This is a genomic window from Sphingomonas hylomeconis (genome assembly GCF_025370105.1).
Classification (GTDB): domain Bacteria; phylum Pseudomonadota; class Alphaproteobacteria; order Sphingomonadales; family Sphingomonadaceae; genus Sphingomonas; species Sphingomonas hylomeconis.
In genome coordinates this window covers 1-55,865 of the sequence record NZ_JANQBK010000013.1, presented here as the reverse complement: position 1 = coordinate 55,865, position 55,865 = coordinate 1, and the positions used below count along the sequence as shown (strand labels likewise).

The 55,865-nt window shown below is 67.3% G+C and carries 56 protein-coding genes and 1 tRNA gene (1 of these 57 running past the window's edge); 26 read left to right on the top strand and 31 right to left on the bottom strand.

What is annotated here, in order from left to right; genetic code table 11:
• The 3 genes from NV401_RS14210 to NV401_RS14200 all read left to right on the top strand — a co-directional run.
• Positions 1 to 155, top strand: partial view of a M28 family metallopeptidase gene (locus NV401_RS14210; protein ID WP_261295102.1) — the end only. Its footprint begins 1,513 nt before the window's first position; only the last 155 of its 1,668 coding nucleotides appear in the window; its start codon lies off the left edge, out of view; the stop codon is at positions 153 to 155.
• A gap of 68 nt (positions 156 to 223) precedes the next feature.
• Complete coding sequence (locus NV401_RS14205; RefSeq protein ID WP_261295101.1) at positions 224 to 1,507, top strand: M48 family metallopeptidase; 1,284 nt, start codon at positions 224 to 226, stop codon at positions 1,505 to 1,507.
• A gap of 148 nt (positions 1,508 to 1,655) precedes the next feature.
• Positions 1,656 to 2,489, top strand: coding sequence for a Rossmann-fold NAD(P)-binding domain-containing protein (locus NV401_RS14200; RefSeq protein WP_261295100.1), 834 nt, complete (start codon positions 1,656 to 1,658; stop codon positions 2,487 to 2,489).
• Here the strand turns inward: NV401_RS14200 and NV401_RS14195 are convergent.
• The 3 genes from NV401_RS14195 to NV401_RS14185 all read right to left on the bottom strand — a co-directional run bounded on the left by NV401_RS14195 (position 2,399) and on the right by NV401_RS14185 (position 5,405).
• Entirely contained in the window at positions 2,399 to 3,313 is a 915-nt protein-coding gene (locus tag NV401_RS14195; RefSeq protein WP_261295099.1) for a DMT family transporter, read from the bottom strand. The genes NV401_RS14200 and NV401_RS14195 overlap by 91 nt on opposite strands.
• The gene (galE, locus tag NV401_RS14190; RefSeq protein WP_261295098.1) at positions 3,313 to 4,308 is read right to left on the bottom strand and encodes a UDP-glucose 4-epimerase GalE; all 996 of its coding nucleotides are present in this window, start codon (positions 4,306 to 4,308) and stop codon (positions 3,313 to 3,315) included. Before galE ends, NV401_RS14195 begins: the two co-directional genes overlap by 1 nt.
• A 101-nt stretch (positions 4,309 to 4,409) precedes the next feature.
• Positions 4,410 to 5,405 (bottom strand): L-threonylcarbamoyladenylate synthase, encoded by a 996-nt coding sequence (locus NV401_RS14185; RefSeq protein WP_261295097.1) that lies wholly within the window; start codon positions 5,403 to 5,405, stop codon positions 4,410 to 4,412.
• Positions 5,406 to 5,447: 42 nt separating this feature from the next.
• On the opposite strand from NV401_RS14185, the gene NV401_RS14180 reads away from it, so the two are divergent.
• Entirely contained in the window at positions 5,448 to 7,172 is a 1,725-nt protein-coding gene (locus NV401_RS14180; protein ID WP_261295096.1) for an acyl-CoA dehydrogenase, read from the top strand.
• Complete coding sequence (locus NV401_RS14175; RefSeq protein WP_261295095.1) at positions 7,169 to 7,972, top strand: arylamine N-acetyltransferase family protein; 804 nt, start codon at positions 7,169 to 7,171, stop codon at positions 7,970 to 7,972. Before NV401_RS14180 ends, NV401_RS14175 begins: the two co-directional genes overlap by 4 nt.
• Before the next feature lie 160 nt (positions 7,973 to 8,132).
• On the opposite strand, the gene NV401_RS14170 is transcribed toward NV401_RS14175, so the two are convergent.
• Together NV401_RS14170 and NV401_RS14165 are read right to left on the bottom strand one after the other, a co-directional pair.
• Positions 8,133 to 8,489 (bottom strand): GntR family transcriptional regulator, encoded by a 357-nt coding sequence (locus tag NV401_RS14170; protein ID WP_261295094.1) that lies wholly within the window; start codon positions 8,487 to 8,489, stop codon positions 8,133 to 8,135.
• Between the two features lie 49 nt (positions 8,490 to 8,538).
• Positions 8,539 to 9,126, bottom strand: coding sequence for a nitroreductase family protein (locus NV401_RS14165; protein WP_261295093.1), 588 nt, complete (start codon positions 9,124 to 9,126; stop codon positions 8,539 to 8,541).
• Positions 9,127 to 9,237: 111 nt separating this feature from the next.
• Between NV401_RS14165 and NV401_RS14160 the strand changes: the two genes are divergently transcribed.
• On the top strand, positions 9,238 to 10,821 hold the full coding sequence (locus NV401_RS14160; RefSeq protein WP_261295092.1) for a peptide MFS transporter: 1,584 nt from the start codon (positions 9,238 to 9,240) through the stop codon (positions 10,819 to 10,821).
• 37 nt (positions 10,822 to 10,858) lie between these two features.
• On the opposite strand, the gene NV401_RS14155 is transcribed toward NV401_RS14160, so the two are convergent.
• Together NV401_RS14155 and NV401_RS14150 are read right to left on the bottom strand one after the other, a co-directional pair.
• Positions 10,859 to 11,269, bottom strand: a complete 411-nt coding sequence (locus tag NV401_RS14155; protein WP_261295091.1) for a lasso peptide biosynthesis B2 protein — start codon at positions 11,267 to 11,269, stop codon at positions 10,859 to 10,861.
• Positions 11,270 to 11,353: 84 nt separating this feature from the next.
• Positions 11,354 to 11,524 carry a hypothetical protein gene (locus tag NV401_RS14150; protein WP_261295090.1) on the bottom strand — a complete coding sequence of 57 codons (171 nt, stop codon included), beginning with the start codon at positions 11,522 to 11,524 and terminating at the stop codon, positions 11,354 to 11,356.
• A gap of 471 nt (positions 11,525 to 11,995) precedes the next feature.
• On the opposite strand from NV401_RS14150, the gene NV401_RS14145 reads away from it, so the two are divergent.
• The 8 genes from NV401_RS14145 (at position 11,996) to NV401_RS14110 (ending at position 21,914) form a co-directional block, all read left to right on the top strand.
• On the top strand, positions 11,996 to 12,472 hold the full coding sequence (locus tag NV401_RS14145; RefSeq protein ID WP_261295089.1) for a MarR family transcriptional regulator: 477 nt from the start codon (positions 11,996 to 11,998) through the stop codon (positions 12,470 to 12,472).
• Positions 12,473 to 12,868: 396 nt separating this feature from the next.
• The gene (locus NV401_RS14140) at positions 12,869 to 13,780 is read left to right on the top strand and encodes a hypothetical protein (protein ID WP_261295088.1); all 912 of its coding nucleotides are present in this window, start codon (positions 12,869 to 12,871) and stop codon (positions 13,778 to 13,780) included.
• Positions 13,781 to 13,791: 11 nt separating this feature from the next.
• A complete protein-coding gene (locus NV401_RS14135) occupies positions 13,792 to 14,262 on the top strand; it encodes a hypothetical protein (protein ID WP_261295087.1) in 471 nt (156 codons plus the stop codon).
• A gap of 44 nt (positions 14,263 to 14,306) precedes the next feature.
• Positions 14,307 to 15,446 (top strand): hypothetical protein, encoded by a 1,140-nt coding sequence (locus NV401_RS14130; RefSeq protein ID WP_261295086.1) that lies wholly within the window; start codon positions 14,307 to 14,309, stop codon positions 15,444 to 15,446.
• An 81-nt stretch (positions 15,447 to 15,527) separates the two neighbouring features.
• On the top strand, positions 15,528 to 20,543 hold the full coding sequence (locus NV401_RS14125) for a hypothetical protein (protein WP_261295085.1): 5,016 nt from the start codon (positions 15,528 to 15,530) through the stop codon (positions 20,541 to 20,543).
• A complete protein-coding gene (locus tag NV401_RS14120; protein ID WP_261295084.1) occupies positions 20,540 to 21,061 on the top strand; it encodes a hypothetical protein in 522 nt (173 codons plus the stop codon). The genes NV401_RS14125 and NV401_RS14120 overlap by 4 nt, the downstream gene beginning before the upstream one ends.
• A gap of 8 nt (positions 21,062 to 21,069) precedes the next feature.
• Entirely contained in the window at positions 21,070 to 21,315 is a 246-nt protein-coding gene (locus tag NV401_RS14115; RefSeq protein WP_261295083.1) for a hypothetical protein, read from the top strand.
• The gene (locus NV401_RS14110) at positions 21,312 to 21,914 is read left to right on the top strand and encodes a PilZ domain-containing protein (RefSeq protein WP_261295082.1); all 603 of its coding nucleotides are present in this window, start codon (positions 21,312 to 21,314) and stop codon (positions 21,912 to 21,914) included. The genes NV401_RS14115 and NV401_RS14110 overlap by 4 nt, the downstream gene beginning before the upstream one ends.
• 35 nt (positions 21,915 to 21,949) lie before the next feature.
• Here NV401_RS14110 and NV401_RS14105 read toward each other — a convergent pair whose 3' ends face one another.
• The 3 genes from NV401_RS14105 to NV401_RS14095 are packed head-to-tail and all read right to left on the bottom strand — an operon-like array spanning position 21,950 to position 25,130.
• Positions 21,950 to 22,801, bottom strand: a complete 852-nt coding sequence (locus tag NV401_RS14105; RefSeq protein WP_261295081.1) for an oxygenase MpaB family protein — start codon at positions 22,799 to 22,801, stop codon at positions 21,950 to 21,952.
• On the bottom strand, positions 22,801 to 24,360 hold the full coding sequence (locus NV401_RS14100; protein ID WP_261295080.1) for an ABC transporter permease/substrate-binding protein: 1,560 nt from the start codon (positions 24,358 to 24,360) through the stop codon (positions 22,801 to 22,803). The genes NV401_RS14105 and NV401_RS14100 overlap by 1 nt, the downstream gene beginning before the upstream one ends.
• Positions 24,357 to 25,130, bottom strand: coding sequence for an ATP-binding cassette domain-containing protein (locus NV401_RS14095; RefSeq protein ID WP_261295079.1), 774 nt, complete (start codon positions 25,128 to 25,130; stop codon positions 24,357 to 24,359). The genes NV401_RS14100 and NV401_RS14095 overlap by 4 nt, the downstream gene beginning before the upstream one ends.
• Before the next feature lie 205 nt (positions 25,131 to 25,335).
• On the opposite strand from NV401_RS14095, the gene NV401_RS14090 reads away from it, so the two are divergent.
• A complete protein-coding gene (locus tag NV401_RS14090; protein WP_261295078.1) occupies positions 25,336 to 26,148 on the top strand; it encodes an SDR family oxidoreductase in 813 nt (270 codons plus the stop codon).
• On the opposite strand, the gene NV401_RS14085 is transcribed toward NV401_RS14090, so the two are convergent.
• Positions 26,145 to 26,498 (bottom strand): response regulator, encoded by a 354-nt coding sequence (locus NV401_RS14085; protein ID WP_261295077.1) that lies wholly within the window; start codon positions 26,496 to 26,498, stop codon positions 26,145 to 26,147. The two genes, NV401_RS14090 and NV401_RS14085, sit on opposite strands and share 4 nt — an antisense overlap.
• A gap of 65 nt (positions 26,499 to 26,563) precedes the next feature.
• Positions 26,564 to 26,857, bottom strand: a complete 294-nt coding sequence (locus NV401_RS14080) for a 4a-hydroxytetrahydrobiopterin dehydratase (RefSeq protein ID WP_261295076.1) — start codon at positions 26,855 to 26,857, stop codon at positions 26,564 to 26,566.
• 49 nt (positions 26,858 to 26,906) lie between these two features.
• Between NV401_RS14080 and NV401_RS14075 the strand changes: the two genes are divergently transcribed.
• The 3 genes from NV401_RS14075 to NV401_RS14065 are packed head-to-tail and all read left to right on the top strand — an operon-like array spanning position 26,907 to position 28,539.
• Positions 26,907 to 27,320 carry a metallopeptidase family protein gene (locus NV401_RS14075; protein ID WP_261295075.1) on the top strand — a complete coding sequence of 138 codons (414 nt, stop codon included), beginning with the start codon at positions 26,907 to 26,909 and terminating at the stop codon, positions 27,318 to 27,320.
• Positions 27,317 to 27,898 carry a heme ABC exporter ATP-binding protein CcmA gene (ccmA, locus tag NV401_RS14070; protein ID WP_261295074.1) on the top strand — a complete coding sequence of 194 codons (582 nt, stop codon included), beginning with the start codon at positions 27,317 to 27,319 and terminating at the stop codon, positions 27,896 to 27,898. The genes NV401_RS14075 and ccmA overlap by 4 nt, the downstream gene beginning before the upstream one ends.
• Positions 27,895 to 28,539, top strand: a complete 645-nt coding sequence (locus NV401_RS14065) for a heme exporter protein CcmB (protein ID WP_261295073.1) — start codon at positions 27,895 to 27,897, stop codon at positions 28,537 to 28,539. Before ccmA ends, NV401_RS14065 begins: the two co-directional genes overlap by 4 nt.
• On the opposite strand, the gene NV401_RS14060 is transcribed toward NV401_RS14065, so the two are convergent.
• Complete coding sequence (locus NV401_RS14060) at positions 28,536 to 29,390, bottom strand: hypothetical protein (RefSeq protein ID WP_261295072.1); 855 nt, start codon at positions 29,388 to 29,390, stop codon at positions 28,536 to 28,538. The two genes, NV401_RS14065 and NV401_RS14060, sit on opposite strands and share 4 nt — an antisense overlap.
• A gap of 98 nt (positions 29,391 to 29,488) precedes the next feature.
• Positions 29,489 to 29,562 (bottom strand) — tRNA-Gln (locus tag NV401_RS14055).
• Between the two features lie 162 nt (positions 29,563 to 29,724).
• On the opposite strand from NV401_RS14055, the gene NV401_RS14050 reads away from it, so the two are divergent.
• Together NV401_RS14050 and NV401_RS14045 are read left to right on the top strand one after the other, a co-directional pair.
• Complete coding sequence (locus NV401_RS14050) at positions 29,725 to 30,810, top strand: Ppx/GppA phosphatase family protein (protein WP_380815780.1); 1,086 nt, start codon at positions 29,725 to 29,727, stop codon at positions 30,808 to 30,810.
• Positions 30,807 to 31,496, top strand: a complete 690-nt coding sequence (locus tag NV401_RS14045; protein ID WP_261295070.1) for an RlmE family RNA methyltransferase — start codon at positions 30,807 to 30,809, stop codon at positions 31,494 to 31,496. Before NV401_RS14050 ends, NV401_RS14045 begins: the two co-directional genes overlap by 4 nt.
• Positions 31,497 to 31,892: 396 nt before the next feature.
• On the opposite strand, the gene rpoZ is transcribed toward NV401_RS14045, so the two are convergent.
• Positions 31,893 to 32,237, bottom strand: a complete 345-nt coding sequence (gene rpoZ, locus NV401_RS14040; protein WP_261295069.1) for a DNA-directed RNA polymerase subunit omega — start codon at positions 32,235 to 32,237, stop codon at positions 31,893 to 31,895.
• A gap of 118 nt (positions 32,238 to 32,355) precedes the next feature.
• On the opposite strand from rpoZ, the gene NV401_RS14035 reads away from it, so the two are divergent.
• On the top strand, positions 32,356 to 33,528 hold the full coding sequence (locus NV401_RS14035; RefSeq protein ID WP_261295068.1) for a phospholipase D-like domain-containing protein: 1,173 nt from the start codon (positions 32,356 to 32,358) through the stop codon (positions 33,526 to 33,528).
• Positions 33,529 to 33,678: 150 nt separating this feature from the next.
• On the opposite strand, the gene NV401_RS14030 is transcribed toward NV401_RS14035, so the two are convergent.
• Complete coding sequence (locus NV401_RS14030) at positions 33,679 to 34,302, bottom strand: class I SAM-dependent methyltransferase (RefSeq protein ID WP_380815775.1); 624 nt, start codon at positions 34,300 to 34,302, stop codon at positions 33,679 to 33,681.
• Positions 34,303 to 34,452: 150 nt separating this feature from the next.
• Here NV401_RS14030 and NV401_RS14025 point away from each other — a divergent pair, with 150 nt between their 5' ends.
• Positions 34,453 to 35,808 carry an MFS transporter gene (locus NV401_RS14025; RefSeq protein WP_261295067.1) on the top strand — a complete coding sequence of 452 codons (1,356 nt, stop codon included), beginning with the start codon at positions 34,453 to 34,455 and terminating at the stop codon, positions 35,806 to 35,808.
• Here the strand turns inward: NV401_RS14025 and rarD are convergent.
• Positions 35,786 to 36,667: an EamA family transporter RarD gene (gene rarD, locus NV401_RS14020; protein ID WP_261295066.1), complete on the bottom strand. Its 882-nt coding sequence runs from the start codon at positions 36,665 to 36,667 to the stop codon at positions 35,786 to 35,788. The genes NV401_RS14025 and rarD overlap by 23 nt on opposite strands.
• A 54-nt stretch (positions 36,668 to 36,721) precedes the next feature.
• Positions 36,722 to 39,007: a CDC48 family AAA ATPase gene (locus NV401_RS14015; protein WP_261295065.1), complete on the bottom strand. Its 2,286-nt coding sequence runs from the start codon at positions 39,005 to 39,007 to the stop codon at positions 36,722 to 36,724.
• Between the two features lie 335 nt (positions 39,008 to 39,342).
• Here NV401_RS14015 and NV401_RS14010 point away from each other — a divergent pair, with 335 nt between their 5' ends.
• Positions 39,343 to 40,233 carry a LysR substrate-binding domain-containing protein gene (locus NV401_RS14010; RefSeq protein WP_261295064.1) on the top strand — a complete coding sequence of 297 codons (891 nt, stop codon included), beginning with the start codon at positions 39,343 to 39,345 and terminating at the stop codon, positions 40,231 to 40,233.
• Positions 40,234 to 40,447: 214 nt separating this feature from the next.
• Here NV401_RS14010 and NV401_RS14005 read toward each other — a convergent pair whose 3' ends face one another.
• On the bottom strand, positions 40,448 to 40,906 hold the full coding sequence (locus tag NV401_RS14005; protein ID WP_261295063.1) for a peptidylprolyl isomerase: 459 nt from the start codon (positions 40,904 to 40,906) through the stop codon (positions 40,448 to 40,450).
• A 129-nt stretch (positions 40,907 to 41,035) separates the two neighbouring features.
• Between NV401_RS14005 and mgtE the strand changes: the two genes are divergently transcribed.
• A complete protein-coding gene (mgtE, locus tag NV401_RS14000; protein ID WP_261295062.1) occupies positions 41,036 to 42,451 on the top strand; it encodes a magnesium transporter in 1,416 nt (471 codons plus the stop codon).
• 24 nt (positions 42,452 to 42,475) lie between these two features.
• Positions 42,476 to 42,880: a DUF1489 family protein gene (locus NV401_RS13995; RefSeq protein ID WP_261295061.1), complete on the top strand. Its 405-nt coding sequence runs from the start codon at positions 42,476 to 42,478 to the stop codon at positions 42,878 to 42,880.
• An 8-nt stretch (positions 42,881 to 42,888) separates the two neighbouring features.
• Here the strand turns inward: NV401_RS13995 and NV401_RS13990 are convergent, their stop codons facing one another.
• The 6 genes from NV401_RS13990 to NV401_RS13965 all read right to left on the bottom strand — a co-directional run bounded on the left by NV401_RS13990 (position 42,889) and on the right by NV401_RS13965 (position 48,678).
• Positions 42,889 to 43,617: a head GIN domain-containing protein gene (locus tag NV401_RS13990; protein ID WP_261295060.1), complete on the bottom strand. Its 729-nt coding sequence runs from the start codon at positions 43,615 to 43,617 to the stop codon at positions 42,889 to 42,891.
• A gap of 37 nt (positions 43,618 to 43,654) precedes the next feature.
• Positions 43,655 to 44,398 (bottom strand): head GIN domain-containing protein, encoded by a 744-nt coding sequence (locus NV401_RS13985; protein WP_261295059.1) that lies wholly within the window; start codon positions 44,396 to 44,398, stop codon positions 43,655 to 43,657.
• Positions 44,399 to 44,522: 124 nt separating this feature from the next.
• Positions 44,523 to 45,056 (bottom strand): CarD family transcriptional regulator, encoded by a 534-nt coding sequence (locus NV401_RS13980; protein WP_261295058.1) that lies wholly within the window; start codon positions 45,054 to 45,056, stop codon positions 44,523 to 44,525.
• Positions 45,057 to 45,474: 418 nt separating this feature from the next.
• Positions 45,475 to 45,816, bottom strand: a complete 342-nt coding sequence (gene fdxA / locus NV401_RS13975; RefSeq protein ID WP_261295057.1) for a ferredoxin FdxA — start codon at positions 45,814 to 45,816, stop codon at positions 45,475 to 45,477.
• A 56-nt stretch (positions 45,817 to 45,872) separates the two neighbouring features.
• Positions 45,873 to 46,178, bottom strand: a complete 306-nt coding sequence (locus NV401_RS13970; RefSeq protein WP_261295056.1) for an RNA-binding S4 domain-containing protein — start codon at positions 46,176 to 46,178, stop codon at positions 45,873 to 45,875.
• The gene (locus tag NV401_RS13965; protein ID WP_261295055.1) at positions 46,171 to 48,678 is read right to left on the bottom strand and encodes a helicase-related protein; all 2,508 of its coding nucleotides are present in this window, start codon (positions 48,676 to 48,678) and stop codon (positions 46,171 to 46,173) included. The genes NV401_RS13970 and NV401_RS13965 overlap by 8 nt, the downstream gene beginning before the upstream one ends.
• 243 nt (positions 48,679 to 48,921) lie before the next feature.
• Between NV401_RS13965 and NV401_RS13960 the strand changes: the two genes are divergently transcribed.
• The gene (locus NV401_RS13960; protein ID WP_261295054.1) at positions 48,922 to 50,388 is read left to right on the top strand and encodes a M23 family metallopeptidase; all 1,467 of its coding nucleotides are present in this window, start codon (positions 48,922 to 48,924) and stop codon (positions 50,386 to 50,388) included.
• A gap of 36 nt (positions 50,389 to 50,424) precedes the next feature.
• Here NV401_RS13960 and NV401_RS13955 read toward each other — a convergent pair whose 3' ends face one another.
• The 6 genes from NV401_RS13955 to NV401_RS13935 form a co-directional block, all read right to left on the bottom strand.
• Positions 50,425 to 52,092 (bottom strand): ATP-binding protein, encoded by a 1,668-nt coding sequence (locus NV401_RS13955; protein WP_261295053.1) that lies wholly within the window; start codon positions 52,090 to 52,092, stop codon positions 50,425 to 50,427.
• A 76-nt stretch (positions 52,093 to 52,168) separates the two neighbouring features.
• Positions 52,169 to 52,900 carry a TIGR02186 family protein gene (locus NV401_RS13950; RefSeq protein WP_261295119.1) on the bottom strand — a complete coding sequence of 244 codons (732 nt, stop codon included), beginning with the start codon at positions 52,898 to 52,900 and terminating at the stop codon, positions 52,169 to 52,171.
• A gap of 35 nt (positions 52,901 to 52,935) precedes the next feature.
• Positions 52,936 to 53,850, bottom strand: coding sequence for a sulfite exporter TauE/SafE family protein (locus NV401_RS13945; RefSeq protein ID WP_261295052.1), 915 nt, complete (start codon positions 53,848 to 53,850; stop codon positions 52,936 to 52,938).
• Between the two features lie 185 nt (positions 53,851 to 54,035).
• Positions 54,036 to 54,974, bottom strand: a complete 939-nt coding sequence (locus tag NV401_RS13940) for a hypothetical protein (RefSeq protein WP_261295051.1) — start codon at positions 54,972 to 54,974, stop codon at positions 54,036 to 54,038.
• On the bottom strand, positions 54,926 to 55,153 hold the full coding sequence (locus NV401_RS18795; protein WP_380815764.1) for a DUF6471 domain-containing protein: 228 nt from the start codon (positions 55,151 to 55,153) through the stop codon (positions 54,926 to 54,928). Before NV401_RS18795 ends, NV401_RS13940 begins: the two co-directional genes overlap by 49 nt.
• Positions 55,154 to 55,210: 57 nt before the next feature.
• The coding region (locus tag NV401_RS13935; RefSeq protein WP_315369581.1) for a hypothetical protein at positions 55,211 to 55,865 on the bottom strand (655 nt) is incomplete at its 5' end.

Below are 55,865 nucleotides of genomic sequence, written 5' to 3'. Positions count from 1 at the left end.
TGGCGCAGCAGCCCGCACTCGATTGGGCACAGGGCATCCGCTTCGTTGACGCCAATTATGCGATCGCCCGCGCGATCGCCGATGCGGACGAACGGCCGCGCTGGAACAAGGGCGATTTCTTTGGGCTGCTCTATCATGGGCATGGCGCGAAATGATTGATTTCTCAGACTGAGTCGTCATCCTGCAGGCACCCGGTTGACGGGCGGCAACGGGGAAAACGGCAATGCGCAAGACGATGACCTGGGTCGGCGCGGCAATCACGGCGGCCACGCTCCCCGGCCTTGCACATGCCGCCGTGCCGGGCTTCGACGTCGATACGGCGAGCCGCGCCTATCTCGATCTGCTGCAGGGGCCGGCACGCGCCAAATCCGACGCCTATTTCGAGGGCGGCTATTGGCTGCCGCTGTGGAACACGCTCGTCGCCAGCCTGATCTATCTCGCACTGCTGTTCACCGGCGTGTCGCAGCGTCTGCGCACCTGGGCCGAACGCAAGACCAGGAAGCGCTGGCTGGTGCCCGGAATCTACGCGCTGCCGTTCGTCGCGCTGACGACTTTGCTAACCCTGCCCTGGTCGATCTACGAGGATTTCGTGCGCGAGGCGCAATACGGGCTGATGAACCAGACGTTCGCCGCCTGGGCGATCGACGCGGCCAAGGCATTCGCCATCGGCCTGCTCGTCAACGCGTTGCTGTTCATGCTGCTGTTCTGGGTGATCCGCCACTTCCGCCGCAGCTGGTGGCTGATCGGCAGTGGCGTGGTGGCCGCGGTGGTGCTGTTCGGTGCATTGGTCGCGCCGGTGTTCATCGCGCCCCTGTTCAACACCTATACCGAGCTCCCCGCCGGGCCGATCCGCGACCGCATCGTCGCGATCGCCGCCGCCAACCATATCCCGGCCGAGCATATCTATGTCTCGGATGCATCGCGTCAGACCAAGCGGATCTCCGCCAACGTCTCGGGCCTCGGGCCGACGATCCGCATCACACTCAACGACAATCTGCTCGAGCGCACCGCGCCCGCGGAAGTGGTCGCGGTGATGGGGCACGAGATGGGCCATTACGTGCTCAACCATATCTGGAAGCTTATCCTGGCCTTTACGCTCGTCTTCCTGGCGATGTTCTTCGTGGTCAGCCGCCTCGCGCCGGCGCTGATCGCACGCAACCCACGCTGGGGCGTACGCGACGTTGCCGATCCGGCGGCGACCCCGGTGCTGTTGCTACTCGCCGGCCTGTGCGGGCTGGTGCTCACCCCGGTGCAGAATTCGATCATCCGGCATCACGAGGTCGAAGCGGACATTTTCGGGCTGGATGCGGCGCGCGCGCCGGACGGCTTCGCCAAAGTAGCGATGCGGCTTTCGGAATATCGCAAGATCTCGCCGGGTCCGGTGGAGGAGATGATGTTCTTCGATCACCCCTCGGGCGAGAACCGCGTACGGCGCTCGATGCAGTGGAAGAAGGAGCATGTGCCCGGCGCAACGGTGGCCGTGCCGACGCCGATCGAGGGGAAGTAGCTGGCTCCCCTAACGCCCTCTTCTTACTTCCCCGGCGGATGCCGGGGCCCAGTCGTGGAACGAGGGTTGGCGCGCGATGCGCTTCCTCACTACCACCTTTCCCACTGGGCCCCGGCGTCCGCCGGGGAAGTAAGAAGAGGGAAGCCAAGTGCGCCTGCTAATCTTCGGCCTCGGCTATACCGCCGAGCGCATCGCCACCGCGCTTGCCACCAAGGGCTGGCACGTCACCGGCACGAGCCGCGACGGGCGCGACGGCACGATCCGGTTCGCCGATACCGCGGCCGTCGCCCGCGAAATGGCGCTCGCCACGCATATCCTGTCTTCGGTGCCGCCGGCCGATGAGCAGGATCCGGTCCTTGCCGGCTATGGCGCCCAGCTCGCCCGGTCCCCCGCCTGGCTCGGTTATCTCTCCTCGACCGGCGTCTATGGCGATGCCGGCGGCGCCTGGGTCGACGAGCACGCGCCGATCCGCGGGCGGCGCGGCGCACGCGCGGCGGCGGACGGCGCGTGGCTCGCGCTGGGAGCGCGCGTGTTCCGGCTGCCGGGGATTTACGGACCCGGTCGCTCCGCGCTCGATCGCGTCGCCGAGGGGCGGGCACATCGCGTCGATCTGCCGGATCAGGTATTCAGCCGCGTGCATGTCGACGATATCGTCGGCGGCGTGTTGGCGGCAGTCGATGCGCCGCCGGGCGCGTACAATCTGTCCGACGACGAGCCGTGCGGGCAGAACGAGGTCATCGCCTTCGCCGCGCAGCTATCGGGTCTGGCCCCGCCGCCATTCGTCGGGCTCGAGACGCTCAGCCCAATGGCCCGCGCCTTCTACGCCGAGAACCGGCGCATCGCCAATGCCAAGGCCAAGCGCGTGCTTGGCTGGCAATTGCGCTATCCCGATTACCGGTTGGGTCTGCGTGCCCTGAGCGCGATGACCAGCCCGACCATCGCCAGCGCCGCACCCGCGCCGGCCAGCAGCGACCAGCGATAGCCCTCGAACAGCGTCGACAGGATCATCGCGATCACCGGCGTCAGCACGCCGGAATAGGCCGCTTTGGCCGGGCCGATCGTGCGGATCAGCCCGAAATAGAGCGTGAAGGCGATCGCCGAGGCGAACACGCCGAGATACAGCACGCCCAGGATATAGGCGGCGCGGAATTCGAATACCGGCGGGCCGGTCAGCGTGAAGGCGAGCACGCCATCGAATAGCGCGCCAATCAGCATCGACACGCCGAGCATCGTCGCCATCGGATAGCGTTTCGCCGCCTGCGTGCCCTGCATGACATTGGCGGTGGAGGCCGAACAGACCGCCAGCAGGGTGATGCCGATGCCGATCAGTACGGCATGCGATCCGCTGCCGCTGACGCGCGCCTCATGCAGGAACAGCAGCCCCACGCCGGCCATCGCCACCGCCGATCCGATCAGCAGTTGCGCGCCCATCCGCTGCCCGAGGAAGATCCGCGCCAGGATCGCATTGGGCACCAGCAGCAAGGCGAACACCACCGCCACCAGCCCCGACGTGACATAGCTTTCGGCGCGATAGACGAAATTGAAGTTGAGGCAGAATTGCGCCAGCGCCAATGCGGCGGCAAAACCCCAGCCACGCGCATCAAGGCCGAGCTTCTCGCGCTTGTAAGCAGCGTACGCCAGCATCGTCGCGCCCGCGACGAGGAAGCGATAGGTGACCGACCAGCTTGGCGGCACGACGCCCAATTGGTCCTTGATCACCAGCCAGGTCGAGCCCCAGATCAGGGTCACGATGGCGAACGGGATCAGCACCGTCAGACGGGTGGATTGCGGCGCAGGCTGATCCATTATGCGCGTTCGGACAGCGTCCGCTCCCATGCCAGCGCATCGCTGACGATGAGATCGAGATCGGCGCGCTCCGGCACCCAGTCGAGCGTGCGCAGGATCGCCGCATTGTCGGCAATCAGCGCCGCGGGATCGCCCGGGCGGCGCCCCTCCGGCCGGCGCACGATCTTGGCATTGGTGATGCGGTCGACCGCATCGAGCACCTCGTTGACCGAATAGCCGCGACCATAACCGGCGTTGAGCGTGTGATTGCGCCGCGGTTCGGCGATGAGCCGCTCCAGCGCGGCGACATGCGCGGCGGCAAGATCGCTGACATGGATATAATCGCGCACCCCGGTGCCGTCGGGCGTGTCGAAATCGGTGCCGAAGATCGCCACCGCGTCGCGCTTGCCGGTCGCTGCCTCGACCGCGACCTTGATCAGATGCGTCGCGCCATCGGTCGATTGCCCGCTGCGCCCCTGCGGATCGGCACCGGCGACATTGAAATAGCGCAGCGCGGCATAATTGATCGGGTGCGCCGCGGCGACGTCGCGCAGCATCATCTCGGTCATCAGCTTGGAGGTTCCGTAGGGGTTGATCGGTACGGTCGGGCTGGTTTCCGACACCGTCGCGGTGGTCGGCGTGCCATAGGTTGCCGCGGTCGAGGAGAAGATGAAATGCGGCACATGCTCGACGACGGCGCTTTCGATCAGCGAGCGGCTGGCGGCGGTATTGTTGCGATAATATTTGAGCGGATCGCTGACCGATTCCGGCACCACGACCGAGCCAGCGAAATGCATGATCGCCTTCACGTGATAACCGCGGATCGCCGCGCGCACCCGATCTTCTTCCTCGATCGCGCATTCGATCAGCGTCGCGCGATCGTCGACCGCCCAGTCGAAACCGGTGACGAGGTTGTCGACCACGACGACCTTATAGCCCGCATCGAGCAGCGCCAGCACTGCATGGCTGCCGATATATCCGGCCCCGCCCGTCACCATCACCGTCATGTCGTGCATGTGCCGCTCCCTTGGCGTCCCGCCTAACAGCACGACATGAGCCGCGCTACGGCGAACCTGCCAACTTCCGTCAACCCGGACTTGGTCCGGGATGATGGTGATCAGCGATGCGCCGCGCGGCGCAGGCGATCGTTGATTGCGGCGCCGATGCCGGTGTGGGGGATCGGGGCGATGGCCAGCGTGGCGCGGTCGCTGGCGTCGGCACGGTGGAGCGCGTCGAACAGGTTGGCGGCGGCTTCGGTGAGGTCGCCGGTGGCGGAGAGCGTGTCGTCGCCGGGGATGGCGCCGAAGCCGATCAGCCATTCGTCGTCGCGGGCTTCGCGGGCGCCGAGGCGCAGCGGCTTGTTCGGCGCATAGTGGCTGTCGAGCTGCCCCGGCGCCGTCACCGTGCTCCCGCGGACGCGGGAGTCCAGGGTAACGGAACGCTGCGCCTGCGACCCTGGGCTCCCGCTTTCGCGGGAGAACAGTGCCTCAATCTGTTCCCGCGTTATCGGCCCCTCGCGGAGGATGCGGATCCCGCCCGCCGTCGACACGATCGTCGATTCCACGCCCGCTTCCGTCGCGCCGTCATCGATCACCAGCGGGATCCGCCCCCCCAGACTTGCCACGACATGCGCCGCACGCGTCGGGCTGATCGCACCGCTGGCATTGGCCGAGGGCGCCGCCAGCGGCACGCCGCTCGCCGCCAGCAGCGCGCGCATCGCACGGTGCGCCGGCACGCGGATCGCCACCGTCTCCAGCCCGGCCGTGACCAGCGCGGCAATCCCCGCATCAGGCTTCACCGGCAGCACCAGCGTCAGCGGCCCCGGCCAGAACGCCGCGGCCAGTTGCAGCGCGGCCTCGTCGAACACCGCGATCCGCTGCGCCGCTGCCAGATCAGACACGTGGACGATCAGCGGATTGAAGCTCGGCCGCCCCTTTGCGGCGTAGATTCCTGCCACCGCCGCCGAATCGGTCGCATCCGCGGCCAGCCCGTAGACCGTCTCGGTCGGCACCGCGACGCAGCCGCCGGCGGCGATCACCTGCGCCGCCGTGGCAATCGCCGCCGCGCCGTAGGGTAAGGTGCGCGTCGTGCGCGCGGGATTTGGATTGGCCATAAGCCGCGGCTATAGCGCCCCCAAACTGTCAGGATAAGAGCGATGCCCTTCACCCCCGCCACCACCGACCAACGCTTCGTGCTCGATCACGTCACCGCCATCGCCGATCTCGCGCAAAGCGAACGCTTCGCCGCCGCCAGCGACGATGTCGTCGATGCCGTGCTCGAGGGCGTGGGGCAATTGGCCGAGGGCGAATGGGCCCCGCTGCAGCGGATCGGCGACACGGTCGGCGCCAAGTGGACTGCCGAGGGCGTGGTCATGCCCGAGGGGTTCGTGCAGGCCTATCGCGATTATGTCGAGGGCGGCTGGGGCACGATCGGCGTACCGGAGGAATTCGGCGGCCAGGGCCTGCCGTTCGCGATCCAGACGGCGGTGCTCGAAACGCTGGGCAGCGCCAATATGGGCTTCGCGCTGGCGCCGACGCTGACGGTCGGCGCGATTGAGGCACTGGCGCATCATGGCAGCGCCGAGCAGCAGGCGCTGTATCTGCCGCATCTCGCCACCGGCGAGTGGACCGGCACGATGAACCTCACCGAACCCCAGGCCGGCTCCGACGTCGGCGCCTTGCGCTCGACCGCCACGCCGCGCGGCGACGGGACGTTCCTGATCAAGGGCACCAAGATCTATATCTCGTTCGGCGATCACGACATGGCGCCAAACATCGTCCATCTCGTCCTCGCGCGCACGCCGGGCGCACCGGCCGGGACCAAGGGCATCTCGCTGTTCCTGGTGCCGAAATACCGGCTGAACGCGGACGGTACGCCGGGCGACTTCAACGACGTCCGCGTGGTCTCGATCGAACACAAAATGGGGCTGCATGCCTCGCCTACCTGCGTGCTGAGCTTCGGCGATAACGACGATTGCATCGGCGAACTGATCGGTGGCGAATTCGGCGGCATCCGCGCGATGTTCACGATGATGAACAATGCGCGCCTGAACGTCGGCCTGCAGGGCGTGCAGGTCGCCGAGGGCGCGACACAGGCCGCCGTCGCCTATGCGCTGGAGCGCGTGCAATCCGCCCGCGCCGGCGGCGCCAGCCGCGACTCGGTCCGCATCGTCGAACATCCCGATGTGCGTCGCATGCTGATGCGCATGAAGGCGCAGACCCAGGCGGCGCGCGCGCTGGTCTATCTCGCCGCGGCGCAGGTCGATCGTGCCGCGCTCGGCGAGGCCGGCGCGCAGAACCGGCTTGAGATCCTCACGCCGCTGGCCAAGGCGCACGGCACCGATATCGGCTGCGAGGTCAGTTCGATCGGCGTGCAGGTGTTCGGCGGCATGGGCTATATCGAGGAGACCGGCGCGGCGCAGTTCTTCCGCGATGCGCGCATCACCCCGATCTACGAGGGCACCAACGGTATCCAGGCGGCCGATCTGGTCGGGCGCAAGCTCGGGCTCGACAATGGCGCCGCCTTCGCCGCGCTGATCGGCGACATGCGTGCGGAAGCGCAGGATGCCGGGCTGATCGCGCTGATCGATGCGTGCGAGGAAATCGGCCGCGGCATGATGACGCTCGACGCCGACGACAAATTGGCCGGTTCGTATCCGTTCCTGACCATGTTGTCGGTCGCCACCTGCGGCTGGCTGATGGAGCGGCTCGGGCGCGCGACCGAGGGCGCGGAGGGCGATGCCGCCTACCTGGCGATGAAGAAGGCGGCAACGCGCTTCTATGTCGAGCAGATCGTGCCGGAGGCGCTCGGCCTGAAGGCGGCGGCGACGGCGAAGGCGGACGTGCTCTATTCGGTCGAGGCGGAAGCGTTCGCCGCATGAGCTTCGACCTCGACGCCTATCTCGCGCGCCTGACGCTCGGCGCGCGGCCGTCGCCCGATCCCGAGGGCCTGGCGCGGCTGCAACGCGCGCATCGCCTGGCGATCCCGTTCGAGAATCTCGACGTGATCCTGGGGCGTGGCATCGCGATCGACAGCGACAGCGTGTTCGCCAAGCTGGTGACGGCGCGGCGCGGCGGCTATTGCTTCGAGCATAACCGCCTGTTTGCCGACGCGCTGGCAGCGCTCGGATTCGCCGCGCGACCGCTGCTCGGCCGGGTATGGATCATGAACCCGGAACAGACCCCCGGCCTTACGCATACGCTGAGCCTGGTGACGATCGACGGGCAGGACTGGATCGCCGATCCCGGCTTCGGCGGCAGCTATACCCCGCCGATGCCGCTCGTCGACGGCGCGACATTGGTCGCGCCCGATGGCGCCACGTTCCGGCTCGCCGCGGACGAGACGCATGGCTGGATGCTGTCGCGCGACGCCGGTGAGGGCTGGCAGCGACAGTATAGCTTCACGCTGGCGGCCGTGTGGGATGCCGACCTGCAGATGGGCAACCATTGGTGCGCCACCGCGCCGGCCAGCCGCTTCACGCACAGCCGCATCGTCAGCATCGTGCTGCCGAACGGCTTTGCGAGCCTCAACGGCCTGTCCTATCACCGGCGCAACGGCGCGGACGAGGCGGCGGCTGAGATCAGCGACCCCCGGGTCTACAAGCTGCGGCTGAGCATGTTGTTCGGGATCGATCTGAGCGCCGAAGAGGTGACCAGGCTGGGATTGTTCGGTGCCGCTTAGGGAGCGCTCCACCCCACCCTTTACCGTCATCCTGAACTCGATCAGGATCCATTGCGCCGCACGAGCAACGCCCCCGCCCCCATTCCGTCCCCAGCCGCACGATCGAACCTGAATCGCGCTCAGGATGACGGCAGGGGGAGATAGCAGGGAGAGGGCGAGCCTAGGCCCGCTCGCGCTCCAGCAGGTCGGCGACATCCAGCCCGAGCAGGTCGATATGGCTCCGGATCCGCGGCCAGCTCGTCTTCAGGAACAGGTCGCGCTCGGCCAGCTTCAGTTTCTCCGCCGCGCCGGGCAGCACGAACATGCCTACACCGCGCCGCACCTCGACATAGCCGTCGTCCTGAAAGCTCTGATAGGCCTTTGCGACGGTCAGCGGGTTGGCGCCATGCTCGGCGGCCAGCGCGCGGACCGAGGGCAGCTGATCGCCGGCGCGGAAATCGCCGCGCAGGATCGCCGCCGAGATCGTCGCCCGGAGTTTGAGATAGACGGGGCTGTCTTCGCTGTTGAGCGCTGTCATAGCGCCTTAATACAGCAATGGGCCGTTTCGTCCAGTACCTTGCTTTGGATTATCCTGCCGGTGTCCAGTGCGAGACGATCTTGGCCATGTCCGGCCGCGGGCGTTCGTCGAGCGGGCGGGCGGGCGTGCCGATGAACATGAAGCCGGCGATGCGCTCCGGCGCCGCGCCGAAGGCATCACGTACGGCATCGCTGAAGCTCGGCCAGCCGGTCAGCCAACCCCCGGCAAATCCTTGGGCATGGACTGCGTGGAGCAGGTTCATGCACGCCGCGCCGGCGGACAATTCCTGTTCCCACAAGGGGATATGGCTGGCCGTCTTGGGCGAATAGAGCACTACCACCAAAGCGGGCGCCTGGTGCGCGAACTGCTCGAGCGAGTCGATCTCGCTGCGCGCCGCCTGGGGGCGCTCGGCACGATAGGCGTCGGTAATCACCCCGGCCAGCGCCGCGCGAACGCCCGTGTCGACGATCACGAAACGCCACGGGGCGAGCTTGCCGTGATCGGGCGTGCGCGCGGCGATGGTCAGGATTTCGTCCAATTGCGTCGCGTCGGGGCCGGGCGCGATCAGGTCGCGCGGCTTGCCCGAACGGCGCGAGGCGAGCAGCGAAAGCGGGGTGGTGCGGTCGTTGAAAGTCATCCCCGTCCTCTAGTCGGTCGGGACGGATATTTACACCCGGGCGATTGCCGCTAGGTTGCCCGGCAATCGGCCTACCGCCAGCAGGCCAGGATTTCAGGGAGTTTCCGCCACATGGCGAGTGCGTACCAGGCCGCGAGCGGCAAGACCTTTCTCGGCCACCCGCAAGGGTTGTTCATCCTGTTCTTCGCCGAAATGTGGGAGCGCTTTTCCTATTACGGCATGCGCGCGCTGCTCATTTTCTATCTCACCAAGCATTGGCTGTTCTCGGACGAGAAATCCGGCGTCATCTACGGCGCCTATACCGCCCTGGTGTTCATCACGCCGGTGCTCGGCGGCTATCTGGCGGATCGCTATCTCGGGCAGCGCAAGGCGGTGACCTATGGCGCCGTGCTGCTTACCTTCGGGCACTTCCTGATGGGCTTCGAAGGCACCGGCGGCCAGGGATCGAGCTCGATCAACATCTTCTGGCTGGCGCTCGCCTTCATCATCGTCGGCTCGGGCTTTCTCAAGGCCAACATTTCGGTGATCGTCGGCCAGCTCTACCCGCGCACCGACGTGCGACGCGATGGCGCCTATACGATCTTCTACATGGGCATCAACGTCGGCGCGTTCCTCGGCTCGCTCGCCTGCGGCTATCTCGGTGAAGTCTATGGCTGGTCCTACGGCTTCGGCGCCGCCGGCGTCGGCATGCTGCTCGGGCTCATCGTCTTCATCCTCGGCAAGCCGCTGCTGCTCGGCCGCGGCGAATCGCCCGATCCGGCGCGGCTCAAGCAGCCGGTGCTGGGCGTGCCACTCGAATGGCTGCTCTACGGCCTCGGCCTCGTCGCCGTGCTCGGCATCTGGGTGCTGATCCAGTATCAGGACGCTGTCGGCTGGCTGCTGCTCGTCGCCGGCATCCTGCTGGTCGGCTATGTGCTGACCTTCGCGGTGACCAAATTGCCGCGCGAGGATCGCAATCGAATCTTTGCGGCGATGTTCCTGATCCTCGGCTCGATCCTGTTCTGGGCGCTGTTCGAACAGGCCGGCTCGTCGCTCAGCCTGTACACCGATCGCTACGTGTCGCGCGCCGGCGTGCCGGCCTCGATGTTCCAGTCGATCAACGCCGCCTATATCGTGCTGCTCGGCCCGGTCTTCGCGGCCTTGTGGACCTTGCTCGGGCGCCGCGGGCTGGAGCCCTCCGCCCCGGCCAAGTTCGGCCTCGCACTGCTGCAATTGGGCGCGGGCTTCCTGGTGCTGGTCGCCGGTGCGGCGGCAACCGGGCACGGCCTGCCGACCCCGGTATTGTTCATCTTCCTGCTCTATCTGCTGCACACGACGGGCGAACTCTGCCTGTCCCCGGTCGGCCTGTCGGCGATGAACCGGCTTGCCCCGGCGCATATGGCCTCGCTGATCATGGGCACGTGGTTCTTTGCCTCGGCGGCGGGCAATTTCACCGCCGGGCTGATCTCCGCGGCGACCGGCGCGGAAGCGGCGTCCGGCCCCGGCGCCGGGCAGCAGACCGTGCTCGACGTCTATCAGCTGATCGGCTGGATCTCGATCGGCGCCGGCGTTGCGGTGCTCGTCGTCGCCCCGTTGATCAAGCGGCTGATGCATCTCGATACGCTGCAGGATGCCGATCACGCACTGGCCGGCGAACCGCAGATCGGTGAGACCGACGCCGCTGGCCTGCGCACCGCGACCGAACTGAAGGCATGATTGAAGGCGCCGGCGGTGCCCCCACCGCCGGCGCCGGTCACACGAAGCAGCCCAGCTCCGCCAGATTGGGCGCGACCGGATAGCCGGTCACCTTGACGCCGCCGGCATCGAGCCAGGCATGCGCATCGATCGGGCGGGCACTGCCCTTGCCGCCCAGGCCGGCGCCGAAATGCATCGCGCTGTGCACGCCGCGCCGCTTGAGCATGGCATGGCCGGCCATCGCTTGCTGCAGGCATACCGAGCGGAACGGCATGAACGGTGCGCTGGCGGCGATCGCCCAGCGGATCTCGCGGGCGATGCGCGCCTCGCGCAGGGTCGCCGGCGGGCGGTTGCGGACACGCGGGTCGCCGGGCGGCACGAACGCGCCGAAGCGCCGCGACACGATCCTGAACGGGCGCACCAGCAACACGATACGCGCCGACAGCATGCTGGCAATCGCCTCGGCCACCAGGGCCTGTCGCCGCGGGCCGGCGCCGGCAAGCGTGCTAAGCTTACGGACTGCGGTGCGCGGGCGGATCACCCCGATCCCGCCTCAGGGTTGCAGGCTGCGCGAATCGCCGTCGAGATGATCTTCGCCGACGCCGTATTTCTGTTCGATCAGCGCCATCGAATGGCCGACATGGGCAGCGATGGCAAAGTCCCCCGATTGCTCGAGCGATTGGCAGGCCTCCTGCAACAAAGCGTAAATCCGCAGGGGGTCCATTCAATCCTCCGCCAAAAAATTGGGTGACCGGTCGGAATGACCGGCGGGCGTGTCCTATACAAGGTCGGCGACGCGATCTGAACTACGATTCCATACTCGATCGGGGCCCGTCCGACAAGGTTTGGGGGCCGGTGAAATGCCTGGATAGGTGCGCCTTTCGGGGCAAATTGCCGGTCGCATCGGGTTGTTCCGGCAGCGCGGGTGGCGTTCCGGGCGGACCCGCCACGCGGCCATGATACCGATCGACCGCGATCGCCAAACCTCGTGCAGACACTGCTATTCACGCTGTTTCGCTTGCGCGACTATACACGGATCGCGTCATGACTTGCGCAAGGACCGTTCTGTGATGCAGCATGCGACAAATATGATATGCGTTAATCGAACCGGAAACCCGTCCGGTTTGACCAACAATGTGGCTGAAATGTTGCCGATCAGGAACTGTATTGTTTCGGCACAGAGTGGAGCGAACACATGGAAAGCGTCGAGGAGCTGATTCGGGACCTCAGTTCGAAGCTCGGCAATATTGCCGGGGAGTTCAGTTCGCGTGCCGATCGCATCATCGCAGCGGGCCGCGCGACGCCGGGCGGCTTCAGCGCCGATCCGCAAGCGCCGATCGATCTGGTCGCGCGGGCGCGCGAGGTGCTCGCGGTACGCAAGGCGCGGCGCCGCTATTTCCCGCCCGATCTGTTCCACGAGCCTGCCTGGGAAATGCTCGTCGCGCTGTTCATCATCTACGAGACGGATCACAGCATGAACGTGAAGGCGCTCGTGTCGTGCAGCGATGCGCCGGCGACGACGTCGCAGCGCTGGATCGATCATCTCCACAAGTCCGGTCTGATCGATCGCGTCACCGATACCGTCGATCGCCGCCGCATCGATATCTCGCTCAGCGACCGGGGCCATGAAGCAATGGTACGCTATCTCAAGGACATCAGCGGCATCACCTGACGAATCACCGCGACACCCGATGATCGCTAGCACGGCCGGGGCCATTTGGTTCCCGGCCGTTGTGTTTTTTTCGCCTGCACGCCCGATCTGCCGCGTCGGACAAGGGTCTTGACGACCGCCAAACCGAAACCGGTCGGCGATGCGTTTCATACCGAAATGAGTTCAATCGACGATTTGCCGACGCAAGATGGCTGCCCGTAATGGGTCGATCTCCAACCAATAGCCGATCTAATTTCCGCTATCCGATGTTAACACCCAAAATGATCCCGTAGCTTTTCGTTAAGCCCGATCACTGAAAATCAGTGAAAGCACATCTGTATGTGCATGAATGTCGGGGAAAAGATGTTTAGCAGGCGGGGGTACCGGTGTGGGGATAGCTGCAACCTGCCGTTTGGCATGTTGTGCGCCCGCCTTATACTATCGGCGGGCCTTTCCGGCTTTGGCTATACTGCCCATGCCGAAACCCTTGCCGGGACGCGCATCGCCAATACCGCATCGATAACGTACAGCGCCGCCGGCAGCCCGGCCGCCGCACTTTCCAATACCGATACGATCATCGTCGCCGAACGGCTCGATGTCGCGCTGGTCCGCTCGTCCGCCCCGCTCCCTCCGTCGACGGCAGCGATCGCCGTGCTGCTGACCAATAGCGGCAACGGACAGGAGGCTTTCGCGCTGAGCGCCCGGACAGACGGCGACGCCCGGCCGAGCCGCTTCGCGATCGATGTCGATGGCGACGGCCAATATGATGCGGCACGCGACACGCTGCTCGCCGATGCCGTCACCCCGGCGCTCGCCCCCGGCGCGACGCTCGCCCTGCTGCTGCTTGGCGCGACCGACGGCGCGTTCGACGGCACGCAGACGACGATCATCGCGCGCGCGGTGACCGGCGTCGGCACGCCCGGCACGACCTTTGCGGGCCTGGGCGACGGCGGCGGCGATGCGGTGGTCGGCCCGACCGGCGCGCAGGCCGAGGTCAGCGTGGCGCTCGATGCGACCAGCACCCCAACGCTGGCGAAGACGCAAAGCGTGCTGGCGCCCGACGGCACGGCGCGCGCGATCCGCGGCGCGGTGATCAGTTACACGCTGCGCGCCATGTTCAGCGGCCCGGCCGCCGCGGCGCGGATCGACGATCCGCTGCCCGCCGGCACCGCCTATGTCCCCGGTAGCCTGCTGCTCGACGGTCAGGCGCTGAGCGACGCCGCCGATGCCGATGCCGGCCAGGCCGATGCCGCGGCGATCGGCGTCGCGCTCGGCGACATTGCCGCCGCCGCGGTGCGCACCGTCCAGTTCCAAGTCCGGATCCAATGAGGAGAAGCCTGATGTTGTTGCGTACCCTGAGCGCCTCCGTGGCGCTCGCCACCGCCTTCCCCGCGCTTGCCGCGGGCCCGCTGACGCTGACCAGCGACGTGCGGATGGAGAAGCGCGTCGCCGCCGCCGACGGCACGACGCGCACCACCCTGGTCAAGGCCGACCGCGCCGTCCCCGGCGACCGCGTCGTCTTCGTGCTCAGCTATCGCAACACCGGCGCGCAGCCGCTGTCCGATGTCGTGCTGGCCAATCCGGTGCCCAAGAACATGGCTTACCGCGCCCCGGCGCTGAACTCCGCCGCGCCCGAACTGTCGGTCGACGGCAAGACTTATGGGACCCTGGCGGCGCTGCGCGTGCCGGCCGGCACGGGCGGCCTGCGCGCCGCCGGTCCCGACGATGTCACCACCGTCCGGTGGCGCCTTCCGAGCCCGATTCCGGCCGGTTCCGAAGGCAAGCTCGCGTTCCAGGCCGTTCTCAAATGATCCGTCCCCCCACCGATACCATGATCTTTCCAGGAGCAATCACGATGACCAAAACAGGGATACGACGCCTCCTTCTGCTGTCCGGCACGACGGCGCTGGCGTCGTTCGGCGCCGCCGGCACCGCCAACGCGCAGGCCGCGGCGGGCACGACGCTCGCCGGCACGCAGATCACCAACAAGGCCAATGCCAGCTACACCGTCAACGGCACCGCCGCGACCGCCGAATCGAACATCGCCAGCTTCGTCGTCGATCGTAAGGTCAATCTGAGCGTCGTCGGCGAGCCCAATATCAACACCCAGGTCAATCTCGGCCAGACCAATGCGGTGCTGACCTTCCGGGTCACCAACAATACCAACAGCATTCAGGACATGTCGCTGAGAGCCAATCAGAATCTCGGCGCCGGCGGCACCGGCGTCGACAATTACGACGTGAACAATGTGCGCGTGTTCGTCGACAGCAACGGCAACGGCCAATACGATGCCAATGTCGACGTCGGCACCTATATCGACGAGCTCGGCATCGACCAGTCGGCGATCGTGTTCATCGTCGCCGACGTGCCGAGCAACGTCCCGACCGCCAATTTCGCCACCGTCTCGCTCAACGCGACGGTCGCGGCGGGCGGCGGCGTCAATGTCGAGGGCGCGGCGCTGATTCCCGCGACCGATCTCAACCTGCTGACACAGAATGCCGATCTCGACGTGGTGTTCGCGGACAATGACTCGGATGGCCTGCTCGGCGCCGACGCTGCCCGCAACGGCCAGGCACGCGCCTATCTGGAATATGAAGTCGGCGCGCGCGCGGTCAATCTGACCGTCAGCAAGAGCTCGATGGTGATTTCCGACGGCGTCAACCTGATCAACCCGCGGTCGATCCCCGGTGCGGTGGTGCAATATTGCCTGACCGTCACCAACAGCACGCTGCTCACGCCGGCCAGCGGCATCAATCTGACCGACGTCATCCCCGCCAACACCACCTATGAACCGAATTCGATCACGGTCGGCGGCCTGGGCGCGGGCAATACCTGCGTGCTCAACGGCTTCCCGGTCAATGACGACGGCACCCAGGTCCTGCTCAGCCCATATGGCGGATCCTACAATGCCGGCACCAAGACGGTGACGGCGATCATCCCGACCCTGCTCGGCGGGACGGCGGTCCAGGCGAGCTTCCGGGTGCGCATCAACTAAGCCCACGCGCCCTAGCAACCAACCAGATAGGAGATCTGCATCCGGCGCGTGCAAACGGCGCGCGCCGGATAGCGCCCCCCCATGTCCATTGTACGGCATCTTGCACGCCTCGGCGTCGCCCTGTTGGCCTTGAACGGCGGCGTCACCGCCGCGCAGGTCACCCCGGCGCGGATCGCGAACACCGCCAGCCTGAGCTATCAGGCCGGGGGTGCGCCGCGCACCGTGCAATCGAATACCGTCACCCTCGATGTCGCTACCGCAAAGCGACCGACATCGCTCAGTTTCCGGCTGCTGCCGCTCAACAATCGGCTCGATGGCCTGGGCTGCGAAACCGCGCCCGAACTCACCGCGATCGGTGCGCCGATCGATGCCGCGACGCTCGCCACGGCGGCGCCGCTGCCCGAACTCGATATCGCGCAACCGCTGATCATGGTGCTCGATGCCCAAGGCGAGAATCGCGACCCGCTGGTCCGCGAAATCACGCATATCAACGCCGATACCAGCCTGGGCAGCGTGCACCAGCGCGTCCGGCTGACGGAAACCGCGCCCGATAGCGGCGTGTTCGCCGGCGGTTTTCCGGAACAGGCCAGCATGACCGACCCCTCGCCCTGCAGCCTGCGCCTGCGCGACGGCGAGCGGCTGACGCTGAGCTTCACCGAAACCGAGTTCAGCTTCGGTTCGAACAATTCGATCCTGATCGATCCGGCCGGCGTCGTGTTCGATTCCAGCACCGGCCTGCCGGTCGATGGTGCGACGGTATCGATCGTCGATGACGCCGGCAAACCGGCCACGGTGTTCGGCACCGATGGCATCACCGCCTATCCCTCGACCGTGGTAAGCGGCGCGGCGGTCACGGATGCCTCCGGCCGCGTCTATCCTGGCCTGACCGGCCGATTCCGGTTCCCGCTGGTGCCGCCGGGCACCTATTCGATCAGGATCACGCCGCCGGCCGGCTATGCCGCGCCATCCGTCGTGGATCGCGCGACGTTGGCCAAGTTCACCGATCTGGATGGCGCGCCCTATCAGATCAACGATGCCAGTTTCGGCGGCAGCTTCACGCTGACCAGCCTGTCGGATCCGTTCTACACCGATATCCCGATCGATCCGCCGGGTCAGGCCACGTCGCTGCTGCTGACCAAGACGGCCTCGGTGCGCGATGCCGCGCCCGGCGATTTCATCCAGTATCGGCTGCGGATCACCAATCGTGGCACCACCGCCGCCACCGGTCTGCGCATCGCCGATGTGCTGCCCCCCGGTCTCCGCTACGAGCGCGGTTCGACGCGCGGCGCGGCCGAGCCGAGCGTCGCCAGCGATGGCCGCAGCCTCGATTTCGCGCTGCCGGCGCTGGACGGCGGCGCTGCCGCCGACGTGCGCTACGTCGTCTCGGTCGCGCCGGGCGCGCCGATCGGCGAAGCGCTCAACCGCGCGCAGGTGAAGGGCGGCGTCACCAGCAACGAGGCGGCGGCGTCGGTGCGCCTTCGCGCGCTGCTGTTCACCGACGCGATGACCATCATCGGCCGCGTCACTGAAGGAAATTGCGGCGATCCCGAGGCCAAGCGCAAGGGGATCCCCGGCATTCGCCTGTTCCTCGAAGACGGCACCTTCGTCGTCACCGACCGGGACGGGCTGTACCATATCGAGGGCGTCAGGCCCGGCCGCCACGTGATCCAGATGGACACTGCGAGCATCGCCGCCAGCCATGAGGCGGTGGCATGCGACGCGGACACGCGGCAGGCTGGAAGCGCGATTTCGCGCTTCGTCGAAGGAGATGGCGGACTGTTGAAGCGAGTAGACTTCCAGCTCCGTCCGACCGGCAGGGCCGCCGCCCCCCAAGAGGCCCTGCCGGTCACCATTGACAGCGATGCCGTCGCCGCGGGCAATCGCGACTGGCTGACCGGCCAGGCACCGGGCATCGCGATGCTGTTCCCCGGTGAGATCTATAACCCGCGCGCGCCGATCACACGCGTCGTCGTGAAGCATCTGCCTGGGCAGAATGTCGCGCTGACGATCAATGGCGCGCGTGTCGAGACGCTGGCGTTCGACGGCACCGACAGCAGCACCGAAACCGGCGTCGCCGTCACCCGCTGGGTCGGCATCCCGCTCAAGGAGGGCGAGAACCGCCTGGTCGCCCGCGTGCTCGGCGCCGATGGGCGCGAGGTGACGCTGCTCGAACGCCGCGTGGTCTTTTCCGGCACGCCGGCACGCGCGATCTATGACCCCGCCAAGAGCCGCCTGCTGGCCGACGGCCTGACCCGCCCGCTGATCGCGGTCCGCGTCACCGACAAGAACGGCCGCCCGGTCAGGAGCGGCACGCTGGTCCCGTTCCATGTCGATCAGCCCTATACCGCGGCGATCGAAGCGGCGCTCGAGCAGGGCCGCCAGCTTGCCGGCCTCGACCGCGCCCAGACCACCGGTCGCGTCGTCGGCGATGACGGCATCGCCTTCCTGCCGCTGCAGCCGACCACCCAGGCCGGTGCGGTCAACATCAAGGTATCGCTCGCCGACGACAAACTGATCCGCACCAGCGAGGTGCACGCCTGGCTGTCCGCCGCGACCAAGGATTGGCTCGTCGTCGGCTTCGGCAGCGGCACGATCGGCTATGACACGCTGAGCAAGCGGGCCAGCGGACTGCCGCGCAGCGAGCGTGGCAAGGTGGTCAGCGATGGCCAGCTGAGCTTCTACGCCAAGGGCCGCGTCAAGGGATCCTGGCTGCTGACCATCGCCTATGACAGCGACCGCAAATACGATCCTGATCGCGGCCTGCTCGGCGTGATCGACCCCGATCGCTATTACACCGTCTATGGCGACGGTACGCAGCAAGGCTATGACGCACCGACGCGGCGCAAGCTGTACCTGCGGCTCGAGCGGCGCGAATTCTACGCCCTGTTCGGCGATTTCGAGACCGGCTTCACCGATACGCAACTGACCCGTTACAACCGGACGCTGAACGGCGTGAAGGTCGCCTATGAAGGCAAGGCGATCCGCGCCACGGGCTTTGCCGCCAACACCGATACGCTGTATTCGCGCGACGAGATCCAGGGCAACGGCCTGTCCGGCCCCTACCGCCTGTCGGGCCGCAACGTGGTGCCGAACAGCGACAAGATCAGCATCGAGACGCGCGATCGCTTCCGCTCCGAGCTGATCGTGGCGAGCCGCCAGCTGACCCGCCATATCGATTACGATATCGACGCCCGCAACGGCACGATCCGGTTCCGCGAACCGGTGCTGAGCCGCGATCTGTCGCTCAATCCGATCTTCATCGTCGCCGATTATGAGGTCGAGGGCGGGCGCAGCGCCAAGTTCGTCGGTGCGGCACGCGCCGCCGCGCGGCTCGCCGGCGGCCGCGTGGAAATCGGCGCCAGCGGCATCCGCGACGAGACCGTGTCCAACGCAAGCGTCGCCGGCATCGATCTCAAGGCCCGCGTCACCGCCAATACCGAGCTGCGCGCGGAAGCGGCGACCGGCGGGCGTTTCGGCCTGCGCGAAGGCCAGGCCTGGCTGGCCGAGGTCGATCATCACAGCAAGACGATCGACGTGCTGGCCTATGCCCGCCAGCAGGACGCGCTGTTCGGCGTCGGCCAGCAGAATTTCGTCGAGGCGGGCACGCGCAAGTTCGGGCTCGACGGGAAGATCACGATCACGCCACGCGTCAGCCTGACCGCCACCGCCTGGCACCAGCAGCAGCTGGCCGGCGCGGGCACGCGCACCGCCGGTGATTTCCGGGTCGAATATCGCCGTGACACCGGCACCGTGTTCCTGGGCGCGCAGCTCGCCAGCGATCGCGGAATCGACGGCGGCGATCGCGATTCGCGCCTGCTCACCTTGGGCGGCAGCCAGGTGCTGTTCGACAACAAGCTGACGCTTGCCGCGCAGACGCAGGTCGCGCCGGGCGGCAACAAGGACAGCGTCGATTTCCCGATCCGCCATCAGCTCACCGCCGCCTATCGCATCACGCCCGGCGTCCGCCTGATCGGCGGCTACGAGATCGCCGACGGCAAGGAATTCGTCGTGCATACCAAGCAGGTCGGCTTCGATGTCGCGCCCTGGACCGGCGCCACGCTGATGAGCACGCTCAATCAGCAGGCGATCGGCGAGAATGGCGGCCGCACCTATGCGCAATATGGCATGAGCCAGTCGCTGCCGCTGGGCAAACGCTGGACGCTGGACGCGACGCTTGACGCCGCCTCCACGATCCGTGGCCGCCTCCCTGAAGGCGCGGTGGTCGCGCCGTTCCAGCCGGTCGCCTCGGGCGGCTCGATCGGCAGCGGTGGCGGATCGTTCGGCAGCACCGTGACCAACGGCAATTACACCGCGGTCACGCTGGGGGCGGCCTATCGCGCCAAGCGCTGGTCGTGGAACGGGCGGCTCGAATATCGCGATTCGGACGAGAACCAGCGCTACGGCATCTCCTCGAATTTCCTGCGCGCGCTGGGCGAGGGCCAGACGCTCGCCTCCTCGCTGCGCGCCAATCGCGTGCGCGACCGGAGCGGCGCGGTGGCAAGCTATGCCTCGGCCGATCTCGCGCTCGCGCTGCGCCCGTTCGACAGTGCCTGGTCGATCCTCGAACGCTTCGAACTGCGCCACGAAAGTGCCGATGCCGGCTTCGACGACCGCAACGTGCTCGGCGTGCCGGCCTATGGCGCGGGCGATCAGGTGACGAGCCGGGCGATCAACAATCTTGCGCTCAACTATCGCACCGGTGCCGAAGGGCGCGGGCACGGGTTCGAGGCGACAGTCTATTACGGTGCCAAATATGTCCGCGGCCGCTTCGCCGACGATGTCTATACCGGTTATATCGACGTGGTCGGGTTCGCTCTGCGTCGCGATCTCGGCCCGAATTTCGATATCGGCGTCCAGGGCTCGGTGCAACATGCCTGGAGCCGCGGTGCCGTGTCGTTCAGCGGCGGCCCATCGCTCGGCGTATCGCCCGGCCGCGATATCTGGATCACCGCTGGCTACAACGTCTCCGGCTATCGCGACCGTGATTTCGGCGCCGATCGCTACACGCTCAAAGGTCCGTACGTAACGATGCGCCTGAAGTTCAACCAGCAAACCCTGAGCGACGCCGGACGCGCGATCCTGGGAGGGCGGCGATGAACCGGCGCGTCCTAATCCTGGCGCTGCTGCTGGTCGCCGCGCCCGCCTCTGCCAATGACGAACTGAACATCGTGCGCGCCAGCGAGCCCGTCGATGACAAGGTCAACACCGTGGTGTTGCGCAACCTGCCAACGGCAACGATCGACCAGCTTGTCACCGTCACCAACCCGCTCGGCAATATCGCGGTCGCGATCCGGACCGTGTCGATCACCGACGTAATCCCGACCAGGGTCAAGTTCCGCATGCTCGATCTGAGCGGCACCGGCCCGGTGGAATTCGTCAACGGCAATCTGCTCGGTGTCCCGCTCGGCGCGAGCGGCCTCTCGCTCAGCTATGGTGGGCTCGGCAACCTCGGCGATGGCGTGCAGTTCTTCGACGGCGCCAGCTGGGACTATGTGCCGCGCGATCAGGGCGACGGCTACGATCCCAATGTCCGGGCGATCAAGGTGACGATGAGCGGCACGCGCTTTGCGACCGGCGGATCGTTTCGCCTGCGCTACCGCGTGATGCTCAAATAATGGCATCGGTGCGCGACGTCGCCAGGCTTCGCGTCCCGGCCGGTGCCGATCAGGCGGCCGCGCTCGACGCGTTCGCCGGCGATTTCGCGCGGCGTAGCGCGACGGAGGCCGACGCGATCGTCGCGGTGCTGTGCGACGAGGCGATCCGGCAATGGCGGCTGACCGACGCGACATTCTGGCAGCGGGTCAAATATCGCGCGCGTCATTTGCGCGCGATTTTGCCCCCGTCGGCAGGTCCCGACCGCGGAGAATGACGATGCCCTGCGTTCACCCCGCGCCCGCGCAAATGGCGCAACCGGATTCCAGGCGCGCCGCGCGGTCGGCGACCGTCTTGCTGATCGGCAAGATCCATGACGGCCGATCGACCACCGCCTGCCTGGTGCTCAATCTGTCCGAATTCGGGCTGATGGCGCGGATCGCTTTCTCGGCGACAGTAGGAATGCGTGTCGCGGTGGAGATGCGCGGCATGCCGCTTGCCTCGGCGACGATACGCTGGGTCAACGGCACCAGGGTGGGTATGGAATTCGACCATAAGCAGGATCTCAACCCGGTATTCTGCCTGATGAGCGCTGACGGCCTGGTCGCCCGCGCACCGCGCTTCCCGGTGCGGCTCAAGGCGGTGCTGCGCATCGCTGGTCGCGCCGTGCCGGTGGATATCGGCAACATCTCCCCCGGCGGCGTTCGGCTTATCGCCGAGATCACGGTCGAACGCGGCCAGACCGGGCAGATCAGCGTCCCAGGCCATGACCTGTGCCTGTTCGGCTGCGTGCGCTGGGTGCAGGACGGCGCGTTCGGGTTTCACTTCTCCAGCCCCCTGCCGCTGAGTGCGCTCAGCCGTTGCCTGCAGGAATAACCGTATCGGTTGCATGCCGTGCGAAGAACAAACGCTCAGTCGTGAAACGCCCAGCGCAACGTCTTGGCCAGCCCGAACGTGCCAGCCGCCACTAGCGGCCGGCCCAGGCCCGACGCGGGCAGGCCATGCATCTCACGCGCCCAGCGCGGCAGCAGATCGACCGCGGCCTGGAACGTCACCGCCTGGATCGGTTGCGCGGCGCGCTTCGGCGCGCGTTGCGACAGCACGATCTGCGCGACCTCGCGACTGCGCGCATCGGCGACCAGTTCGGGGCGCATCGCCTGGATCAGCGCCAGTGCCTCGGCCTTGCTGCGCGGCACGGGATCGGCGCCGAGTTTCTCACCGATCAGCGCCACTTCGGCGAAATAGCGATCCTGCTCGGCCAGCGGCATCGCCGGATTGCCATAGGCCAGCCAGGCATCGAGGAAGCTGGTCATTTCCGTCACATGCACCCAGGCGAGCAGCCGCGGATCGTCCGCGCTGTACGGCGTGCCATCGGGCAGCGTACCGACGACATGGTGGTGGATCTTGCGGATGCGCGCGATCAGCGCCTCGGCATCGTCGCGCGCGCCATAGGTGGTGACGGCGATGAACCGCGCGGTGCGCCGCAATCGCCCGATCATGTCGTTGCGGAAATCGCTGTGATCCCACACGCCGGCCAGCACCGCGGGGTGAAGCATCTGCATCAGCAGGGAGGCGACACCGCCGACCATCATCGTCGTGACATCGCCATGCACCGTCCAGGCTGCGGACTGGGGCCCGAACAGACCATCGGTGCGGCGCTGCACGGGTTGCTGCCCGCGCTTCTGATCGTTGAACACCGCGCGCACTTCGCCGACGATGCGGCGCTTGATCGGCGCGAACGGGGAAAGATCGGCGAGCGCCATCAGCGCGCTTCCAGCGGACGGTTCAGCCGCGCCTTCTGTTCGAGCCATCGCGCCGCCTGCTCCGGCGTGGCCTTGTTCCGGTCGCGATCGACCATGTAATTCGCCTCCCGCATCGCCGCGACGGATATCTGCCCGACCAGGGGCGTCAACGCATCGGTTAGCTTTTGGTCGCGCGAGGCGGTGCGCGAGACGAGCAGGATCGCATCATAGCTCGGGATCGCGCGGCGCGGATCGGTCAGCACGGTCAGCTTCTGTGCGGCGATGCGGCCATCGGAGGAGAAAGCGGAGATCACGTCGCCCTGCCTGCTGTCCAATGCGCGGTACATGAAGGTCGGGGCGTAAGCATGCGCCGATTTGAACCGCAGCGGATAGGCGCGCTTTACCGCAGCCCATTCGGGCCTTTCGAGGAATTCGAGATCGGCAGCGAAATTGAGCGACGGCGCCGCGGCAGCCAGATCGTCGAGCGAGACGATGCCGCGCCGGGCGGCATCGTCGCCGCGCATGGCGAAGGCATAGGCATTCTCGAAGCCCAGCGAGCCCAACTGCGTGATGCCGAATTTCTGCTGTGACCAGGCGCCGATCTGCGACAGCATGGCGGCGCGCGTCGGCACGTCGCTGCGGCGCATCTCGTTGGCCCAGACGGTGCCCGAATAATCGACATACACATCGATATCGTTGCTTTTCAGCGCGCCGAACACGACCGCCGAGCCGAGCCCTTCGCGGTAGCGCACGGTATAGCCGGCGCGCTCCAGGCGGTGGCCGATCAGACGCGCGAGGATGAACTGTTCGGAGAAGCCCTTGGCGCCGATCGTGATCACCTTGTCGTCGCCGGCACGCGGCCAGAGCGGGGCGAGCGCGATGCCGACGCCCTGCGCCAGCACCGCCGCGGCGATCCAGACCTGCGCGCGGCGGCGGTGGCGGATGCCGTGTTCGATCATTCCGAGCAGCGCATCGACCGCCAGCGCGAGCCCGGCGGCGCTGAGGCAACCGGCCAGCACCAGCGCCCAGTTCTGCGTCTGCAATCCGGCAAAGATCATGTCGCCGAGGCTCGGCTGGCCGACCGTGGTCGACAGCGTGGCGGCGCCGATCGTCCAGACCGCGGCGGTGCGGATGCCCGCCATCAGCACCGGCGCGACCAGCGGCGCTTCGACCAGGCGCAGCTTTTGCCCCGCGGTCATGCCGACGCCATCCGCCGCCTCGATCACCGCCGGATCGAGACCGTTGAGGCCGGTGATGCCGTTGCGCAGGATCGGCAGCAATGCGTACAGGGTGAGCGCGAGCAGCGACGGCAGGAATCCGAGCGCCGGCACGCCGCCGCCGACCAGCGCGGAGAGCGACAGCAGCAGCGGATAGAAAAGCGCCAGCAGCGCGAGGCTGGGAATGGTCTGGATCAGGCTGGCGAAGCCCAGCGTCACGCGGGCGAGGCCCGGATGGCGCGCCGACCACACCACCAGGGGCAGGCTGATGACCAGGCCGAGCACCAGTGCCGACGCCGCGACCAGCAGGTGCGCGGCAAGCAGATCGGGCACGCGGCCCATCGCCTCGAGGAACGCGCTCATTGTCCGCGCTCCAGCGCCTGCAGCCGACGCGCCTGCTCGCGCGGCACCGCGACCAGCGCATCCGCCGCCGCGCCACCGTCCCCTGCCAGCAGCGCGCGCGGGACCGCATCGGCGACGATCCGCCCGCGCTCCATCACCAGCACGCGATCGGCGAGCAACAGTGCCTCGGCCATGTCGTGCGTCACCATGATCGTGGTCAGGCCGAGCCGATCATGCAGTTCCCGCACGCGCACGCCGAGCTGGTCGCGCGTGACCGGATCGAGCGCGCCGAACGGCTCGTCCATCAGCATCAGCCCCGGCGCGGTGGCCAGCGCGCGTGCCACGCCGACGCGCTGGCGCTGCCCGCCGGACAGCGCATCGGGCATGCGCGTGGCGAACGCGGCGGGCAGATCGACCAGCTCGAGCAATTCGGCCGCGCGGCCGTTTGCGCTCGTGCCGGCGATGCGCAGCCCGATGACGATATTCTCGGCGACGTTCATGTGCGGGAACAGGCCGATATTCTGAAATACGTAACCGATCCGCCGGCGCAGCGCGTGGGGTTCGGCGGCGGTGACGTCCTCGCCGCCGATCGCGATGCGGCCCGATGTCGGCTCGACCAGCCGGTTGATCGTCTTGAGCAAGGTCGATTTGCCCGATCCCGAGGCGCCGACCAGGGCCACGAAACTGCCGCCGGCGATCTCGAGCGACACGTCGTCCACCGCGACCGTCTCGCCATAGCTTTTGGTGACGCCGGCAAGGGCAACCGAGGGTCCGGGCGATTGGATCTGCATCGCCGGGGTTGTGCGGGAGCAAGCGGGGAGGGTCAAACGGAAGTCGCGGCGATTCCTATCGTTTCCCGGCGAAGGCCGGAGCAGTGCCCGGGAGGCGATAGGATCGGTGCCGGCTTGTTCCGGCGGCCGCGGTGTCGCAAAGCAAGGACGAGACACCGTGTGGCGCTAGGGGCGCCGGAACACGTCCGGGATGAGGGAGCGCAGAATGGCCAGCACGACACACAAGGCGATCTTCATCACCGGCGGCGGCTCGGGGATCGGGCGTGCCACGGCGCAACTGTTCGCCGCCCGCGGCTGGCGCGTCGGGCTGGCCGATGTCAACGCGGCCGGCTTGGCAGAGACCGCCGCGCTGCTCCCCGCCGGCATGGCCAGCACCTATGTCATGGACGTGCGCGACCGCGATGCCTGGGTCGCCACGCTCGATGCGTTCACCGCCGCCAGCGGCGGGCAGCTGGACGTGTTATTCAACAATGCCGGGATCGGATCGGGCGGGCCGCTTGCCGAGACCGGTTTCGCCGAGATCGATCGGGTGATCGCGATCAACCTGATGGGTGCGCTGAACGGCGCGCGGATCGGTTATGCCTATCTGGCGCGGACCCCGGGCTCGTGCATGCTCAACACTGCCTCGGCCTCGGCGATCTATGGCTCGGCAGGGCTCGTGCCCTATTCGATGACGAAGTTCGCGGTGCGCGCGATGAGCGAGGGCCTGGACGGCGAATGGGCGCATGCCGGGGCCGATGGCGGCGGGATCAAGGTGCGCGCGTTACTGCCGAGCTTCATCGATACGCCGCTGCTGGCCTCGCCGGTGGAAGGCTCAAACCGCTCGATCCGCGAGACGGTAACCGGGGCCGGGCTCGAACTGACCCCGGTCGCGGCCGTGGCCGAGGCGGCCTGGGCGGCGGTGCACGGCGATCCGGTGCTGACCTATGTCGGCAAGACCGCACAGCGCATGAAATTCGCCGCGCGCTGGATGCCCGGCCAATTGCGCAAGACGATGCGCCGCCGGCCGCGGGGTTAGGCCGTTTCGAGCAGGCCGTTGATCGCATCCGCGAGGTCGAGCCGGGTGAACGGCTTCTGCAGCAGGCGGCTATTGGGCACGCCTTGCTCGTCCCATGCGCCGGCGCTGTCGCCGGTGATGTAGACGATCGGGAGCGCCGGCTCGATGTCGCGCGCGCAGCGGGCGATCTCCCATCCATCGATCCCTTCGCCGATGCGGATGTCGGCCACCAGCACCGCGACGTCGAGCGGATTGCTGCCCAGGATGTGTAGTGCTTCGCCGCCATTGCGCGCGCTGATCACGTCGAAGCCGCGTTCATCGAGGCCTTCTTCGAGAAAAAGCAGCACACTGGGCTCATCCTCGACGACCAAGACGGTTTTGGGCATGTCGCTTCCTTACGATTTTTTCGCCGCGTCTCTTGCCGCAAATTGTCGGATTATTCCACCAGCGCGTCGATCGCTTCCGCCATGTCGACGTCGCGATGCGACAAACCGCCCGCATCGTGCGTCGTGAGCAGGATTTCGACGCGGTTCCAGACGTTTGACCATTCGGGGTGATGATCCGCCTTCTCCGCGAGCAGCGCGACTCGCGTCATGAAGGCAAAGGCCTGGCTGAAATCGCCGAAGGTGAAGCTGCGCGTGATCGCATCGCGCGATTCGTCGAAATCCCATTCGTCGAGCGCGTCCAATGCCTCGGCCCGCTCGGCCTCGCTCAACTGCTCGATCGCCACCTTGGTCTCCCGCTGGCGCCGCGTGCGCCCAGTGCGTAAGGCTTAGCGCATGGCCGCCCTGGATCAACCCGCCCGCGATCTTCCGCCCGACGCCGCCGCAATCGAGGAGATTGCGCTCGCCACGCTGGAGGGCCTGCCGCGCGAATTTCGCGACCATCTCGGCGACGTGGTGCTGATCGTCGAGGACCTCGCCGATGACGAGACGCTGGCGGCGCTCGGCATCGAACATCCGCTCGACCTGACGGGCCTGTATCACGGCCGCCCGCTGGGGGAGAAATCGTCGAGCGAGTCGGGCGCGCCGCCCGACCGCATCCATCTCTATCGCCGCGCGATCCTGGACGAATGGATCGAGACGGGGGTGGGGCTGCAGGCGCTGGTATCGCATGTCATGATCCACGAGATCGGCCACCATTTCGGCCTGTCGGACGACGACATGCACGCGCTGGAGGATGGGGTCGCTTGAGCGCGGCGCTGGCGTTCGATGCGGTGAGTTGCGCGCGCGGCGGCCGGATGCTGTTCGCCGACCTGTCCTTTGCCTTGCGCGCCGGCGCGGCGGCGGTGGTCGTCGGGGCCAACGGGATCGGCAAGTCGAGCCTGGTGCGGGTGGCCGCCGGGCTGTTGCCGCCCGCCGCGGGGACGGTCGCGATCACCGGGAACCGCGCCCTGCTGACCGAGGATAACGCGCTCGATCCGGAACTGCCGCTGGCCCGCGCGCTCGGCTTCTGGGCAGCGATCGACGGACGGCCGCTGCCCATCGCCGCGGCGCTCGCCGCATTCGATCTCACCGCGCTCGCGCCCGTCCCCGTGCGTCTGCTATCGACCGGGCAACGCAAGCGCGCCGGGCTGGCGCGCGTCGCGGCGAGTGGCGCGCCGATCTGGCTGCTCGACGAACCGGCCAACGGCCTCGACCAGCGCGCGACGACCTTGCTGGAAGCGGCGATCGCGCAGCATCGCGCGGCCGGGGGAATTGCACTGGTCGCGACGCATCTCCCGCTTGCGCTGCCCGGGGCACACCGCATCGTGCTGGGCGCCGCGGCATGACCGTCGTCATCGCGCTGATCGCGCGCGACGTGCGCCGCGCCTGGGCCAGTGGCGGCGCGACGCTGGTCGTCGCCTTCTTCCTGCTGGTCGCGATCCTGTTTCCGTTCGCGATCGGCCCCGACGCGCGCCTGCTCGCGCGGGTCGGCGGCGGGGTGATCTGGGCGGCGGCGCTGCTTGCCGCACTGCTGCCGGTGGAACGCCTGGTCGCGCCGGATGGTGATGCCGGGGTGCTCGACCAACTGGCCGTACGCGGGCTGAGCATGACCACCGTTGCCGCCGCCAAGATCGTCGCACACTGGCTGAGCTTCGGCCCGCCGGTGATGCTCGCCGCCGTGGCAGCGGCCGGCCTGCTCGATCTGTCGGGGCGCACGCTGCTGGCGATCGAGCTCGGGCTGCTGATCGGCACGCCGGGGCTGGCCGCGCTGGCGGTGACCACCGCCGCGTTGGTCATGGGGCTGCGTGGCGCCGGCGCGGTCGCCGGACTCGTCATGCTGCCACTGGCCGTACCGCTGCTGATCTTCGGTGCCGGCTCGATCGAGGGCGGTGCCGGCGCGTTCAAGCTGCTTGGCGCGATCGTGCTGCTGCTGCTCGCCGGCGCGCCGTTCGTCGCCGGAGCGGCGATGCGCGCCGCGCTCGACTAGAGCCGCGCAAGCAAGGTTAGCTCCTCCGCACCGAGCGCCGCCCGCCCCTCGCGCCGCTGCCAGCGATGCACCGGCAGCATTTGCGCCAAGCTCGCCAGCCGCGGCAACAATCCCGCCTCCAGCCCGAGCACGGCCGGGATGCGCGGCCGATGGCGGTGGTCGAGCAATGCCTGGAAGGCGGCCAGCGGTTCGAGCCGGCTGATCACCGCAACGCCGCTCGATCGCGGCAGATCCAGGATGATCGCCGCCGCGAGCGGGGCGGATAGCAGCGACTGTTCGGGGCGCACCGCATGAAAGATGCGCGGCTCGGAGCCGAGGAAATAGCCCCCCGCCAGCCCCCTGCCCGCCGCGCCCGGCGAGACGCACAGACTGTCGTCGGCCAGCACGCGTGCGCCGCGTGCGACCAGCGCGTGGAGCAACGTCGATTTGCCGCTGCCGGACGCGCCCAGGATCGCCACCGCGCGGGTCGCGCCCGGCAGCACGACGGCAGCGGCGTGCAGAACGATCTCGCCACGCATCCACAAGCATGCCGGCAGCGCGGTGGCGATCAGCAGGCCGGCAACGCGCTCGTCGCTCACCCCGGCATTGCGCTCGATGCTGATCGACGTCGCGGTGCACAGATAGCGGGCGACGTTTCGCGCCGTGAAGATCACGCCACCCGGCACCCGCTGATACGGCCCGTCGATCGCGCCGCCGCCGGAGACCGGAGCCTCGATCACCTCGATATCGATCGCCGCGCCATCCCCGGTCCGCGCAATCGCGCCCGGCAGGGGCAATGTCGTCCGGACTGCATACCCATAAGCGATGCAGCGGGCGGCAGGGCGATTCGGCGACAGGGACGGGCTATGCACGCCGAGCGGCATAGCATGGCTCGCCGCCGTGGCACGACAGCGCGTGAGGCCGCGACCGGCACGAAGCGCGGGAGCACGATGTGGGATCGGAAAGTCGCTGGATGCCCCGCGAGGATTCGAACCTCGATAGGCGGTATCAGAAACCGCAGTCTTACCATTAGACGACAGGGCAGCAGCGAGGGGCGCGAGATAGGCTGCAGGGTCGGCGCTGTCAACAACCCACGGGACGTCGCTTGCCGCTGCCCCGTGGCTGCGCTACCTATGCCATCAAGCACCGAGCGCCGGGCGCATTGCCCTCAGCGTGACGGAAGAACAGAATCGAAGTGAGAACGGCATGGGGGATCAGTCGCCCAGAATGCCGTACCGGCAGTCATCCCCTGCCCGTCCGGCGTCCGGCCCCAAGACAAATGCGAAGCCGGGTCAGTCCGCCGCGCCGCTGGCCACAGGCCCGCGCAAGGGCTGGAGCGAGCCGCGCCATTATGCCGCGCTGGATCTCGGCACCAACAATTGCCGCCTGCTCATCGCGCGACCGCAAGGTGACGGGTTCGCGGTGGTCGATGCCTTTTCGCGCATCGTGCGGCTCGGCGAAGGCTTGGCGGCGACGGGCAGGTTGAGCGATGCGGCGATCGAGCGAACGCTATCGGCGCTCAAGGTCTGCGCGGACAAGTTGAAGCGCCGTAACGTCCTGCTGTCGCGCTCGGTCGCGACCGAAGCGTGCCGGCGGGCGGACAATGGCGCGGCGTTCATCGCACGGGCGCTGGAGGAGACCGGCATCCATCTCGACATCATCACGGCGGAGGAGGAAGCGCGGCTCGCCGTGCTCGGCTGCCACGCGCTGATCGAGCCGGGTGAGGATCCGGCGCTGGTCTTCGATATCGGCGGCGGATCGACCGAACTGGTGCTGGTCGATACCAGCGGCGAGGTCCCGCGCGTGCTCGACTGGCATAGCGCGCCATGGGGCGTCGTCTCGCTGACCGAGCATATCGGCTATGCCCAGAGCCGGCAGGGACGGCTCGACGCCTATGCGCGGATGCGCGACATCGTGCGCGAGAGTTTCGCCGGCTTCGCCGCGCGGCTGCCGCGCGGGATCGATCGGCCGCGGCTGCTCGGCACCTCGGGCACGGTGACGACGCTCGCCAGCGTGCATCTCGGCCTGTCGCGCTACGACCGTGCCGAAGTCGACGGGCTGATCGTCCCGGCGAGCTCGATGCGCAAGATCAGCACGGACCTCGCGGGCATGGACCTGGCCGAGCGCGCCACTTTGCCGTGCATCGGCACCGAGCGCGCCGATCTGGTCGTGGCAGGTTGCGCGATTCTCGAGACGATCATGGATCTCTGGCCGGCCGAACGGCTCGGCGTGGCGGATCGCGGCATCCGCGAAGGCATTCTACGCCGCCTGATGGGCAAGGAACGAGTATGAGCAAAGATGGCGGCGGGCTGTGGGTCCGCGTCAAGACCGCGCGCAAGCGCACCCCGCAATCGACGCGCTGGCTGCAACGCCAGCTCAACGATCCGTACGTCAAACGCGCCAAGGCCGATGGCTTTCGCAGCCGCGCGGCGTACAAATTGATCGAACTCGACGAACGCTTCGGTTTCCTCAAGGGCAAGAAGCGCGTCCTCGATTTGGGGCTCGCGCCGGGCGGGTGGAGCCAGGTGGTGCGGCGCCAGGCGCCCAAGGCGGCGATCGTCGGGATCGATCTGCTGCCGGTCGATCCGATCGACGGCGTCGTCATCCTGCAGATGGATTTCATGGACGATGCCGCGCCGGACCGGTTGATCGCCGAATTGGGCGGCGCGCCCGATCTCGTGTTGTCGGACATGGCGGCGAACACCGTCGGGCATCCGCAGACCGATGCGCTGCGCACGCTGGGGCTGGTCGAGGCGGCCTTGGCGTTTGCGATCGAGGTGCTAGAGCCGGGTGGCGCGTTCGTCTCCAAGGTGTTTGCCGGCGGCGCGGATTCGGAGCTGGTGGCGGAGATGAAGCGCAACTTCGCGACGGTAAAGCATGCCAAGCCGCCCGCCAGCCGCAAGGGATCGGTCGAATGGTTCGTGGTCGCTCAAGGATTTAAAGGACGACGCCCGGTCGTTGGGGCGGACGCCGACTGATCCTCCCCGGAACGGGGAGGGGGACCATTCGGCTTTTTCAGCCGAATGGTGGGGGGGGCTCTCCGCGAGAGCAACCGTGTGTTGCCGGCCCACCCCCTCCGTCAGCCTTCGGCTGCCACCTCCCCGTTCCGGGGAGGAATGTTTGGAAGGTTAGGCCAAAACGTGCAGGCGGCAGCGTATCGCCTACCCGATGAGCACGCGAGCCGACGATGCGAAAGAACGCGTCGAGCATCGGCAAAGATTTGCGACGTTACCAAAACCAAAAAGCCCGCCGATCGCTCGGCGGGCTTTTCGTTTGGGGACGCGCCGCGGCGAAGCCGCGTCGTCGGTCGGGCTTGCAGCCCGCCGGCCGGGATTGAGGCCGAGACGCCGATTAGCTTGCGCTAATCGTCTGCCTCACCCCTCGTAATCCGCGCCGAGATTCTGGTTGCGCGGCGGCGCGGCGGCGGTCAGGCGCAGCGCTTCGGCCGAAGCAGCGAGGTTGCCGACGGCATCCGCCTCGTCCTCGTCGTCGACCTGCACGCGCTGCAGCCCCGAAATCACCGATTCCTCGAGATGCGCGGGCTTCACGTTCTGCTCGGCGATCTCGCGCAGCGCGACGACCGGATTCTTGTCACGGTCGCGATCGAGCGTGAGGTCGGCGCCGCCGGAAATCTGCCGCGCACGCTGGGCGGCGAGCAGCACGAGATCGAAGCGGTTAGGAATCTTGTCGACGCAATCTTCGACGGTGACGCGCGCCATGAATGGCTTCCTTCGGTAAACGGCAGGATAGATGAAGCGTCGCGCTGTATGACCGTCGCCCCAAAGAGTCAAGGAATCGCCTTGCGCGCACCGGCCTGCGCGGTCATCAGGCGCGACAATGACCGAACCCGCGCCGCAGCCGAGCTTCACCGTCGACGGCGACCGGCTGACCATGCTCGATACCGGTCCGCGGCGGCTCGCGGCGTTGATCGCGCTGATCGACGGCGCGCGGACGTCGCTGCGTATCCTGTATTACATCTATGTCGACGACGATGCCGGCATCGCGGTGCGCCAGGCGATGATCGATGCCGCGCGTCGCGGGGTTACCGTGTCGGTGATCGTCGACGGGATGGGCAGCGGCGCGGCCGGCGAGCGATTCTTCGACCCGCTGGTGGCGGCCGGCGCCTCGGTCTGCCGGTTCGAGCCGCGGTTCGGGCGGCGCTATCTGCTGCGCAATCACCAGAAACTGGCGCTGGCCGATGGCGAGAGCATGGCGGCGCGCGTGATCATCGGCGGCTTCAATATCCAGGATTCCTATTTCGGCACCCCCGCCGAGCAGGCGTGGCGCGATCTCGGGCTGCTGGTCGAGGGCCCGTCCGCCGCGGCGCTGGCCGGCTATTTCGATACGCTGCGCGGCTGGATCCAGACTCCGAAAGCGCCGATGCGCGCGCTCCGCCGGCTGCTCGCGCAATGGAGCCAGCGCGACGGCCATACCCGCTGGCTGCTAGGCGGGCCGACGCGGCATCTGAGCCCCTGGGCCAAGGCGGTGCGCACCGACCTGCGTCGCGCCAGATCGTTCGATCTGATCGCAGGCTATTTCGCGCCGAATCCGGCGATGCTGCGGCGGCTCGACAAGCTCGGGCAACGCGGGCGCGTGCGCATCGTGCTGCCGTCGAAGAACGATCATGAGGCGGCGATCTGGGCATCGCGCTTCACCTATGCCGGGCTGCTGCGCAAGCGGGTCGCGATCTACGAATATCTGCTGACCAAGCTGCACACCAAGCTCTTCGTGATCGACGACGTGGTGTATGTCGGCTCGGCCAATTTCGATATTCGCAGCATGTTCCTCAATCTCGAGATCATGCTGCGGATCGACGATGCCGCCTTTGCGGCGCATGCGCGCGCCTATGTCGAGGGTGAGATCAGCCAGTCCGAACTGATCACGCCGACGCTGTACAAGGCGCGCACCACGGCGTGGCGCCGCGTGAAGCAGGCGGCGGCGTATTTCGTGATCACCGTGCTCGACTACAACGTGACCAAGAGCCTCAATTTCGGGCGCGAGCCGCGGTAAGGAAGCGCCCGCAGCCGATCGGCGTCATCCTGAACTCGATCCAGGCTCAATCGCCACAGCCGCGAACGCCCGAGAGGCGAGATGAAGCCTGACGTTGGCAAGGATAATGGCGGTGGGCGATTGCGCCGCGCCTGAGCGCAAGCGGCGTGGTTATTCTTTCCACGCCCAATAGAGCTGCGCCGGCGGGACATTCCACCATTCCATCGCATGCTCGACCTTGGGAATGTACGGCTCGATGAAGTCGCGGCACTTGGGCGAATATTGATAGACCAGGAATGCACCGCCGGGGCGCAGCACATCGGCCGTGGCCTGGCCGATCGCGTCGCCGACGCCGGCCGGCAGCGTCGAGAAAGGCAGGCCGGACAGTACGTAATCGGCCTTGTCGTGGCCGTGATCGGCAACGATCCGCATCACGTCCGCCGCCGAGCCCAGGACCGCGGAGAAGCGCGGATCGACGATGTCGTGGCGCAGATAGCGGATGAAATCCTCATTCGTGTCGATCGCGATATAGCTGGCGTCGGCCGGCAGCGCATCGAGGATCGCGCGGCAGAAGGTGCCGACACCGGGGCCGTATTCGACGAACAGCTTGGTGTTGGCCCAATCGACTCGGCTCAGCATCCTGCGCACCAAAGCGTTGGACGACGGGACCAGCGCGCCGACCATCACCGGATGCTTGAAAAATCCCTTGAGGAACATGCTCCACGGAGAGGGAACACCGGCAGCCTGACGAAGCTGACGGCGCTGGCGCCGCGTGGCGAGGGTGGAAACTGGCACTGGTGATCCTTGATTCTGGCCCCGTGGTGCGGGCGTCGCGGCGATCTTTAGCTGCTCCGTCGCAAACTTGTAACGAACATTCAAGGATCGGGTTGCGTATGCCGCCTCGCGCGGGTTTGCGCGCGGGCGCAAAACCCGTAAGCCAGAACCATGGGTGAGGAACAGACAGCCGGCGCGAGCCCGGCGACCGTGCGGCGCATCGAGCGCGATTTTCTGCTGCTGTTCATCGTCATGCTGACGATCGCCGCCGGCAACACTGCGATGCAATCAGTGCTCCCGGCGCTCGGACGCTCGCTCGACGTGCCGGACAGCGCGGTCGCCGCCGCGTTTTCGGTTTCGGCGCTGCTCTGGGTGATCTCGGCGCCGTTCTGGGCCAACCGGTCCGACCGGCATGGCCGGCGGGCGATGATCCTGCTCGGCATGGGCGGCTTCACCGTCTCGTTGCTGCTGTGCGGCATTGCGCTGACCGCCGGGATCAACGGCTGGATCGGCGGCACGACGGCGTTCCTCGCCTTCATCGTCGGGCGGCTGGTCTATGGCAGCTTCGGCTCGGCCGCGCCGCCCGCGGTGCAGGCGCTGGTCGCCGGCAGCACGACGCGCGCCGAGCGCACGCGCGCACTGACGCTGCTTGGCTCGGCCTTCGGCTTGGGCACGATCATGGGGCCGGCGATCGCGCCGTACCTGACGCTGGGGCGTATCGGGGGGATCGAGATCGGACTGGCCGGTCCGGCCTTCTTCGCCGCCGTGTTTGGCGCCGGCATCTTCATCGCGGTGTATCGCATCCTGCCCGACGACCTGGCCGCCGCGCGCAGCGCGCCCGATCCCGACAGCCCCGACTCCGAAAGCCATGGCGCGGCGATCGCCTATCCCTCGGTGGGCGGGCAATCGTCGGGCGCGAGCGTGACTGCGGCGACGCATCTCGTCGGCGAGCGAATCGGCTATCTCGATCCGCGGATCCGCAGCTGGATGATCCTCGGGCTGATCATGGGCCATGCGCAGGCGATGACCGGCCAGGCGATCGGCTTCCTGGTGATCGACCGGCTGGGCGTTCCGCCGATCGAGGCGCTGAAGCCGACCGGCCTGGTGCTGATGATGGGCGCGGGCGCGGCGCTGCTGGTGCAATGGGGGCTGATCCCGCTGCTCAAACTCGATCCCAAGCGGCTCGTGCTGGTCGGGCTGGCGCTGTCGGCGCTGGGCTGCGCGCTGACCGGACTGGCAACCTCGCTGTACGGCATCGCGATGGCCTATGCGCTGGCCTCGGCCGGGTTCGGCTTTACCCGCCCGGGCTTCACGGCGGGCTCCTCGCTGGCGGTCGGGCCGGCGGCGCAGGGATCGGTCGCGGGCAAGGTGACCAGCGTCAACGGCGCCAGCTTCGTGCTCGGGCCGTCGATCGGCGTCGGCCTGTACGAGGCGCAGCATTCCCTGCCGTATCTGGTGGCGAGCGCCGCCTGCGTGCTGGTGATCTTCTATGCGTGGAAGGCGCTCAAGACGCCGGTGACGCAGTAGCGCGCCGGCTGCCCATCACCATGCCGGTGGCATAGATTGCCAGCGCGACCCAGATCAGCCCGAACGCCGCCCATTCGACGGCGCGCAGGCGCTCGCCATAGACCGCGACCGCCAGCACCAGCTGCAAGGTCGGGCCGATATATTGCAGCAGCCCCATGTCGCTGTAGCGCACCCGCTTTGCTGCCGCGGCGAACAGGACGAGCGGGATCGCCGTGACCACGCCCGCTGCGGGAAGCAGCGGCCAGGCCGGGCCTGCGGCAATCGACGTGCCGGCGATCAGCAGCCAGGCGAGCGACGGCGGCGCGAGGATCGCGGTCTCGATCAGCAGGCCGTCGAGCGCGTCGACCGGCGTCATCTTGCGGATCAGCCCGTAGACGGCGAAGGTGAAGGCCAAGGTCAGCGGGATCACCGGCACCCCGCCCTGCTCGTACGCCAGGAAGATCACGCCCAGCGTCGCCAGCCCGACCGCGATCAGCTCGATCCGGCCCAGCCGCTCGCGCAAGATGACCACGCCGAGCGCGACGTTGACCAGCGGATTGATGAAATAGCCAAGGCTGGCCTGGGCGACGTTGCCGCCGTTGACCGCGACGATATAGCACAGCCAGTTGAGCGCGATCAGCGTGGCCGAGGCGGTCAGCGCGAACATCAGCCGCGGCGTGGTGACGATCCGCCGCAGCGCTGGGCCATGCCTGAGCGCGAGCGCGAGTCCCACGAGCAGCAGCAGCGACCACAGGATGCGGTGCGCCAGGATGTCGGGCGCGGGGAGCGGCTTGAGCAGCTTCAGAAAGGCCGGCAGCAGGCCCCAGATCGTATAGGCGATGACGGCATAGAGAATGCCGGGATTGATCCTGGGGGTCATGGCAGCGCCCGTGCGGGGTTTGGCGGCGAGCGTCAATCGCTCGCCGCCCCCAGATCAGGTCGCGGCGCGCCCGCGCAGCTGCCCCGGCGAGACGAAGCCGATCGGCTGCAGCGCTGCCGCATCCTGCTTCAGCTGCGCCGCGATCTGCTGGTAATCACGCTCCATGTCCGGCGTCACAGAGGCGCGCGAATCGACCAGCGCCTCCTCGAAATGCGCCATCGTCACCTGCGATACCGACAGCGACTGGCGCAGCGCGATCAGCCCGGCGCGGCGCACCAGATCCTCGAGATCGGCACCCGTGAAGCGCTCCGCCCGCTGCGTCAGCACGGTGAGATCGACATCGTCGGCGAGCGGCATCTTGGCGGTCTGGATCTTCAGAATCCGCGCCCGCCCGGCGACATCGGGCAGACCGACATAGATCAGCTCGTCGAACCGGCCGGGCCGGAGCAAGGCCGGGTCGATCAGGTTGGGCCGGTTGGTCGCGCCGATCACGACGACCGACTGCAAATCCTCCAGCCCGTCCATTTCGGCCAGGATCGTGTTGACCACCCGCTCCGTCACCTGCGGCTCGCCCATCCCGCTGCCGCGCGTCGGCACCAGCGAATCAAGCTCGTCGATGAACAGCACGCACGGCGCCACCTGCCGCGCGCGACTGAACAGCCGGGCGATCTGCTGCTCGCTCTCGCCATACCATTTGCTCAGCAGGTCGCTCGATTTGGTGGCGATGAAATTCGCCTTGGCCTCGCGCGCCACGGCTTTGGCGAGCAGGGTCTTGCCGGTGCCGGGGGGGCCGTAGAGCAGGAAGCCCTTGGCCGGGCGGATGCCGAGGCGACGGAACGCGTCCGGGTCCTTCAGCGGCAGCTCGACGCCTTCCTTGAGCCGCGCCTGCGCGCTGTCCAGCCCGCCGACATCCTCCCAGCGCACCTTGGGTGCCTCGACCATCACTTCGCGCATCGCGCTCGGCTGGACGCGCTTCAGCGCATCGAGGAAATCCTCGCGCGTCACGGCGAGCTCGTCGAGCACTTCAGGCGGGATCGTGCCGTCGGACAGGTTGAGCCTGGGCATGATCTTGCGCACCGCCTCGATCGCCGCCTCGCGCGCGAGCGCGGCGAGATCGGCGCCGACAAAGCCGTAGGTCGTGCTGGCCAGTTCATCGAGATCGACCTTGTCGCCCAGCGGCATGCCGCGCGTATGAATGCCCAGGATCTCGCGCCGGCCGCGTTCGTCCGGCACGCCGACGACGATCTCGCGGTCGAACCGGCCGGGGCGACGCAGCGCCTCGTCGATCGCCTCGGGGCGGTTGGTCGCGGCGATCACTACCACGTTGGCGCGCGCCTCGAGCCCGTCCATCAGCGTCAGCAACTGCGCGACGAGACGCTTCTCCGCCTCGCCCGACACCTGGCCGCGCTTGGGCGCAATCGAATCGATCTCGTCGATGAACACGATCGACGGCGAGGCCTTCTGCGCCTCCTCGAACACCTGGCGCAGCCGCTGCTCCGATTCGCCATAGGCCGAGCCCATGATCTCGGGCCCGTTGATCAGGAAGAATTCGGCCGCCGATTCGTTCGCCACCGCGCGCGCGAGCCGCGTCTTGCCGGTGCCCGGCGGGCCGTAGAGCAGCACGCCCTTGGGCGGATCGACGCCCAGGCGCTGGAACAGTTCGGGATAGCGCAGCGGCAGTTCGACCATCTCGCGCAACTGGTCGATCGTGCCGGCCATGCCGCCGATATCATCATAAGTGACGTCGGCACGCCGCGCCTCCTTGGGCTCTTCATATTCAGGGCGCAGTTCGATCTCGGTATTCTCATCGACATGCACCACGCCCTTGGGCGTGGTGGCGATGACCGCGAGGCGGATCTCCTGCAGCGCATAGGCCGGCGCGCGCAGGAATTGCTGCACGCCCGGCGGCATGTTGTCGACGCGCTGCTGCCCGGCGGTGGCGACGACATCACCCTGCGTCAGCGGGCGGCCGAAAAAGGTCCGCTTGAGCGCCTGGGACGAGCCCTGCAACCGCAGGTTCTGCTGCGCGGGGGCAAACACCACGCGCGTCGCCGGCTTGGATTCGACCTTGCGCACTTCGACGAAATCGCCCGAGCCGACCCCGGCATTGGCGCGCTGCAGACCATCAATCCGCACGATCTCCAGCCCCTCGTCCTCGGCATAGGGCGCAACCGCGCGCGCCGGCGTGGAAGATTTGCCGACGATCTCGATCACATCGCCTTCGGCCAGCAGCAACGCCGCCATCAGCGAGCGCGGCACATGTGCCAGGCCACGTCCGCTGTCTTCGGGACGCGCATTCGCAACCTGCAATTTGCGGACGGGATTTTCGCTATCGGCCATCAACTCTCTCTTCGAACGCTGAAGTGTGAGCGCGGAAGATAGGTGGCTGGTTCCGCTTATACGAGGCGGGCCGGTGAATTCGTCGGGAGCCGCGGCGGATGGCAGGCAAAAAAAGGGCCAGCCCCGGAGGGCTGGCCTTGGAAAGTTTTAGGAGAGGATGCCTGAAAGGCACGGGCTATGTGCCGCCGAATCGTATATTGTGCAAGTGCGAACGAAATCATCGCGGTTGCAATTTATGCAACCATTGGTGAAATAGTACGCAGGTGAAATGATCGTTTCAGGCTAGAGCGGTATTGGGTGCAGCGCACAATGCACGCCGCCGTAATGGAGTATCGATGCGCAGACTGCCGCCCCTTACCGCGATCGAGGCGTTCGTGCAGGTCGCGCGACTGGGCTCGATCAAGGCCGCGTCGCAGGAACTCGCGCTGTCGCCCCCCGCGCTCAGCCGGCGGGTGCAGGCGCTGGAACGCTTCATCGACAAGCCGCTGTTCGAACGCCGGCATCAGGCCCTGGTGCTCAATCTCGATGGTGAGCGGCTGCTCGCGCAGATCGCGCCGGCGATCGATGCCTTGTCCGATGCGGTCGAGATGATGACCAGCGGCACCGAAGTGTTGCGGCTCAGGCTCGGCATCCTGCCGCTCTACGCCTCGCAGCGGCTGTTCCCCAAATTGCCCGAGCTGCGTGCCAAGCATCCCGAACTGCATCTCGATATCGATACTGCCGGCCACGGCGTGGCGCGATTGGGCGACGGACTGGATGCGGTGATCGCGCTGGCGCGGGAAATCGATCCCGGTCTGTATGCCAAGCGGCTCGATCGCAATTCGGTCTATGTCATCGGCGCCAAGACGCTGCTGCAGGGCCCCAATCCGATCGCCCGGCCCGAGCAGCTCGCCGGCCTGACCGCTTTGGTCCACCGCGAAATGCCCGACACGTTCACCGCCTGGCGCAAGGCGGCGGGGCTGCGCGACCTGGAGCCGGCCGCGGTCGATCATTTCGATTCGGGCGCGCTGATGCTCGAGGCCGCGGCACAGGGGCTGGGCGTCGCATTCATGCACGAAAGCCATTTCGAGGATGCGCGCGACGACCGGCTGGTGCGGCTGTTCGATATCCCGGTCGAGAGCCCGTACAGCTATTGGTTCGTCTGCCGCCCCCGCGCGCTGGCGCAGAAGCCGGTCAAGCTGTTCCACGACTGGCTGATCGAGGCGGTGGCGGATCCGGGGGTTTAGCGAACCGTGGCGACAGTCCTGACGATTACTGACGCCACTCCAGCCCCCAACGTCATGCCGGACTCGTTCCGGCATCTACCGTGCCGCATGCCGCCTGCCGTCGATTGTGCGGGCCGGTGGACCCCGGAACAAGTCCGGGGTGACGGGTAGGTCGGGATCCTAAAACGATTGAACCCCCGCCACGGAATGACGGGGGTTCGGATTCAAAGGCAGGCTACTCTGCCTTGGCGGAGACGATCTTGCCCGGCGTGCGCGGCGGCTCGCCCTTGGGCAGCGCATCGACCGCGTCCATGCCGTCGGTCACTTCGCCCCAGACGGTGTACTGGCCGTCGAGGAAGCGCGCATCATCGAGGCAGATGAAGAACTGGCTGTTGGCCGAATCCGGGCTCTGCGCGCGCGCCATCGAGGCGACACCGCGCTTGTGCGGCTCTTTCGAGAATTCCGCCGGCAGGTTCGGATGGTTCTTCGACCCGTGCATGCCGGTGCCCGTAGGATCGCCGCCCTGCGCCATGAAGCCCGCGATCACGCGGTGGAACACCACGCCGTCATAGAAACCGGCATTGGCCAGCTCGGCGATGCGCGCGACGTGCTGCGGCGCGAGATCGGGGCGTAGCTTGATCTTCACCTCACCGGTGTCGAGCGTCAGAGTCAGCGTTTCGAAGGTATCGGCCATTGGGGGCTCCTGGAATGGGGAAGGCCGGGAAGTAGCGACGGCACGGGTGAGTTGCAATGCGCGCCCGGGGATGACGACCGGGGAATGGTGGGTTAGGGAGGCGCGAACGAGCGACCGGAGGTCAAGGATATGAGCGAGACCGACCCGATCGCCGACGCTGCCGAAGAGACGATGCAGCTCGACAGCCAGCTGGATGGCGACGATCGGCTGAAGCCCGAATTCGTGCGCAAGGTGCTCGACGCGGTCGAGGACGGCGACGATGAATCGGCGCGCGCGCTGGTCGAGCCGCTGCACCCCGCCGACATTGCCGATCTGTTCGAACTGACGCCCAACGATCAGCGCCGCGATCTGGCGCGCGCGATCACCGATCTGCTGGACGGCGACGTGTTCGCCGAGATGAACGATTATGTCCGCGAGGACCTGATCGACGCGCTCGAGCCGCACGAAGTCGCCGACATCGCCTCCGAACTCGATACCGACGATGCCGTCGCGATCATCGAGGACATGGAGGAGGACGACCAGCGCGCCGTGCTGCGCGCGCTCGACCCCGACGATCGCGCCGCGATCGAGGAAGCTTTGTCCTATCCCGAGGAATCCGCCGGCCGCCTGATGCAGCGCGAACTGATCGCGGTGCCGGAACATTGGACCGTCGGCAACGCGATCGATTATCTGCGCGGGCATGAGGAACTGACCACCGACTTCTGGGAAATCTTCGTCGTCGACCCGACGCACAAGCCGGTCGGCACCTGCCAATTGTCGTGGCTGCTGCGCACGCCGCGCAGCATCCCGATCGGCGACGTGATGCAGCGCGAACAGACGCTGATCCCGGTCGATATGGACCAGGAAGAGGTCGCCTTGCGCTTCCAGAAATACGCGCTGATCTCGGCAGCGGTGGTCGATCCCAATGGCCGGCTGGTCGGAATGATCACGGTCGACGACATCGTGCACATCATTTCCGAGGAAGCGGGCGAGGACACGCTGCGCCTCGCCGGCGCCGGCGATGGCGACATCAACGAGCCGCTGCACCTGACGATCCGCACGCGGATCACCTGGCTGGTGGTCAATCTCGGCACGGCGATGATCGCCGCCTCGGTGGTCGGGCTGTTCCAGGGCCAGATCGCGCGCTTCGCCTTGCTCGCCGTGCTGATGCCGATCGTCTCGGGCATGGGCGGCAATGCCGGCACGCAGACGCTCGCCGTGGTGGTGCGCGCGCTGGCCACCAACCAGCTGACCAGTTCCAACACCGCGCGCATGATCCTGCGCGAGTTCCGCATCGCGGTCGCCAACGGGCTGATGCTCGGGCTGCTGATCGGCGGCGGCACCTGGCTGATCTTCGGCAATCAGGATCTGGCGATCGTCATCGCGCTGGCGATGGTGATCAACAACATGATCGCCGGGCTCGCCGGCGTGCTCGTGCCGGTGACGCTGGAACGCGCCGGGGTCGATCCCGCCGTATCCTCGGCGGTGTTCGTGACGACCAGCACCGATGTGATGGGTTTCCTGTCGTTTCTGGGGCTTGCGACATTGTGGGGGCTTGGCGGTTAGCGCCGCGCTGCCCACATTCGAGCGATGCCGCTACATTTGACCAAGGTTGCGTTCGGCGCCGAGAGCGTCGAGCACCTCGCCGAACGCCTGCGCCTGCGCGGGCTGGAGGGCCCCGTCTTCCTCACCACGCGCTACCTGCCCAAGCGGCATGAGGAAGTCGCCGGACAGGGGTCGATGTTCTGGATCCTCAAGCATCAATTGGTCGCGCGCTCGCCGATCCTGGGCTTTGGCGAGGCCGAAGGCGGGCGCGTCGCGATCCATATCGATCCGGCGCTGGTGCTGGTGCAGGGCCGCCCGAAACGCGCGCACCAGGGCTGGCGCTATCTCGAAGGCGCCGACGCGCCGGGCGATCTGGGGGACGGCGCCGAGCTCGATGCGGCGATGCCCGCCGGGCTGATCAGCCGCCTGTCCGCGCTCGCCTTGCTCTAGCGCCCGGATCAGGGCGCGGGCGGCGGCCCCTTGCCGCAGCGCACCGGCCCGGCGGGATTGCCGTGGATCGTGCAGGCCGGCGTGCCATAGACGGTGACCGGGCCGACCCCGGTGGCGGTAATGCCCGCCGTGGCGCGCGCCTGGGCGACCATCTCGCCATTGCCGTCGGTGCGCAGCAGCAGATCGTCCGCGACCAGCGCGCCGGCCTGCATCGCCACCGTGCCGACGGTCGACAGCCGCACCTTGGCCGCGCGTCCGCCGAGCGTCATCGTGCCGGCGCCGATCGCATTGGCGACGAACTGATCGGCATCCACCCCGTCGGCGCGCAACGTGCCGCTGCCCGACAGCGACAATTCGATGCGTTGCCCCTTGAGCGGCCCCGTGATCGTCACGTCGCCGCCGCCGCTCAACGTGGCGTAGCGGATCATCCCGGTCGACACGCGGATCACCGGTGCCGCGGCATCGCGCGAAACCGGCTGCTCGCCCCAGCCATTGACCCCGGCGCGGATGATCAGCGTGCTGCCCTCGACGCGGAGATCGATCGTGTCGGTGGCACGCGGATCGCCCTCGGCCTTGGCGCTGGGCGAGCGGCCGGTGGTCAGCACGACGCGGAACGGCCCTTCGACCCGCAGCCGATCGAAGCTGCCGACCGAATAATTGCGCTCCGCCGCCGCGGCGGGGCCGGCAAGCGCGAGACAGACAGGCAGGAGGAGGGCCGAGCCCAGCAGACGCTTCATGCCGCGAAGATCGCGCTTCTGCCGCCGCGACGCAAGCTCAGTTGCCGCAGCGCACCTCGCCCGAGCCCAGCTTGCTGGTCGAGCAGCGCGCGCCGGGGCCGAGATCGACATCGCCCGAACCGAGCATGTTGATCTTGGCCGGCCCGTTGACCTGGGCACGGACGCTGCCCGTCCCGGCGATCGACACGTCCGCTCCCTCCGCCTTGAGCGCTGCGGCGTCGACATCGCCCGTCCCGGCGATCTCCACCTCGAGCTCCTTGGCCAAGCCGGCGGCCTTGATGTCGCCGGTGCCGGCAAGCGCGAATTTTGCGCTCTGGACGCCGAGCGCGCCGATCGTGAGATTGCCCGAACCGGCCAGCGCGCCCTCGAACGCCTCCCCCTCGGCGCGGTCGATCGTCAGATCGCCCGAGCCCGCCAGGCTCGCCGCGGCGATGCGTGGCATCGTCACATAGACCGTGACCTTGTTCTTGCTGCCCCAACTGATCCCGTGCGACCTGACCCGGCCGACCTTCAGCGTCGTGCCGTCGCGTTCGATCCGGAGCTTGTCGAGTTCATCCGAGGGCCCTTCGGCGCGGACCGAGAAGCCGGTGCCGACGCGCACATCGATATCGTCCGCACCGCTGAGCTCGACCGCGGTGAAATCGGCCGCGGCGAACGTGCGCGTCGTGCCGCTGCCCGAGGCGGGCAGGCCCGGCGTGGACGATTCCGGATCATCGAACGAACAGGCCGCGAGCGGCATCGCCAGCAACGGTGCCGCGACGAGAAAAGCGAGAACGCGCATATCAGCCTCCAGGTGTGTATTGCCTTAATAATACACTCGGCGCCGATCTACAACGAAAAAGGGGCGGCCGTTGCCGGCCGCCCCCAAATCTGCCGATCCAACGGCATGGCGCAGGAATCACCGATCAGACGGCGACCTTGTCCTTGTTGTGGATCGCCGCGGCCTTGCGCAGGATATCGAGGATCTTTTCCTGCGCCGCCGGCTCGTCGACCTGCTCCATCGCGGCGAGTTCGCGCGCGAGGCGGCTGGTCGCGCCTTCGAAGATCTGGCGCTCGGAATAGCTCTGCTCCGGCTGGTCCTCGGCACGGAACAGATCGCGGACCACTTCGGCGATCGACACGAGGTCGCCCGAATTGATCTTCGCTTCATATTCCTGCGCACGCCTGGACCACATGGTGCGCTTGACGCGCGGCTTGCCGGTCAACGTGTCGAGCGCCTCACGCAACGTCTTGTCGCTCGACAGCTTGCGCATGCCGACGCTTTCCGCCTTGTTGGTGGGGACACGGAGCGTCATCCGCTCCTTTTCGAAGCGCAGGACATACAGTTCGAGTTGCATGCCGGCGATTTCAGATTTTTGCAGTTCGATCACACGGCCAACACCGTGCTTGGGGTAAACGACATAATCGCCGACGTCGAAGGACAGCGCCTTGGCAGCCATTCCGTTGAGCCTTTCCGTGAACAGATCCCCTGTGGAAGCTCCGCGAGGCTTGAAGCGGCCTGCGTGGTGCGCGATACGGGGATTAGGGTTTTGGGTACGTCTCCAGATCAAAAGGACGCGCGCAGGCGCCTTCCGTCCCCGCCTGTTTAGCAGAGTCGTAATAAAATTACCAGTGTTGCGTCGCACAGCGATGCCGGCGCCCGCAGCTTGCCGCACCACCAGCCGTCATCCTGAACGTGATTCAGGATCTATCGTGCCGCACATCCGGCGCCTGTAAAGCGAGCTAGCCACTGAACTCGGGCGGTCCTGAAGAACGCCGAGAGCACAGTTGTCGGCCGGATCGGGGTGTCCCCCGTCCACCAGCCGTGCCGGGCGCTGCGGCTGCCGCATCGGCGCGGGCGTGGCCGCGCCTGCGCCGTCAGTCGCCGGCGCCGGGCTCGGGCGAGAAATACTTGTCGAACTTGCCCTCTTCGCCCTTGTGCTCGTCGGCATCGGCCGGAGTCTGGTTGGCGTTGCGGGTCACGTTGGGCCATTGCGCCGAGAAGGTGTTGTTGAGCTCCAGCCACTGTTCGAGGCCGGATTCGGTATCGGGCAGAATCGCCTCGGCCGGGCATTCGGGCTCGCACACACCGCAATCGATGCATTCGCTGGGATTGATCACCAGCATGTTCTCGCCCTCGTAGAAGCAATCCACGGGACAGACCTCAACGCAGTCCATATACTTGCACTTGATGCAGGCGTCGGTGACGACATAGGTCATTATGGCATTCCTGAAGGCGACGAACGCCCGCCTGCTATGCCCGCACGCCGCGGTCGTCAATCAGATGCGTTGTCCTGCGACACGTTATTGCCGAGTTCCGAATAGCAGGCGCGCGCTTCGGGCGCCGGCCCGCGGCGTGGCGGCAGGGCCTCGATGCGGATCACGCGGACGCGATCATTGTACAGGAAGGTCAGCACGTTACCGGGCCGGACCGGGGCGTGCGCGCGATCGATCGCGCGGCCATCGATGCGCAGGCGGGTATGGGTGGCGATGGTCTGCGCGGCGCTCCGCGTCTTGGCCAGCCGCGCGAACCACAGGAAGCGATCGAGCCGCATCGCGCCCGGCGCCCCGCCGTCAGCCATGGCGAAGATCGAGCTCGGCCAGAGCGGCGAAGGCATTGTCGCGCGGCGGGGGCGCCACGCGGACCGGGGCACGGCCACGCCATACCCAGCGCGGGGTGGCGTCTTCGGCCCGGGCGATCTTGAAGCCCAGCCCGGCCATCAATCGCTCCAGCGTCGCTGCGTGCACGCCGATCGAGATGGCGAGCGCCGGATCGGGCACGAACGGCTTCCGCCCGGCGCGCGCATCGTGCGCGGCGCGCGCGATGCGCTCGACCAGATCGACCCGCACCGCCTGCAATGCGATCGCGCGATACCCTTGCGACAGATGCGCGCCCGGCGCGGTGCGCGCCAATACCGTCGCGCCGTCGGCCGGGGCAGCGACGATCTTGCTGCCGTGCCGTGCCGCGACCAGTGCGCGCCGCCAGCGCGCCGCGGCCGGCTTCATCAGCCGCGGATCGAACAGATCGAGCGCGCCGATCGTCACGCCGATCTGGCGAAGCCGCTTGCGCGCCGGTTGATCGAGCCCGTCGACCGCGACCTGGTGATCGATCCGCGGCAGCAGCCCGCCATGATCGACCAAGGCGGCGGCGATCGCACGCAGCGCCGATCCCGCGGCGGGATCGCGCGTCGTCGCGTCGAGCGCGACGAGCGCGGGCACCTGCTTTGCCAGCTGCCGATCGAGCCACAGTGTCAGCCGCGCCTTGATCCGCTCGCGCAGCGCCGCGTCGAGGCAGTCGAGCGCGCGATCGAGCGCTATCTTCGGCCGCGCCAGCGACGGGCCGCGGCCGAGCGTCGCGACGATCAGCCCATCCCAGGCCAGCGCCGGGTGTCCATTCTCCTCCGCCAGCAGGGCCAGCGCCGCATCTTCGGCATCGGCCAGCGCACTGCCCCGCCGGCCGCGCTCCTCCGCCAGCCGGCGGTCCGCTGCGGCGAGCAACAGGCGCCGATCGGTCGCCCGCGCATCGGGGGCGACGGTGAAGGTGAAGCCGTGCAGATGCCCGATCGCGTGATCCTCGACCATCACTTCGCCTTGCGGCCCGATCGTCACCGGCAGATCGCGCGTGTTGGCGCCGATCTGGCGCAGCAGCATCGTCGTGCGCTTGTCGACGAAACGCTGCGTCAGGCTGAGATGCAGCGCATCGGACAGCCGCTCCTCGACCGCGCCGGCGCGCGCCGCCCAGAGCGCCGGATCGGCCAGCCAATCGGCGCGGTTGGCGATATAGGCCCAGCTGCGTGCCGCGGCGATCCGGCCCGCCAGCGTCTCGACATCGCCGGCGACATTGTCGAGCCGCGCGATCTCCTCGGCGAACCAGGTGTGCGGGATATAGCCTTGCCCTTCGCTGAGATAGCCGAAGACCTTGGCGACGAAGCGGCCGTGCGGATCGAGCCCGACCTTGCGGAAATCGGGCACGCCGCACGCCGCCCACAGCCGCGCGACCATCGCCGGCGACCGCGCGCGATCGCGCACCCAGCCCTCCTCCGCCAGTCGCTTGAGCACGAGCAGATCGAGCGCTTTCGGCGCGGCGCGCAGCTCGCGCGCCTGCGGGCGCACTTCCAGGCTGGCGATCAGATCGTCGACGCTGGAGAAATCGGGCTCGCCCTCGCGCCAGAACAGGTGATCGAGCTTGGGGAAGCGATGCTCCTCGATCGCCAGCACTTCCTCCGGCGTGAACGCGCCCGGCCCTTCCGCGACCAGGGCACCGAACGTGCCGTCGCGCTGGTGGCGCCCGGCACGCCCGGCGATCTGCGCCATTTCCGCCACCGTCAGCCGGCGCGTGCGCTGCCCATCGAACTTGTTGAGGCTGGCAAAGGCGACATGCGCGACGTCCATGTTCAGCCCCATGCCGATCGCATCGGTGGCGACGAGATAATCGACCTCGCCGGCCTGGAACATCGCCACCTGCGCGTTGCGCGTGCGCGGGGAGAGCGCGCCCATCACCACCGCCGCGCCGCCACGCAGGCGGCGCAGCATCTCCGCCACGGCATAGACCTCCTCGGCGCTGAACGCGACGATCGCCGAGCGTTTGGGCAGCCGGCTGATCTTCTTGGCGCCGGCATAGCTGAGCGTGGAAAAGCGCGGCCGATTGAGGATGTCGATCCCCGGCACCAGTGCTTTCAGCATCGGCCGCAGCGCCTCGGAGCCGAGAATCATCGTCTCCTCGCGGCCGCGGGCGCGGAGAATGCGGTCGGTGAAGACATGGCCGCGCTCGCGGTCAGCGCCGAGCTGCGCCTCGTCGATCGCGACGAACGCGAGATCCCGGGCCAACGGCATGCTTTCCGCCGTGCACAGGAACCAGCACGCATCCTTGGGCACGATCTTTTCTTCGCCGGTGATCAGCGCGACCTGGTTCTTGCCCTTGATCTTGACCACCCGGTCATAGACTTCGCGGGCCAGCAAGCGCAGCGGGAAGCCGATCATGCCGCTGGAATGACCACACAGCCGCTCGACCGCGAGATGCGTCTTGCCGGTGTTGGTCGGGCCGAGCACCGCAGTGACCGGGCGTTCATCGTTGCGCGACATGTCACACGCAACATCGGCGCGCGCAGGCCCCTGCGCAACCGCCTAAGTACGATTTCCTGGCGCTAACCTATTGGTCGGAGGATGGTTCCGCCGGCAGAAAGCGCCTTGTCGCAACTCCCGAACGGCTGGCCGAAGGCTGGCCCCGAAGGGCGGCGGTTAATTTGACTTTAGCACTTGGCCCCCACACTGGTCCGATCCACGCCGAGGGGTTGCGGCGGACCAATTTACCGGGGGCTTTGCGCCTTGTTTCTGCGTACCGATCATGGACACGATCAGGCCGGCGGCACCGCCACCGTCTCCTTTGGTCGCGCGATCGTCCCGCCCAGCCAGCTTACCCCGCTCGAGAAACTCCGCGCGGGCATCGCCAGCACCGATTGGGCGCCCGATCTCGGCGCGCGCATCGGATCGAAGGATTGGTGGCGCGGGGCGGCGACCTGCGCCGCGCTGATCGCCGCGACCTGCCTCCTGTCGCCCGGCTTCGACCGCACGATCACCGGCGACGTCGCCGCGCCGCTCGCCGGCGACCAATGGGAAGAGGCGCACGCGCAATCGATCGCGCCGCTTGCCTGGGGCGCCGATACCGGGCGGCGCATGGCCGCGGGCGATCTCGTCGCCCCGCTGACGCAGACGCCCGAACGCCCGATCATCGGGCTAACCGCGACCTATGGTAGCGGCGACGATTTCACGCGACTGCTGCAGCGCGCCGGCGTGTCTTCGGTCGATGCCTCGCGCGCCGCCGGGCTGGTGTCCCAGGCGGTCGCGCTGGAGCAATTACGCCCCGGCACGCGGATGGATATCACGCTCGGGCGCCGCCCCAATCGTACGGTCGCACGCCCGCTCGAACATCTCGCCTTCCGCGCGCGCTTCGATCTCAACCTGAGCCTCGCGCGCGAGGGCGATCGGCTGGCGATGACCCGCCACGCGATCGCGATCGACAATACGCCGCTGCGCATCCAGGGCCTGGCCGGCGCCAGCCTGTACCGCTCAGCGCGCGCCGCCGGCGCCCCGGCCAAGGCGGTCGAGGCCTATATCAAGGCGATCGCCTCGCGCGTCTCGATTGGCGCGGTATCGCCGTCCGACAGCTTCGATTTCGTGTTGCAGCAGGCGCGCGCCGCGACCGGCGAAGTGCAGCTCGGCCAGCTGATGTTCGCCGGGCTCGATCAGGGGCGCAAGAAGACGCAGCTGGTCAAATGGGATGACGGCACCTGGTACGACGCGCACGGCCAGACGCAGCGCCAGGGGTTCATGGGCATGCCGGTCAGCGGCCGGATCACTTCGAGTTTCGGCCTGCGCGTCCATCCGTTGCTCCGCTATGCCCGGATGCACAAGGGACTGGATATTGGCGCGCCCTGGGGCGCCCCGATCTATGCCGCGATCGGCGGCGTCGTGCAGATGGCCGGACGCAACCGTGGCTATGGCAATTTCGTCAAGCTCAGCCACGGCGGCGGCATTTCCAGCGGCTATGGCCATATGAGCCGCATCCTGGTCCGCCCCGGCCAGCGCGTGTCGCGCGGGCAGCAGATCGGCATGGTCGGCTCGACCGGCATGTCGACCGGCCCGCACCTGCACTGGGAAGTGTGGAAGAACGGCGTCGCGGTGAACCCGCGTTCGTTCAGCTTCGCGAGCGTCGCGGTGCTTTCGGGCGAGAAATTGCGCGCGTTCAAGGCGCGCGTGGCGATGCTGATGGCGGTCAAGCCGGGCCAGCATTGACGCACCCGTAACGGTCGGGCGCCCTGCTGCCCGAACTTACCGCCCTTGCGATCGCCAGCGCTTGATCGTCCGCTCGATGATCTCCCCCTCGCCGCCGGTCTGCCGCCACAGATCGGAGAATAAGGGATCGTCCGAGGCCGGGCGTTTATTGTCCTCCAGCCCGTCGAACGACACGCGGATCGGAATCGCCACGCCTTCGCCGCAGATGATGCATTCGCGGTTGCGCAGCGCCGGGATCGAATCGAGGAAGCCGCGCGCGCCTTCCGGCATCGCCGCGCGGACGAACGCCTGATCGCGATCGTTGTTGAGCCGCATCGCGATGATCGTGCCGCACTGCGACAGCACGCCTTCCGCGAGATCCGACGGACGCTGCGTGATCAGCCCCAGCGACACGCCGTATTTGCGCCCTTCCTTGGCGATCCGCCCGAGGATCCGGCCGACCGAGGAGGCATCGGCGTTGCGTTCGTTGGGGATGTAGCGATGCGCTTCCTCGCACACGAGCAGGATCGGGCGCTGCGGCTCGCCGCGTGACCAGATCGCGAAATCGAACACCATGCGGCTGAGCATCGCCACCACCACCGAGGTGATCTCGCTCGGCACGCCCGATACGTCGATGATCGAGATTGGCTTGCCGTCGCCCGGCAGGCGGAAGATGCGGCTGAGGAAATCGGCCATCGTGTCCGCCACCAGCATGCCCGAGAACATGAAGCCGTAGCGCGGATCGGCCTTGATCTCCTCGATCTTGGTCTTGAGCCGGAGATAGGGCGCGGTATCCCCCGCGCGGTCCATCTTGCCCATTTCCAGGCTGATCAGATTGGTCAGATCGCTGAGCAGATAGGGGATCGGCGCATCCACCGTCAGCTTGCCGATCTCCTGCCCGAGCCGGCCCTTGGCGCGGGCGAGCAGCAGGCATTTGGCGAGGATGTCCGAATCGATCTGGTTGTCGGAACCGTCGCTGGCGATGAACACCTCGCAATGTTCCTCGAAGTTCATCAGCCAATAGGGCATCTGCAGATTGCCGACATCGTAGAGCGCGCCGTTGCTCTTGAACGCGGCGCTATATTCGCCGTGCGGATCGATCATCACGATATGGCCCTGCGGCGCCAGCTCGCAGATCCTGTGCAGGATCAATGCGGCGCTGGTCGACTTGCCGGTGCCGGTGCTGCCCAGCAGCGCGAAATGCTTGCCGAGCATCGCATCGACATAGAGCGACGCGCGGATGTCCTTGGTCGGATAGACCGTGCCGATCTCGATATTGGCGCGGTCCTCGGCGGCGTAGATCTGCTGCAGATCGGCGGTCGATACCGGATAGACCGTGCAGCCCGGCACCGGATAGCGCGTCACGCCGCGGCGGAAGCGGTACAGCTTGCCGGTCAGTTTCTCCTCGTCGCCTTCGCCGAGAAAATCGACCTGTGCCGAGATGCGATCCTCGCCCCCTTCGAGCAGCTTGAGCGAGCGGATATTGGCGATCAGCCAGGTGCCGCCGACGCGCAGTTTGATCTGGCTGCCGACCGAACCGGCGCTGGCCACGACCGGATCGGCATGACCGGCGAGCGCCTCGAGCGCCTGCGGATCGAGCATCACCTGGCTGCTCGACCCGGCGATCTCGAGCACGATGCCGATCGGCGCGCCGAGCAACATGCCCGCGGGCACGGGCAGCACGGCTGCGGGAGCAAACGCCTCGCGGCCCAGCATCTCGGTCATTCGGGGATCGTCCTTCGGGTCGTGCGTTGAGCATCGACCCTGCAGCACAACCGGTAAAGATTGCGTTTGCCGCGCGTTACAGGCGCCGCGCGACCCAGCCCGCCGACCAGCCGAACAGGACCGACAGGCCCACCGCGACCAGCCCGTAGAGGATCGCATGGCTCTCCGCCGCGCGCGCGACGAAACGCTCGAAGCCCGATTTGCGGATGTCGATGTCGCGCGTCGCCGCCGCCAGCACGCGGCCGTCGCGAATCAGGAAGGTCTCCGCGGTGAACCGCCCGACCGGCACGCGCGCGGGGATCGACACGCGCGCGCGGTACAGCACGCCATCGGTGATCTCCACGGCGTGCGGCGCTTCATAATAGAGGCCCGAGCGCCGCTTGAGATCGACCAGCCCGCGCGCGAAGCGATCCTGCTCGGCCGGCGGCGCGTTGCTCGCCGGCGACAGCTGCAGCGAATCGAGCCCCAGTTCGTAGATCGCCTGGGTGCGATCATCGACCAGTTGCTTGATCGGGCGCGACGAGACGATCGCATAGAAGCTCGGCGCCGAGCGATAGCTGAGCCGCGCGGCATTGACCCAGATGCCGGCGACCTGCTCCTTCTCGCGCATCAGGATCGACTGGACCGGGCCCTTGACCACGATCACCACGTCGGTCGGCGTCTCGCCCACCGGCAGGCGCCCGCCGGGATAGAGGATCGCGCCGAACAGCAGCAGCTCCGCGCCGGTGAAGCTGTAGGCGATCTCGATCTCGCGCTGCGACACATCCGGCACCAGCACCGGCTTGGTCGCCGGCCGGCTCTGCGCCATCAGCAGCGGCGTCAGCGCGAGCAGCAGCCAGCGCCTCACGACAGTTCGACCGAATAGATTTCGTCCGGCTGCCAGCCCAGCCCGATCGCGACACGCAGGCCCACCAGCAGCACGATCACCGCGAGCGCGAAGCGCAGATATTCCGGCTTCACCGTATTGGCGAAGCGCGCGCCGACCTGCGCGCCCACCACCGAGCCGAGCAGCAGCAAGGCCGCCAGCACGATATCCACCGCCTTGGTGGTCATGGCATGCACCATCGTCGCCGCGGCCGTGACGAACAGGGTCTGGAACAGCGAGGTGCCGACCACCACCTGCGTGCCCATGCCGAGCAGATAGAGCATCGCCGGCACCATGATGAAGCCGCCGCCGACGCCGAGCAGGATCGTCAGGATGCCGGTGAAGAAGCCGAGCAACAGCGGCGCGAGCGGCGAGATGTACAGGCCCGAGGCATAGAAGCGCGTGCGGAACGGCAGCGCGGCGACCAGCGGATGATGCCGGCGCTTGCGCGGCCGCGGCGGGCGGCCGCCGCGCGTCGCCAGGATCGCCGTCACCGATTCGCGCGCCATCAGCCCGCCGATCGAGCCGAGCATGGCGACGTAGAGGATCGCGATCACCGTATCGATCTGCCCGCTCGCCTGTAACAGGCGGAACAGCCAGGCGCCGGCGAACGCGCCGACGATGCCGCCCGCGACGAGCACCCCGCCCATCTTGAAATCCACGCCCTGCCGCCGGACATGCGCGAACACGCCCGACACGCTGGCTCCGGTCACCTGGCTCGCGCCCGAGGCGGCGGCGACGGTCGGCGGGATGCCGTAGACGATCAGCAATGGCGTGGTGAGAAACCCGCCGCCAACCCCGAACATGCCCGACAACACGCCCACCCCGCCGCCGAGCAGCACGATGACGATCGCGTTGACCGACAGATTGGCGATGGGCAGGTAGATGTCCACAACGGCCGCGTTACCGCGAAGTCGCGCGGGGCGGAAGCGATAGCGCGACCCACCGGTGCTAGAAATCTGGCATTATCCGAACACACCAACGGCGACACGCACGTACCCGGGTGCGATGCTGTGCCACCGTTGCGATGCCCGTCTGTTAAAGAGCGCTAGTGTATCTGTCTTTAGCGCTGCTGGCGCTAGGTAACGAAGGGGTCAGCTCCCGCTACTACGAGCTTAACCCCACGCTCTTCCAGATTTCGAGGAACGACACTCATTCCCTGAGCATTCCGGTAAACGACATAGATCTGTTGCGTTATTCGACGTTCGGCTTCTTCGGCTTCGTAAACAAGCCTATAACTGACAGTTACGGCAGCCAGCAATGGCAAGTCGGTTTGCCCCGGGCTGGCCCAACTTGTAGAGCCAAGCCTCTCCTCCAAATCGTCGATTTCTCCAGTTGCATAGAACGCATGATCGTCACCGGGGAAAAGATATGTGGGAGTGTTATTCATCCTCAAATGTACGCCATCTGGGACTGAATCGAATGCACCGTTCCGATACTTAGGAAGCCACAGGCTGCCCGTCACCTTAATATCGCGCGCAACCGTAGCACCGACATTAACAACCAATGCCGTTACTGTCAGCTTTAGATGACCCGCGTCATACTGCAAATTCCAAGCCCTGTCGGTGTCTACGGAGAATTTCAACCAGGCTCGATTGCCAGCAATCATTGCTTCGCGGTTAATATCGTTGGCGCGCTGCGTTTCTCTGAACGTAGTCCAGACCAAGGCAACGCCGATGGCGCTCAACGCCATCCCTATCAGAGCAGCGCCACCCATAATCTGGGTCCACCACGCCGTTACCTTCTGAGCGGAGAGGTCTTGCTCGCTACGTTGGTTTTCGCGGGCGGCGGCCTCAGCCTTGCGTATACATTCTTTTTCGAGTTCAGGCGCAAGCTGGCGGCAGGTATCTCTTATCTCGTGCTCCGCATCGTCTCTGTAAAAATTGGAGGCATTGCTTGCGTAGCGTTCGTATGACCGGCTGACAAATGTCAGGTCTGTAATCAAAAACCAAAGGGCCGGAATGGCTACTAACCATCCGATAACCGCAATGATGTTGCCCCGATTGCCTCTAAGCATTGAAGTATAAACACCGCTGTAAATTTACCCCGCGCCAGCTTGTTCCTGATGTTCGGCTCGGTGTCCACAAGGTCAATCGCCGCCCGCCTCTCGACAAGCTGCGCGTCGGTCACGTTCCGACGCTTGAGTTCGGCCTCGAGCGGCCCCTTAACTTTCGCTTCCCAAACCGTATCTGACATTCCGCATCGCTGCCGATGGCATCCAGCCATGTCCTGGTGCGTTCGCTACTTAATGCCCTAGAAATCCGCCCCCAGCGTCAGCACCGGCCCCGAGCCCGGCGCCGCGTTGCCGGCGACGCGCTGGCGCCAGTCGAGCGACAGGCGCACCGGCTGGGGTCCGATCGGGAGCGTCGCGGACAGCGACGGGCCGAGATCGAGCCGGCTGGCACCGCGCTGTGCCGCGCCCCAGCCGCCGGCGCCGAGATCGAGCGTCACCCCTCCCAGCCGCACCAGCGGCCGGGCGATGCGCAGCGCGCCATCGGCATAGAGCTCGCCGCCGCCCCGCGCGATCACCCCGCCCTGCGCATAGGCCTCGAGCCGGAACCCGGCGGCGAGCGGCAGCGGGCCGATGCCGCCCACCGCGGCCAAGGTCGGCCCGCCGCGCCCCGGACCCAGCGCGATACGCTGTTCGGCAACGAGCCGCACGGGCAGGCGTGTCGGTTGCCATTCGACGCCCAAAGCGAGCTCGCGCATGCCCTTGCCGAGCGGCGCGCTGGCGCGCGCGGCCAGCGCCAGCCGGCGGTCGTCGGTCAGGGCATAGGCCAGCCGCAGCCCGGCCTGCGATCCGCCGAGCTGCGCCGTCGGAATGCCGCGCGCGCCCGCGCTGCCGTCGCGCGCGACCAGCCAGGCGCTGCCGAACAGGCGGGCGCGCCGCGCGCGCGTCGATGGCGGC

Bases quoted from the DNA above. Each gene is read 5' to 3' on its own strand.
- NV401_RS14205 (WP_261295101.1), top strand. From the start codon at position 224: ATGCGCAAGACGATGACCTGGGTCGGCGCGGCAATCACGGCGGCCACG.
- NV401_RS14195 (WP_261295099.1), bottom strand. From the start codon at position 3,313: ATGGATCAGCCTGCGCCGCAATCCACCCGTCTGACGGTGCTGATCCCG.
- galE (WP_261295098.1), bottom strand. From the start codon at position 4,308: ATGCACGACATGACGGTGATGGTGACGGGCGGGGCCGGATATATCGGC.
- NV401_RS14185 (WP_261295097.1), bottom strand. From the start codon at position 5,405: ATGGCCAATCCAAATCCCGCGCGCACGACGCGCACCTTACCCTACGGC.
- NV401_RS14180 (WP_261295096.1), top strand. From the start codon at position 5,448: ATGCCCTTCACCCCCGCCACCACCGACCAACGCTTCGTGCTCGATCAC.
- NV401_RS14175 (WP_261295095.1), top strand. From the start codon at position 7,169: ATGAGCTTCGACCTCGACGCCTATCTCGCGCGCCTGACGCTCGGCGCG.
- NV401_RS14170 (WP_261295094.1), bottom strand. From the start codon at position 8,489: ATGACAGCGCTCAACAGCGAAGACAGCCCCGTCTATCTCAAACTCCGG.
- NV401_RS14165 (WP_261295093.1), bottom strand. From the start codon at position 9,126: ATGACTTTCAACGACCGCACCACCCCGCTTTCGCTGCTCGCCTCGCGC.
- NV401_RS14160 (WP_261295092.1), top strand. From the start codon at position 9,238: ATGGCGAGTGCGTACCAGGCCGCGAGCGGCAAGACCTTTCTCGGCCAC.
- NV401_RS14150 (WP_261295090.1), bottom strand. From the start codon at position 11,524: ATGGACCCCCTGCGGATTTACGCTTTGTTGCAGGAGGCCTGCCAATCG.
- NV401_RS14145 (WP_261295089.1), top strand. From the start codon at position 11,996: ATGGAAAGCGTCGAGGAGCTGATTCGGGACCTCAGTTCGAAGCTCGGC.
- NV401_RS14140 (WP_261295088.1), top strand. From the start codon at position 12,869: ATGTTGTGCGCCCGCCTTATACTATCGGCGGGCCTTTCCGGCTTTGGC.
- NV401_RS14135 (WP_261295087.1), top strand. From the start codon at position 13,792: ATGTTGTTGCGTACCCTGAGCGCCTCCGTGGCGCTCGCCACCGCCTTC.
- NV401_RS14130 (WP_261295086.1), top strand. From the start codon at position 14,307: ATGACCAAAACAGGGATACGACGCCTCCTTCTGCTGTCCGGCACGACG.
- NV401_RS14125 (WP_261295085.1), top strand. From the start codon at position 15,528: ATGTCCATTGTACGGCATCTTGCACGCCTCGGCGTCGCCCTGTTGGCC.
- NV401_RS14120 (WP_261295084.1), top strand. From the start codon at position 20,540: ATGAACCGGCGCGTCCTAATCCTGGCGCTGCTGCTGGTCGCCGCGCCC.
- NV401_RS14110 (WP_261295082.1), top strand. From the start codon at position 21,312: ATGACGATGCCCTGCGTTCACCCCGCGCCCGCGCAAATGGCGCAACCG.
- NV401_RS14105 (WP_261295081.1), bottom strand. From the start codon at position 22,801: ATGGCGCTCGCCGATCTTTCCCCGTTCGCGCCGATCAAGCGCCGCATC.
- NV401_RS14100 (WP_261295080.1), bottom strand. From the start codon at position 24,360: ATGAGCGCGTTCCTCGAGGCGATGGGCCGCGTGCCCGATCTGCTTGCC.
- NV401_RS14095 (WP_261295079.1), bottom strand. From the start codon at position 25,130: ATGCAGATCCAATCGCCCGGACCCTCGGTTGCCCTTGCCGGCGTCACC.
- NV401_RS14090 (WP_261295078.1), top strand. From the start codon at position 25,336: ATGGCCAGCACGACACACAAGGCGATCTTCATCACCGGCGGCGGCTCG.
- NV401_RS14075 (WP_261295075.1), top strand. From the start codon at position 26,907: ATGGCCGCCCTGGATCAACCCGCCCGCGATCTTCCGCCCGACGCCGCC.
- NV401_RS14065 (WP_261295073.1), top strand. From the start codon at position 27,895: ATGACCGTCGTCATCGCGCTGATCGCGCGCGACGTGCGCCGCGCCTGG.
- NV401_RS14050 (WP_380815780.1), top strand. From the start codon at position 29,725: ATGGGGGATCAGTCGCCCAGAATGCCGTACCGGCAGTCATCCCCTGCC.
- NV401_RS14045 (WP_261295070.1), top strand. From the start codon at position 30,807: ATGAGCAAAGATGGCGGCGGGCTGTGGGTCCGCGTCAAGACCGCGCGC.
- rpoZ (WP_261295069.1), bottom strand. From the start codon at position 32,237: ATGGCGCGCGTCACCGTCGAAGATTGCGTCGACAAGATTCCTAACCGC.
- NV401_RS14035 (WP_261295068.1), top strand. From the start codon at position 32,356: ATGACCGAACCCGCGCCGCAGCCGAGCTTCACCGTCGACGGCGACCGG.
- NV401_RS14025 (WP_261295067.1), top strand. From the start codon at position 34,453: ATGGGTGAGGAACAGACAGCCGGCGCGAGCCCGGCGACCGTGCGGCGC.
- rarD (WP_261295066.1), bottom strand. From the start codon at position 36,667: ATGACCCCCAGGATCAATCCCGGCATTCTCTATGCCGTCATCGCCTAT.
- NV401_RS14015 (WP_261295065.1), bottom strand. From the start codon at position 39,007: ATGGCCGATAGCGAAAATCCCGTCCGCAAATTGCAGGTTGCGAATGCG.
- NV401_RS14010 (WP_261295064.1), top strand. From the start codon at position 39,343: ATGCGCAGACTGCCGCCCCTTACCGCGATCGAGGCGTTCGTGCAGGTC.
- NV401_RS14005 (WP_261295063.1), bottom strand. From the start codon at position 40,906: ATGGCCGATACCTTCGAAACGCTGACTCTGACGCTCGACACCGGTGAG.
- mgtE (WP_261295062.1), top strand. From the start codon at position 41,036: ATGAGCGAGACCGACCCGATCGCCGACGCTGCCGAAGAGACGATGCAG.
- NV401_RS13995 (WP_261295061.1), top strand. From the start codon at position 42,476: ATGCCGCTACATTTGACCAAGGTTGCGTTCGGCGCCGAGAGCGTCGAG.
- NV401_RS13990 (WP_261295060.1), bottom strand. From the start codon at position 43,617: ATGAAGCGTCTGCTGGGCTCGGCCCTCCTCCTGCCTGTCTGTCTCGCG.
- NV401_RS13985 (WP_261295059.1), bottom strand. From the start codon at position 44,398: ATGCGCGTTCTCGCTTTTCTCGTCGCGGCACCGTTGCTGGCGATGCCG.
- NV401_RS13980 (WP_261295058.1), bottom strand. From the start codon at position 45,056: ATGGCTGCCAAGGCGCTGTCCTTCGACGTCGGCGATTATGTCGTTTAC.
- fdxA (WP_261295057.1), bottom strand. From the start codon at position 45,816: ATGACCTATGTCGTCACCGACGCCTGCATCAAGTGCAAGTATATGGAC.
- NV401_RS13970 (WP_261295056.1), bottom strand. From the start codon at position 46,178: ATGGCTGACGGCGGGGCGCCGGGCGCGATGCGGCTCGATCGCTTCCTG.
- NV401_RS13965 (WP_261295055.1), bottom strand. From the start codon at position 48,678: ATGTCGCGCAACGATGAACGCCCGGTCACTGCGGTGCTCGGCCCGACC.
- NV401_RS13955 (WP_261295053.1), bottom strand. From the start codon at position 52,092: ATGACCGAGATGCTGGGCCGCGAGGCGTTTGCTCCCGCAGCCGTGCTG.
- NV401_RS13950 (WP_261295119.1), bottom strand. From the start codon at position 52,900: ATGGCGCAGAGCCGGCCGGCGACCAAGCCGGTGCTGGTGCCGGATGTG.
- NV401_RS13940 (WP_261295051.1), bottom strand. From the start codon at position 54,974: ATGCTTAGAGGCAATCGGGGCAACATCATTGCGGTTATCGGATGGTTA.
- NV401_RS18795 (WP_380815764.1), bottom strand. From the start codon at position 55,153: ATGTCAGATACGGTTTGGGAAGCGAAAGTTAAGGGGCCGCTCGAGGCC.